This is a genomic window from Anaerolineales bacterium (assembly GCA_037382465.1).
GTDB lineage: Bacteria > Chloroflexota > Anaerolineae > Anaerolineales > E44-bin32 > WVZH01.
The window spans coordinates 1-57,274 of the sequence record JARRPX010000003.1 but is presented as its reverse complement, the minus strand read 5'-3'; the positions used below and the strand labels follow the sequence as shown (position 1 = coordinate 57,274).

The 57,274-nt window shown below is 57.5% G+C and carries 58 protein-coding genes (1 of these 58 cut by a window edge); 28 read left to right on the top strand and 30 right to left on the bottom strand.

Translation table 11 applies throughout. The features are described 5' to 3' along the window. Together P8Z34_01965 and P8Z34_01960 are read right to left on the bottom strand one after the other, a co-directional pair. Nucleotides 1-409, bottom strand: partial view of a hypothetical protein gene (locus P8Z34_01965; GenBank protein MEJ2549431.1) — the 5' portion only. It extends 182 nt beyond the left edge of the window; only the first 409 of its 591 coding nucleotides appear in the window; its start codon is at nt 407-409; its stop codon lies beyond the left edge, outside the window. Further along, the gene (locus P8Z34_01960) at nt 406-786 is read right to left on the bottom strand and encodes a roadblock/LC7 domain-containing protein (protein ID MEJ2549430.1); all 381 of its coding nucleotides are present in this window, start codon (nt 784-786) and stop codon (nt 406-408) included. The genes P8Z34_01965 and P8Z34_01960 overlap by 4 nt, the downstream gene beginning before the upstream one ends. A 238-nt stretch (nt 787-1,024) precedes the next feature. Between P8Z34_01960 and P8Z34_01955 the strand changes: the two genes are divergently transcribed. After that, a complete protein-coding gene (locus P8Z34_01955; protein ID MEJ2549429.1) occupies nt 1,025-1,537 on the top strand; it encodes a DinB family protein in 513 nt (170 codons plus the stop codon). Nucleotides 1,538-1,589: 52 nt separating this feature from the next. On the opposite strand, the gene P8Z34_01950 is transcribed toward P8Z34_01955, so the two are convergent. Together P8Z34_01950 and P8Z34_01945 are read right to left on the bottom strand one after the other, a co-directional pair. Beyond that, on the bottom strand, nt 1,590-2,789 hold the full coding sequence (locus P8Z34_01950; GenBank protein ID MEJ2549428.1) for a hypothetical protein: 1,200 nt from the start codon (nt 2,787-2,789) through the stop codon (nt 1,590-1,592). Nucleotides 2,790-2,803: 14 nt separating this feature from the next. Further along, nucleotides 2,804-3,919 (bottom strand): multicopper oxidase domain-containing protein, encoded by a 1,116-nt coding sequence (locus P8Z34_01945; GenBank protein ID MEJ2549427.1) that lies wholly within the window; start codon nt 3,917-3,919, stop codon nt 2,804-2,806. A 262-nt stretch (nt 3,920-4,181) separates the two neighbouring features. On the opposite strand from P8Z34_01945, the gene P8Z34_01940 reads away from it, so the two are divergent. Next, nucleotides 4,182-4,574, top strand: coding sequence for a hypothetical protein (locus P8Z34_01940; GenBank protein ID MEJ2549426.1), 393 nt, complete (start codon nt 4,182-4,184; stop codon nt 4,572-4,574). Nucleotides 4,575-4,592: 18 nt separating this feature from the next. Here P8Z34_01940 and P8Z34_01935 read toward each other — a convergent pair whose 3' ends face one another. From P8Z34_01935 to P8Z34_01915, 5 genes are all read right to left on the bottom strand, one after another. Next, nucleotides 4,593-4,778 (bottom strand): hypothetical protein, encoded by a 186-nt coding sequence (locus tag P8Z34_01935; GenBank protein MEJ2549425.1) that lies wholly within the window; start codon nt 4,776-4,778, stop codon nt 4,593-4,595. A gap of 9 nt (nt 4,779-4,787) precedes the next feature. Next, a complete protein-coding gene (locus tag P8Z34_01930; protein MEJ2549424.1) occupies nt 4,788-7,403 on the bottom strand; it encodes a LysM domain-containing protein in 2,616 nt (871 codons plus the stop codon). Between the two features lie 12 nt (nt 7,404-7,415). Beyond that, nucleotides 7,416-8,459 carry an Ig-like domain-containing protein gene (locus P8Z34_01925; GenBank protein MEJ2549423.1) on the bottom strand — a complete coding sequence of 348 codons (1,044 nt, stop codon included), beginning with the start codon at nt 8,457-8,459 and terminating at the stop codon, nt 7,416-7,418. A gap of 62 nt (nt 8,460-8,521) precedes the next feature. After that, the gene (locus P8Z34_01920) at nt 8,522-8,728 is read right to left on the bottom strand and encodes a hypothetical protein (protein ID MEJ2549422.1); all 207 of its coding nucleotides are present in this window, start codon (nt 8,726-8,728) and stop codon (nt 8,522-8,524) included. Nucleotides 8,729-8,835: 107 nt separating this feature from the next. Next, on the bottom strand, nt 8,836-12,627 hold the full coding sequence (locus tag P8Z34_01915; protein ID MEJ2549421.1) for a DUF2791 family P-loop domain-containing protein: 3,792 nt from the start codon (nt 12,625-12,627) through the stop codon (nt 8,836-8,838). Between the two features lie 270 nt (nt 12,628-12,897). Between P8Z34_01915 and P8Z34_01910 the strand changes: the two genes are divergently transcribed. The 11 genes from P8Z34_01910 to P8Z34_01860 all read left to right on the top strand — a co-directional run bounded on the left by P8Z34_01910 (nt 12,898) and on the right by P8Z34_01860 (nt 22,379). Beyond that, nucleotides 12,898-13,524, top strand: a complete 627-nt coding sequence (locus P8Z34_01910) for a histidine phosphatase family protein (GenBank protein MEJ2549420.1) — start codon at nt 12,898-12,900, stop codon at nt 13,522-13,524. A 22-nt stretch (nt 13,525-13,546) separates the two neighbouring features. Beyond that, entirely contained in the window at nt 13,547-14,035 is a 489-nt protein-coding gene (locus P8Z34_01905) for a GNAT family N-acetyltransferase (GenBank protein MEJ2549419.1), read from the top strand. 69 nt (nt 14,036-14,104) lie between these two features. Further along, a complete protein-coding gene (locus P8Z34_01900) occupies nt 14,105-14,764 on the top strand; it encodes a hypothetical protein (protein ID MEJ2549418.1) in 660 nt (219 codons plus the stop codon). Between the two features lie 194 nt (nt 14,765-14,958). Beyond that, on the top strand, nt 14,959-15,396 hold the full coding sequence (locus P8Z34_01895; protein ID MEJ2549417.1) for a GNAT family N-acetyltransferase: 438 nt from the start codon (nt 14,959-14,961) through the stop codon (nt 15,394-15,396). A gap of 160 nt (nt 15,397-15,556) precedes the next feature. Continuing rightward, a complete protein-coding gene (locus P8Z34_01890; protein MEJ2549416.1) occupies nt 15,557-16,168 on the top strand; it encodes an MBL fold metallo-hydrolase in 612 nt (203 codons plus the stop codon). A 139-nt stretch (nt 16,169-16,307) separates the two neighbouring features. Beyond that, the gene (locus tag P8Z34_01885) at nt 16,308-16,829 is read left to right on the top strand and encodes a helix-turn-helix transcriptional regulator (protein ID MEJ2549415.1); all 522 of its coding nucleotides are present in this window, start codon (nt 16,308-16,310) and stop codon (nt 16,827-16,829) included. A gap of 12 nt (nt 16,830-16,841) precedes the next feature. Then, on the top strand, nt 16,842-18,047 hold the full coding sequence (locus tag P8Z34_01880) for an FtsX-like permease family protein (protein ID MEJ2549414.1): 1,206 nt from the start codon (nt 16,842-16,844) through the stop codon (nt 18,045-18,047). Between the two features lie 29 nt (nt 18,048-18,076). Beyond that, nucleotides 18,077-19,234: an ABC transporter permease gene (locus P8Z34_01875; GenBank protein ID MEJ2549413.1), complete on the top strand. Its 1,158-nt coding sequence runs from the start codon at nt 18,077-18,079 to the stop codon at nt 19,232-19,234. Nucleotides 19,235-19,267: 33 nt separating this feature from the next. Next, entirely contained in the window at nt 19,268-20,425 is a 1,158-nt protein-coding gene (locus P8Z34_01870; GenBank protein MEJ2549412.1) for an ABC transporter permease, read from the top strand. Between the two features lie 32 nt (nt 20,426-20,457). After that, a complete protein-coding gene (locus P8Z34_01865; protein ID MEJ2549411.1) occupies nt 20,458-21,615 on the top strand; it encodes an ABC transporter permease in 1,158 nt (385 codons plus the stop codon). Between the two features lie 23 nt (nt 21,616-21,638). Continuing rightward, nucleotides 21,639-22,379: an ABC transporter ATP-binding protein gene (locus P8Z34_01860; protein ID MEJ2549410.1), complete on the top strand. Its 741-nt coding sequence runs from the start codon at nt 21,639-21,641 to the stop codon at nt 22,377-22,379. Nucleotides 22,380-22,491: 112 nt separating this feature from the next. Here P8Z34_01860 and P8Z34_01855 read toward each other — a convergent pair whose 3' ends face one another. Next, nucleotides 22,492-22,998, bottom strand: coding sequence for a flavodoxin domain-containing protein (locus tag P8Z34_01855; GenBank protein MEJ2549409.1), 507 nt, complete (start codon nt 22,996-22,998; stop codon nt 22,492-22,494). Between the two features lie 177 nt (nt 22,999-23,175). Between P8Z34_01855 and P8Z34_01850 the strand changes: the two genes are divergently transcribed. After that, nucleotides 23,176-23,820, top strand: coding sequence for a deoxynucleoside kinase (locus P8Z34_01850; protein MEJ2549408.1), 645 nt, complete (start codon nt 23,176-23,178; stop codon nt 23,818-23,820). Here the strand turns inward: P8Z34_01850 and P8Z34_01845 are convergent. The 10 genes from P8Z34_01845 to P8Z34_01800 form a co-directional block, all read right to left on the bottom strand. After that, a complete protein-coding gene (locus P8Z34_01845) occupies nt 23,817-24,431 on the bottom strand; it encodes a uracil-DNA glycosylase family protein (GenBank protein ID MEJ2549407.1) in 615 nt (204 codons plus the stop codon). The genes P8Z34_01850 and P8Z34_01845 overlap by 4 nt on opposite strands. Next, entirely contained in the window at nt 24,431-25,306 is an 876-nt protein-coding gene (locus P8Z34_01840) for a TIM barrel protein (GenBank protein ID MEJ2549406.1), read from the bottom strand. The genes P8Z34_01845 and P8Z34_01840 overlap by 1 nt, the downstream gene beginning before the upstream one ends. 214 nt (nt 25,307-25,520) lie before the next feature. Further along, a complete protein-coding gene (locus P8Z34_01835) occupies nt 25,521-28,070 on the bottom strand; it encodes an ATP-binding protein (GenBank protein ID MEJ2549405.1) in 2,550 nt (849 codons plus the stop codon). Between the two features lie 128 nt (nt 28,071-28,198). Next, a complete protein-coding gene (locus tag P8Z34_01830) occupies nt 28,199-28,579 on the bottom strand; it encodes a diacylglycerol kinase family protein (GenBank protein MEJ2549404.1) in 381 nt (126 codons plus the stop codon). Continuing rightward, nucleotides 28,576-29,037, bottom strand: coding sequence for an rRNA maturation RNase YbeY (gene ybeY, locus P8Z34_01825; GenBank protein MEJ2549403.1), 462 nt, complete (start codon nt 29,035-29,037; stop codon nt 28,576-28,578). The genes P8Z34_01830 and ybeY overlap by 4 nt, the downstream gene beginning before the upstream one ends. Beyond that, the gene (locus P8Z34_01820; protein ID MEJ2549402.1) at nt 29,034-31,187 is read right to left on the bottom strand and encodes an HDIG domain-containing protein; all 2,154 of its coding nucleotides are present in this window, start codon (nt 31,185-31,187) and stop codon (nt 29,034-29,036) included. Before P8Z34_01820 ends, ybeY begins: the two co-directional genes overlap by 4 nt. Before the next feature lie 9 nt (nt 31,188-31,196). Then, nucleotides 31,197-31,646: a GatB/YqeY domain-containing protein gene (locus P8Z34_01815; protein MEJ2549401.1), complete on the bottom strand. Its 450-nt coding sequence runs from the start codon at nt 31,644-31,646 to the stop codon at nt 31,197-31,199. Nucleotides 31,647-31,706: 60 nt separating this feature from the next. Next, a complete protein-coding gene (gene mtaB / locus P8Z34_01810; GenBank protein MEJ2549400.1) occupies nt 31,707-33,008 on the bottom strand; it encodes a tRNA (N(6)-L-threonylcarbamoyladenosine(37)-C(2))-methylthiotransferase MtaB in 1,302 nt (433 codons plus the stop codon). Between the two features lie 27 nt (nt 33,009-33,035). Beyond that, on the bottom strand, nt 33,036-33,683 hold the full coding sequence (locus P8Z34_01805) for a hypothetical protein (protein MEJ2549399.1): 648 nt from the start codon (nt 33,681-33,683) through the stop codon (nt 33,036-33,038). 121 nt (nt 33,684-33,804) lie between these two features. After that, complete coding sequence (locus P8Z34_01800; GenBank protein ID MEJ2549398.1) at nt 33,805-35,226, bottom strand: tetratricopeptide repeat protein; 1,422 nt, start codon at nt 35,224-35,226, stop codon at nt 33,805-33,807. Nucleotides 35,227-35,688: 462 nt separating this feature from the next. On the opposite strand from P8Z34_01800, the gene P8Z34_01795 reads away from it, so the two are divergent. From P8Z34_01795 to P8Z34_01755, 9 genes are all read left to right on the top strand, one after another. Continuing rightward, on the top strand, nt 35,689-36,471 hold the full coding sequence (locus P8Z34_01795; GenBank protein ID MEJ2549397.1) for an electron transfer flavoprotein subunit beta/FixA family protein: 783 nt from the start codon (nt 35,689-35,691) through the stop codon (nt 36,469-36,471). Beyond that, nucleotides 36,471-37,508 (top strand): electron transfer flavoprotein subunit alpha/FixB family protein, encoded by a 1,038-nt coding sequence (locus P8Z34_01790; GenBank protein ID MEJ2549396.1) that lies wholly within the window; start codon nt 36,471-36,473, stop codon nt 37,506-37,508. Before P8Z34_01795 ends, P8Z34_01790 begins: the two co-directional genes overlap by 1 nt. A 122-nt stretch (nt 37,509-37,630) precedes the next feature. Further along, nucleotides 37,631-38,263, top strand: coding sequence for a hypothetical protein (locus P8Z34_01785; protein MEJ2549395.1), 633 nt, complete (start codon nt 37,631-37,633; stop codon nt 38,261-38,263). Nucleotides 38,264-38,294: 31 nt separating this feature from the next. Next, a complete protein-coding gene (locus P8Z34_01780; protein ID MEJ2549394.1) occupies nt 38,295-39,338 on the top strand; it encodes a DPP IV N-terminal domain-containing protein in 1,044 nt (347 codons plus the stop codon). Between the two features lie 73 nt (nt 39,339-39,411). Then, complete coding sequence (locus P8Z34_01775; protein MEJ2549393.1) at nt 39,412-41,067, top strand: DUF1957 domain-containing protein; 1,656 nt, start codon at nt 39,412-39,414, stop codon at nt 41,065-41,067. Continuing rightward, nucleotides 41,064-42,494, top strand: a complete 1,431-nt coding sequence (locus P8Z34_01770; protein MEJ2549392.1) for a glycogen/starch synthase — start codon at nt 41,064-41,066, stop codon at nt 42,492-42,494. Before P8Z34_01775 ends, P8Z34_01770 begins: the two co-directional genes overlap by 4 nt. A 16-nt stretch (nt 42,495-42,510) precedes the next feature. Further along, the gene (gene malQ, locus P8Z34_01765; protein MEJ2549391.1) at nt 42,511-44,001 is read left to right on the top strand and encodes a 4-alpha-glucanotransferase; all 1,491 of its coding nucleotides are present in this window, start codon (nt 42,511-42,513) and stop codon (nt 43,999-44,001) included. 100 nt (nt 44,002-44,101) lie between these two features. Then, nucleotides 44,102-44,590 carry a YfcE family phosphodiesterase gene (locus P8Z34_01760; GenBank protein MEJ2549390.1) on the top strand — a complete coding sequence of 163 codons (489 nt, stop codon included), beginning with the start codon at nt 44,102-44,104 and terminating at the stop codon, nt 44,588-44,590. 289 nt (nt 44,591-44,879) lie between these two features. Then, nucleotides 44,880-45,752, top strand: a complete 873-nt coding sequence (locus tag P8Z34_01755; GenBank protein MEJ2549389.1) for a methylated-DNA--[protein]-cysteine S-methyltransferase — start codon at nt 44,880-44,882, stop codon at nt 45,750-45,752. Between the two features lie 18 nt (nt 45,753-45,770). On the opposite strand, the gene P8Z34_01750 is transcribed toward P8Z34_01755, so the two are convergent. From P8Z34_01750 to P8Z34_01705, 10 genes are all read right to left on the bottom strand, one after another. Continuing rightward, nucleotides 45,771-48,164, bottom strand: coding sequence for a hypothetical protein (locus P8Z34_01750; protein MEJ2549388.1), 2,394 nt, complete (start codon nt 48,162-48,164; stop codon nt 45,771-45,773). Nucleotides 48,165-48,203: 39 nt separating this feature from the next. Further along, nucleotides 48,204-49,169, bottom strand: coding sequence for a hypothetical protein (locus P8Z34_01745; protein ID MEJ2549387.1), 966 nt, complete (start codon nt 49,167-49,169; stop codon nt 48,204-48,206). A 61-nt stretch (nt 49,170-49,230) separates the two neighbouring features. After that, nucleotides 49,231-49,683 (bottom strand): VOC family protein, encoded by a 453-nt coding sequence (locus P8Z34_01740; GenBank protein MEJ2549386.1) that lies wholly within the window; start codon nt 49,681-49,683, stop codon nt 49,231-49,233. Between the two features lie 55 nt (nt 49,684-49,738). Further along, nucleotides 49,739-50,041 carry a hypothetical protein gene (locus tag P8Z34_01735; GenBank protein MEJ2549385.1) on the bottom strand — a complete coding sequence of 101 codons (303 nt, stop codon included), beginning with the start codon at nt 50,039-50,041 and terminating at the stop codon, nt 49,739-49,741. A gap of 45 nt (nt 50,042-50,086) precedes the next feature. Continuing rightward, on the bottom strand, nt 50,087-50,230 hold the full coding sequence (locus tag P8Z34_01730; protein MEJ2549384.1) for a hypothetical protein: 144 nt from the start codon (nt 50,228-50,230) through the stop codon (nt 50,087-50,089). 3 nt (nt 50,231-50,233) lie between these two features. Continuing rightward, nucleotides 50,234-50,389: a hypothetical protein gene (locus P8Z34_01725; protein ID MEJ2549383.1), complete on the bottom strand. Its 156-nt coding sequence runs from the start codon at nt 50,387-50,389 to the stop codon at nt 50,234-50,236. Between the two features lie 34 nt (nt 50,390-50,423). Beyond that, nucleotides 50,424-51,410 (bottom strand): Gfo/Idh/MocA family oxidoreductase, encoded by a 987-nt coding sequence (locus P8Z34_01720; protein ID MEJ2549382.1) that lies wholly within the window; start codon nt 51,408-51,410, stop codon nt 50,424-50,426. A gap of 18 nt (nt 51,411-51,428) precedes the next feature. Continuing rightward, nucleotides 51,429-51,602 carry a hypothetical protein gene (locus P8Z34_01715; protein ID MEJ2549381.1) on the bottom strand — a complete coding sequence of 58 codons (174 nt, stop codon included), beginning with the start codon at nt 51,600-51,602 and terminating at the stop codon, nt 51,429-51,431. Nucleotides 51,603-51,775: 173 nt separating this feature from the next. Further along, the gene (locus P8Z34_01710; GenBank protein MEJ2549380.1) at nt 51,776-52,690 is read right to left on the bottom strand and encodes a hypothetical protein; all 915 of its coding nucleotides are present in this window, start codon (nt 52,688-52,690) and stop codon (nt 51,776-51,778) included. 278 nt (nt 52,691-52,968) lie between these two features. Next, nucleotides 52,969-53,679 (bottom strand): NBR1-Ig-like domain-containing protein, encoded by a 711-nt coding sequence (locus P8Z34_01705; GenBank protein ID MEJ2549379.1) that lies wholly within the window; start codon nt 53,677-53,679, stop codon nt 52,969-52,971. A 332-nt stretch (nt 53,680-54,011) separates the two neighbouring features. Here P8Z34_01705 and P8Z34_01700 point away from each other — a divergent pair, with 332 nt between their 5' ends. From P8Z34_01700 to P8Z34_01680, 5 genes are all read left to right on the top strand, one after another. Further along, nucleotides 54,012-54,713 carry a hypothetical protein gene (locus P8Z34_01700; GenBank protein ID MEJ2549378.1) on the top strand — a complete coding sequence of 234 codons (702 nt, stop codon included), beginning with the start codon at nt 54,012-54,014 and terminating at the stop codon, nt 54,711-54,713. A 177-nt stretch (nt 54,714-54,890) separates the two neighbouring features. Next, nucleotides 54,891-55,472 carry a GNAT family protein gene (locus P8Z34_01695; GenBank protein ID MEJ2549377.1) on the top strand — a complete coding sequence of 194 codons (582 nt, stop codon included), beginning with the start codon at nt 54,891-54,893 and terminating at the stop codon, nt 55,470-55,472. Between the two features lie 117 nt (nt 55,473-55,589). Then, nucleotides 55,590-55,937: a hypothetical protein gene (locus tag P8Z34_01690; GenBank protein MEJ2549376.1), complete on the top strand. Its 348-nt coding sequence runs from the start codon at nt 55,590-55,592 to the stop codon at nt 55,935-55,937. A 74-nt stretch (nt 55,938-56,011) separates the two neighbouring features. Next, complete coding sequence (locus P8Z34_01685; GenBank protein MEJ2549375.1) at nt 56,012-56,296, top strand: hypothetical protein; 285 nt, start codon at nt 56,012-56,014, stop codon at nt 56,294-56,296. A gap of 23 nt (nt 56,297-56,319) precedes the next feature. Beyond that, entirely contained in the window at nt 56,320-57,096 is a 777-nt protein-coding gene (locus tag P8Z34_01680; protein ID MEJ2549374.1) for a hypothetical protein, read from the top strand. The last annotated feature ends 178 nt before the right edge of the window (nt 57,097-57,274 follow it).

Sequence of the window (57,274 nt, the reverse complement as noted above, 5' to 3'; positions counted from 1 at the left end):
GCGCGACTTGGATCAACTCATCGAGGATTGAACGGCGCGGCCCGCCGGCGGGTTGTGTGTCATTTTCCAGCAGCAAGTTGAACCATTCTTCGAGGGCGATGTTGAGCAAGGAGTTGTTCACCTGCCTGTCGCACACGATGCATAATCCACCCTGTGGGACGCCTTTAATCACCAGACGCCCCTGGCCGAAGAACAGATCGATGTCCATTAACGGAGATGCGTGGATACCGGATAAATCGGTGAGGGATTGCGACAGCGCGAGCGCCAGAACGTTCCGCTTTTCTGACGTCAGCTTTATGAGGGTCGAATGGAAAAGAACTTTTCCCCGTGAATCGAAGAGAAATGCACCTTGAACCCCTTCCAAAGCTGCGAGTCGATCCAGATATGCCTGCGTGTGTTCTATCCTCATTCACTCTCCATGAGTCCTCGAATTCTGGTGAGGATATGGCTAGCTGCAATCAATTCTCTGCTGTAAAAGGTTTGTGAGGTATCGCTGATTCCGACCAGTGTTTGGGGTACGTCGAGCAGCAAACCGATGAATGAAGATTCCTGGGGAATGATGAGCAGCGGATTTCCGCCATCGCGGTAGGAGAGCAGGGCGTGTACGAAATCTTCATAACCCATCACCGCAGCGACGCGTCGAGCTGTAGCGCTGAGCCGGGCGGTGAGATCCGCCACGATGTCGGGGGAACCGTCGATGGAATGATCCTGTAATTCGCCGCCCAGCGAAACCCGGACGGTTCCTTTGACACCCGGCACCTCACGCAACCGCTGCAAGTCGACCATGGAAGACTCCTCGCCCAAATGCCGCTTCAGGCGATCGTCATCGAGCTCAAATGAGTATTGGGCCTACTCAATCCAAAGCGAGTCTGTTCACACAAATCGTCCCTCTGCAATACTGCCTTCAGTATAGGCGCGGCGAACGCCGCCCACAAGTACGTCCCCCGCGCTGCGATCTGTTAGAATAGCCGCAATTCGCAGAGAAGATTCCAAAGCGAGTATACGAAAACAAGGAGGGGCAACCATGGTTTGCCATCCACTCGTCACCCAATTGCGTTTCGCCCGGTCCGAATTCCTGCGCTGCATGGAACCAGTTTCTGCAGAAGATGCGCTCGTTCGCATCGACTCGATGAACTGTCTCAGTTGGACGATCGGCCATTTGGCCAACCAGGAGCACCGCTACTGGGTGGAGGCTGCCCAGGGAAAGACGCTATTCCCGGATTTGAACGACCGGGTTGGGTACGGCAAACCTGCCAGTAGACCACCGCTGGATGAGATTTGGGAGGTCTGGCGTGCGGTAACGGCGCAAGCGGATGTGTATCTCGACGACGTAACGCCGGAGGATCTGGAGGGTCATTTCCTGTACAAGGGAAAGGATTATCCTGAAAGTATCGGCACGATGCTGCAGCGCAACATCTATCATTACTGGATGCACACCGGCGAGGCACGTACGATCCGCGAGATCCTGGGGCATACCGACCTGCCGGAATACGTGGGCGACATGTCGCAGGCGGCTTACCGGCCCGAAGACGAGTGAGCGGCGCTCACATTACGTTTTCAACCTCTCCCATTCCCCACCGGTACACCGGCTAGAACTTCACCAGAAACGCGGTGAAGTACATGATCAGCAGTCCGCTGCTCAACCCGAACAGCGTCGTCCAGTTCAAGGCTGGATCGCCGAGTTTTTTGCTCCCGTTTACCACCAGTTTGCCGACTTCCCAGATCACCTGCAGTATGGCGCCTACGCCGACGGCCAGAAAGATGGTGGCCAGCACGGGGTTGAAGCCGAATCCGCCTACCCACGTACCCAGGATGGCCGGTCCGCCACCCAGCAGGATCAGACCCAGGAAATGAGCGAAGCGGGGAGGTTCGCGGACCAGCGGGGTCACGATGCCCACGCCTTCCGTGATGTTGTGCAGTGCGAATCCGACGATCAGAAACGTTCCCAAGGCGGCCTGGCCCAGGGCGAACGCGGCGCCGATCGCCAGTCCTTCGCCCAGGTTGTGCAAGCCGATGCCCAGCGAGAGCAGGTAGGAAGTGTCCAGAACGCGGCTCGAGCCGCGGCGGACTGCGCCGATTGCGACCAACACACCCAGCGAAATCAAGGAAACGAAAATGACCAGGGGCACGCCTTGCCAGAAGGCCGCAAGCTGATCGGCGAATTCGAGCGCGTCCAGCCAGGTTCCGACCGCCAGGAAAATCAACAAGCCGACGGTGAGGGAGTGAATGAAGTGCCTCCCGCGGGGATTGAGCCGGCGCAGGATCGGGAACCAGAGCATGCCCAGCGCGATCGGCACGATGCCGATGTAGAACCCCACCAGCGCGAAGTTCAACAACAGCTTGCCGCTGGGCTTTGGGGTCTCGACGGCGATGGGAATTTCGGCCTCGAAGGTCGTGCCGATCGAAGTGACGAGCTTGATGAGGTGAGCTTCCTGCTTCACCCACGGATAGGGAATCGTGATCGTGGCCCGGCTCAGGCGCGGCAGCGTGTTGGATGGATCGGCCTCGAAGTTCCAGTAGGCTTCGTCTACTGCGATCTGGGCGATGGTCAGAGTTACGGGACCATCATTGACCACGTGGAGGGCGATCGATCCCGGTTCGGGCAGGATGATGCGTTCGATGTTGAGCTGTTCCAGCGGAGGGGAACTCAAGTTTCCCAATCCACCGCCCGTGAATAGGAAATAGGCGATCACCGCACCCAGCACCAGCAGGGGAAACAATCCCAGCAGCACCGTCCGCCAATTGAATCCATACCGTGGTGCAGCGTTTTGCGATCCTGACTCGGTCATGTGGAATTTGCCTCTCATCCGTTTGCCGTGCTGCCGTGCAAAGCTCGTCGGTCCCAATCGGCATCCAGACCGGCTTCCACCAACGCCTGCTCGAAATCCTCGGCGTCGACCACGTTGAAGTTGCCCATCCAGCCCAGTTCGGCAAACTCACTCACGTGGGCGTGGAACATGTATTTCCCCGGCCAGCGGTAGCTGAATTCGAGGATGCCCCGTTGGGCCTGAGCCTGCATGATCGTGTCCACCGTATGCAGGGTCGGCGTGAGTGTGGTGCCGTGATCGTAATAATCGAAGAATTCGGCGTGCAGGTGGAAGGAGTTGATCGGGTCGAACTCGGTGATGTTGATCAGATACACCCGGATCAATTCGCCGACTTTGACCGGGATCGGCCGGCGGGCGTACTCGAAACCGACCGAATTGACGGCGTAGACCTCGTTGGCGGAGTCGAAATTGGTATCGAAGCCGTTCATGATCATCATCAATTCGCGCGCCGGCGGCCGGCCTTCGGCAGGATCGACGATAAAGGCGCCGTAGAGACCTTTGTGGATGTGCCGTTTGAGCGGAAGGGAGTGGCAGTGATAGAGGTGGCAGCCGAAGGGCTCGGCGTCGAATTCGTAAACGAAGGATTCTCCGACGCCGATCTCGCCCGGGCCCGCGCCGGGAACGCCGTCCATCTCGAAGGGGTGGACGCCGTGAAAGTGAATCGTGTGGGGATGCGTGCCCGAGTTGGTGAAATCGATGCGGATGCGGTCGCCTTCCCTGCAGCGGATGGTGGGTCCCGGAACGCGGCCGTTGTAAGTCCAGGCGGGGAAGAACACGCCCGGTGCGACCTCGATCTCTTTATCGTAGGCGACGAATTGATATTCCCGCAGTGTTTGGCCGTTCGGCATGGTGCTGACTTTACCGTAATCCCAATCGACGAGCATCCGCAGCGGGTCGAAGCCATTCCGTACATGATTCACGTTTCCCACCATGCCGAAGTGGGCATGCGGATCATCGCCCTCAGTCGTTTGCCTCGCTTGCGTCTCGTTTTCGCCCTGCAGCGTTTGCGCCAACCTGGTCATTCCGGCGCCGGAGAGCAGGCTGATCGTGCTGCCCAGCAGGAAATCCCTTCTCGATAGTCGTTTTCCCATAAAGCCCTCGTGGTTGGTGTCGTGCGTGAAGGAAGTATTTCCTTCCAAATTAACGTAATAAGACAAATTTTATCATAAATTAGGCACGCCAAACATTTTTCTCCTTCCCAGACCCCAGATACCTTTCTATTAGCACTTGCGCGGTCTTCCACAGGTCACAGGCGGTAAGCTGCGGCGGTCCCTCTCCCAGGTTGCCAGAAGGCACGGAAGGCGTACACTTAAACCCAGATAGGGACGTTATCGCGGCGAAAGAGGAGACGATATGAAACGAGGTACGATTTTAATTTCGACGATTTGTCTGTTCCTGGCACTCTCGGTTTCAGCAGGCTGTGCGCCAGGCCCTGGCGAGAATTCGGAGTACGATGCCGGTGATGTGGCCATCTGTGATTTGAACGACGATCTCATCGGATGGCGCGTGACCACGATCGGCCAGATCTCGTTCATCGACCTGAGTCCGCCGGACGGCGTGTACTTCGAGCTGGACGATGGCGGCTGCGAGGTCGGCGCTTTTGCCCACAACGAATTCTGGCTCGACTTCAGTGACGAGCAGCAGGCGCAGATGAAGCTGGACAATGATGTCGAAATCGAAGGCATCCTCACCAGGGAGAACAACCGGCTGATCGTCTCGGTGCAGGAGTTGGTCGGATTGCAGTAAACAGCCGGATCAGCCGCTTCAATGCAAACATGAAGGCAGCTCCAGCTCTTCGATAAGTGCTGATGGATTGCTTTTTTCGCGGGCAGGATCGCAGGGATCATGCACCGGTTTGGGCTTCACTGCCATGCCGGCGCATGATCCTTGCTTCTCGGCAAGCCACTCCGGCGGTGATGACGAGATGGCGATGGTGAGAACGCGATCCAAATGCCGCCATCATGGCTCCGCAGGTACGAGGTATTCATTATTGTCGTCATCCAGTTCACCAATCTCATTAAGTGGATCCACGCTGACTGAATACGTGTGAGACCACTGCACTGCGTCAAATCCTGGGAAGATATACTGGTGTTCATCGACACGATCCATGTTCACGTTCTGCTGGGTGTATACGTCGATGAAAGTGTCGTCGTCGAATGTGACCCGCAGACAAAGGATCCGATCGACCAGAATTCCTGATCCGGTCGACACCGACTCCCCGTTATTTTGCACCGTGATCAAGAGAGCCTCTCTGGCGGGATCGTACTGCACATCGCTGATGGTTAAATCCGGCAAGGGCGAACATATAAGGCCGCCAGGTGTTGCGCCAAGAAATTCATACAGCTCGAGGACTCTGTCATAGAGATCCAGGGTTACGCAAACATCCATGGGTGGATACGGACTCATACTCGGTGACTGTAGTATTATGGTATCGTCAACGCCGATTTGGACATCCTCCCACGTGACGTCATCGATAAACACTCTTCGATGCGTAATCAGACGCACATCCAGATCTCGATGCGTCCAATCCGCCAATCCGATATTGTGAACGTGAATCTGCAGCCGACCACTTGCCGGATTCAGCGAGAAGCCTTCGACATTCAGCTGCGGCAGCGCCAGGGCGTCGCCGCCCGGGCCGACGGAGCTGCCATCCGCCGGGTGGATCGTGTACGCCACACGGCAGCGGTCGCCTCCATCCTCCTGGGACACGATTTCACCTACGTAAAATCCGAGATTTCTCAGATCTTGCGGATTTAAATTATCGGAACCATGGCAAAGGACTGGATAGCCGTCTTCATCTTCATCGCTGATGCGGAACCCCAACCAGATTTCCTCTTCCTGATCCTCTTCGACGGCGATGAGAATCGAGCTGGATTGCGCAGACTCTGCCATGAGAAGCCCAGTGCTGTATTCAAGGTTAGGGACGAACCGCCAGAAGTCGAAAAAGCGGTCCTGATGGTTGGTATAAAAATTACCGTGAATCGGCCCTGCTCCATGATCCCAATTGACGGCAGGCCAGTTCACCGGATCTTCCGGTATGTTCCCTGTGGTCAAGGATTGGAAGTTGACTACGAATCGTTGGGTGCAATCCGCTGAACCGGGTTCGCCGCCGTTGATCGTCGCCCGATCTCCCTCGTAGTCTTCCTCCCAAACCTCACGGGGTACCGAGTAATCGCCCAACGGGTAGGGAGAGATATACGCCTCGACGGTGAACTGGTACGCCTCGCCGCAGGGAGGTATCAGAAATGCGTCCGGCAGCCATGAACGGCGTGTGTCCGCGCTTTCCTGCCAGATCAGGGTCTCGTTCAAGAAAACCATGAAACCATCGATCGCTTCTGCGTCCTCCTCCGGCCTGTAATCCCAGGCCAGGTAGCCTCCGTTGTAATTGATCCACAGGTTGGTGGGCCGGGCCATGTCAGGATCGGGGCCCTTGGATGTCAAATCCCCCGGGGTCACGCGATATTCGATCCAAAAGCTGCCTTCCCCCGATTCGCTGCGGGCCGTGCGGATTACGCCGTCCCACGCCTCGGGCGGGATCGAAAGCGACAGCGGCCCCAATTCGAGTGCATCGGTTCCGCCTCCCTGGATGCCCACACAGGTGATCGTGAAGGCAAGCGTTTGATCCCCAGGCCAGTAGATGGCCGGGGCCGAATCTCCGCTCATGTAGTCTCCCACGTTCCACGCAGTACCGTCTGCGGAGGTGAAGTATTCGCTCGTTGCCTGATCTCCATCCGCATCCGGATACCAGCGCGGCGAGCGATCTCCGAATCCGACGTAGCAGTGCAGCGATTCGTAAGCCGCGCCGGTTTCCAGGGTCAGCGTTTCGAGACGCAGCACCAGCGGCTCGTCCGAGCGGAATCCGGATGCGCCGGAGGGATCGAAGGGATCGTTGCTTCCAAACAGGGTAAGGTCCAACGGCCTGCCGGAAGAATCGGGCGGCGCCTCATCCGCCGCCGAGGAATCAGGAGCGACGCTCTCACCGCCGCCAACACCGGCGGTCCCTCCCGGCACGTTCACGAAATCCCCACTCTCGAGTTCGAGCGGATCGAGGCCGGGATTCATGTCGATCAATTCATCTGCGTCCACGCCATGGTCTGCGGCGATCTGCTCCAGGGTTTCGCCTTCTGCAAGCATGTGTTGGGCCATCTTGCCCTGACCTTCAACCGCCTCGACGTAGACCGTCGCCTGGCTTTCGACCCCCGCAGAGGATGTGGCACGTACAACCAGGACGTGCGGTCCCAGCGTTCTGGGTTCCCAGCCCGCGTTCAAGACCAGGAAGGAGTGGGTGTCATCTCCGGATATTCCCGTTGCATCGATGAAATCACCGTCGGCCCACAGCTCGAGGCGCTCGACTCCGGCAGGCGACACTGCCGAAGCGTGGACGTCCGCCAGATTGCCCAGGGCGATAACTTCATGATTCCCCGGGTTGTGAATGGTCACCAGCGGATATGCTTTTCGCTCCCGTGCACGCAAGAGATGGCCTGCGATCAAGACCAGCAGGAGCGCCAGCATCAAAATTCCCGCGATTCGAATCAAGCGCACAGTACGCTCACGCAAGTGTATGTTCGTCTTCATCCTTCGACCTCCTTATGTGAGGGGGACCACGAACGTGAACCATCCGGACCAAGGACCGGTGTTGCCCGCGCCGTCGACGGCCCGCACGCGCCAGCGGTAGGTGTAGCCATATTCGACGTTCAACAGCAGCTGCGTTTCGCCCAGTCCCGTCCACGGATTCCCGGGCGCGGCGGTCCAGTTGTAATCGCCGCTGTGGCGTTGGACTTGAACTTGATACTGGGCAATCCCGCTTTCATCCGAGACTGCGTTCCAGCGCAGGATCGTATCCGCGACAGGGTCGAGATCCGATCCATCGAGTGGTTTCAGCAGCGCCGGGGCCGGAGGTGGGCTCTCATCGATTTCCACCGTCGGCGGGGCACAGATGCCGCTCACCGGTATCGACACTTTGAATTCCTCTGCGATGCCGTCGAGGCCGGTGACGGTCAGGCTGTAGCTGGTACTCTCGCATAAGCACACTTCATAACTGCCCTGTTTCGATACCTCGCTGCTCCCCAGCACGACCTTTTCTGCGTTTTCGACCTGCCAGCGCAGCAGGGTGCAGGAATCGGCTTCGATCTGCGGCGGATCGGCCCAGAACTGCACGACCGTTTCGGGCAGAGCGGGTTCCGGTGTGGGCGTGGCTGGATCCGGCGCCTCGATCGATTCTTCCGTCACGAGCGCGACGGCGGGCAGCCGCCCGACGTGGACGATAACGGAAGCAGGTGTGCTGCTTTCGCCTCCGTTCCCGGAGGCCGCAGCGAGGATGAAGTAATCCCCTTCCTCCGGCGGGGTCCAGGTTTGTGAGAACCTCACAAAATCTCCACTGGAGGGAAGATCTTCCACCGTCCAGGTTAATTCTTGGTTGACCCAGATCTCCACGCGGGATACGCCGGTGGGATCGGACGCATGCCCTTCGATCCGGATCTCCTGTCCCAGCGGAAACGTCAAATCGTTCACAGGAACGTCGATCCAGGCAAACGTCCCACCTTGGGCTGCGGTCTGCCCGCATCCCGCGGTTATCCACGCAAGAGCGCAAAGGAAGAAGCTGACCTTCCATGGCGTAAAACGTCGTTTCATCGTGACCCTCCTGATGAAAGCACGGACCGCCGTATCATTCGGCGGCGGCTGATGCGCCTGACTCAATCCGAGTCGTGTCCGGCTGTCGGCCAGGCGGTGAAGGAACGGAAGAAGTCGAAGAACGCCTCCTGTGTTTCGAGAATCAGGATCTCTCCGCTTTGGAAGTGCTCGATCTCGATCCGGATACCGTTATCCACCGCGCGCGATGCGCCGGTTCCTGGCCTGGTAAGCCGCACGAAAAAGGAGTCGTACGTTTCTTGATCCGCCATCCGTTTCACCATCCGTGTGTGACCGTCCGCTGCAAGCGAGCCGGAAAGCTTACACACAGTTTACGGATGTGTGTTTACAAACTGTTGACAGGGATGGGAGGTCGAGATTAGTGCGAGGTGATAACGATGTCCTTGAAGAACCAAACGCCCATGAGCGGTGGTGAGAAGCGCGTTACCCATGGCTTAACCAGCAGGTTGTGCCTGGCATAATTAATGGGCACGATGGGCGTCTCTTCGATGAGTATGTCTTCCGCCTGCCGGCAAAGGCGGACGTGGGTGTCCGTGTCCACGCTTCGCGAGGCTTTGGTGATGAGCGAGGTATACTCCGGATTCATCCAGCCGGTCCAGGTTTTAAAAGGGCAATCGCGCAGGAAGGTGATCGGATCGGGGAAATCGGCCAGCCAGCCGATGAGGAACATGTCGGCATCGAGTGAATCGAGTCTTCGAAGCAGTTCGCCAAATTCCAGTGTCTCGCCGTGGATGTCGATTCCCAGGTCCTCCTTCAGCCGCTTGCAGAGGTATTCAACTCGCGTTTCGCTTCCGTTAAAGGACAGGAATCGCACGCTGGGGAAATTATTCCCTTCAGGGTAACCTGCTTCACGCAGCAGCTCGCGCGCCCGTTCGAGATCGAATGCATACCCCACTGCCTGCGTTGCTCCCGGCAGTCCCGGTGGCACGAGTCCCGCGCCGGCCGGAAAGATGAATCCCTGCATGACCATGGACGCCAGTTCGTGCCGGTCGATGGCGTGTGCAAAGGCCCTGCGCACGCGGAGATCGTCGAACGGAGATTGGCACAGGTTGAAACCCAGATACGTCGTGAGAAAGGCGGGTGCGGAGATGTAATCCTGTGCGTTGCGGCTGCGGGCACGGACCAGATCTGCTGTTTCCGCACGCGTCACCGATAGGATGTCGAGTCTATCTTCTTCATAGGCGGTGAGGCTGGCGTTCCAATCCATGTCGGTTGTGAGTAAAACCTGTTCAATATTCCCGCCAAATTGGCCCTGGTAAGTTGGGTTTCGAATCAGGCGGATGTCGCTGCCCCTGTTCCAGGACTCCAGCAGAAAGGGACCGCAGGAGAGCGGCCGCGTCGTGAAATCGTGCTCGCCCCGGCTGTCGAGGACGTGGCGAGGGACCGGATAGGTGGCGTGATGACTCAGCAGGTATGGGAAGTAGCTGCACGGCGCTTCAAGCTCCACCACAAGCGTGTGCTCATCCAGCACATGGATGCCGACATCTTTCGTGTCGGACAGCGTGCTTTCTGCAAATGCGCGAGCTCCTTTGATGTCGAATAACCGGCTGGCGTTGGGGGAGGCGTGCTTCGGATCGAGAACGCGCTTCCAGGCGCAGGCGAAATCATCTGCCGTGACGGGCGTCCCGTCACTCCAGTCGACGTCCATTCGAAGCTTGAAGGTGTAGCGGCAGCCGCTTCGATCGATCTCGAATCGCTCCGCAATAGAAGGCACCAATCCCAGATCCGGATTGAGTTCCAACAGACCTCGATAAAGCTGATCGATGATGGCTGCGGAAGTCGTATCCCGGGAGAAGGCAGGGTCGAGTGTCGTGGGCTCACGCCATTCCATGCGCAGTGTCTTCCCGGTATGCAGTGGTGAGGTCGCTGCCAGGGAGGAAATCGGCCGCTGCCACATTTCGAAGCCCGCGGCGTAGGATTTTTGGGCGCGTTGATACTCGCCGGCGATTTGCTGCACCAGACCCAACTTCATCCACGTTCTGGCGGTCCTGGCATGCTCTTCTTTTTCCCGCAGCAGCGCCAGCGCCCGTTGGTACAGGCCAATCGCTTCTTGGTGAGCATACATTGCGCGTGTTCGATCCGCAGCCCGGATCAGATAGTCCAAAGCTTTATTCGAAAGGGACGGACCGGCGCGTTCGAAATGCCAGGCGAGAAGGACGAAATCGTCGGAATGTTCGATCTCGAGCTCCAGCCCGGCGCGCTTGTGAAGCAGCCGGCGGCGCCAGGTGCTCATGCTCTGGTATACGACGGGGCGCAGGATGCCGTGTGAAAAATAATAAACGCCGTTCTGCTCGTAGAGGATTTGTTTCTGCTGCAGTTCATCGAGACCATCGATGGTCTCCAATTCGCTCCGTCCGGCAATCCGGCGAATCAAATCGAAATTCAGATCCTTGCTAAGCACGACGCAGGCTTCCAGCACCTGGCGCGCGTGTGAGCTGAGAGACCTGACGCGGTTGTCTAATGCCTGCAGGATCGTCTCTGGCAGCTGCACTGCCGTCCAATCGAGCGCAGGATCGCTGTAGCTTTCGATCGATTGCGATCGCAGCAGCTCCAGTAGAAAGAATGGGTTACCGCCGCTAATTTCGTACAGGCGTTGGGCGATTTCGGCGTTGAACTTAACGTTGCCGCTCGCTAATTGAAGGAACGCATAAGTGGTCTGGGGATCGAAACCCTGTAAGTGTAGTTCGTGGAAGGGGCCTGCTCGAGAGAGGTTGTACCGTAGCTCCTCCAGTGATTGGTGATCTTCGGAACGAAAAGTCCCCAACACCAACATCGGCGTTTCGGCAAGCCGCCGGGCGAGGTAGACCAAAAAAGCGCGGGTGGCGCTGTCTGCCCACTGCAGATCCTCCAAATGCAGCACGGTTGGATGCGTGCTGCCGCTCAAGCTGTTGAAGGCGCTGAAAAAACCTTGAAACCATGTCCCGGGGGCGGTCTCCAGCAGCTTGTCCTGCATATCATGCCTGCCGGATAATCTAAGTTGGGGAAAGAACGGTGAGAGAGTCACGATCCAATCGGGGGGTTCGGAATCCGGAGGTTTCATCCGTTGTATCGGCGGTTGGAGAGCGTCCAGGATCGGTTGATAGGGCGGTTGTTGGCCACCCGGATAACATTCACCCGAGAAAACGGAAACCTCCTCGTGCTGTTCGCGGAGAAAAGTGCGCGTGAGAAACGACTTCCCGATTCCCGCCTCTCCGCTGACGAGAAGAAACGATCCTTTTCCGGACCGAACCCGATCGAGTCTGCGGCGCAATATCTCCAATTCCTCATCGCGTCCGATGAGAGGCAGCCGATCTCCCGGGATGGTCGTCGCTTCATCTTCGCCACCTGCTTGAACGATCTCTCGATCTGTTGGTGGGGCTGAATCCAGGGCCATGCGTGTCTCGGGCAAGGGACGCACGCCCAATTCGCGTTCGAGGATTTTCGAGCACAGCTCGAATTGCTGCTGCGCTTGATTTCGATCTCCCATGGCGATATACAGCTCGATCAGGATCCTGTGCACGTGTTCTGAAAGTTCATCGACGGCCAGATAGGTTTGTGCGCTGCGGGCAGCCGCATCGTATTCGCGCCTCTCTTGAAAGGCCAGGATGATGGTCATCAGCGTGCGCAGATATTCCTGCTCGAGGCGGCGACGCTGCAAAGTGAGCCAGGATTCATACTCGCTGCTCTCCGGCAATGAAAAACCTTCCAGGAATTGACCCCGGTAGAGACTGACCGCTTTCAAGAGGGGGTCGATTTCATCTCCACCGCCGAGTTCGAGCAAGCGCTCGAACTCGTGCAGATCGAGATTGACGATTTCATTCTCGAGGATCACACTGTCGGTGCTCGTTTCGACGATCTGAATGGGGTGGAACGTTCGGCGGAGATGAGAAAGCAGGATACTCAAGTTTCGGCGAGCCTCGTCCTCCGCTCGATCCGGCCAGAATAGAAAGCACAACTGCTCTCTGGCCACGCTGCCCCGTCCGCAAGCCAGGTAATACAACAGCGCCCGCACCTGGCGACGGGAAATGGTTTTAATTTTTCCGTCGACTTCAACGCACGGCACCCCAAGCGTGGTCACTACGATGTGCTGCTTATCCGCGTCCATGGCGATCTGTAATTTGAACCTTCGTCCGTCGATGCGCTGAAAATCATCCTCAATATTATTACCCAACACGGCCTGAATGACATGGTGTATCCGTCCCAATACAATACATCTTCGTTTTACGTTTGCACAGTCTGCGCCAAGAAGGAAGCCGACTGTGCTTCACGGATTTGTATGAAATGCCAGAGGATGATGATCTCGATGTGTAGTACACTCATTTCATCTGCGGCAGCTATTCGAATTAAACCGAATGAAAACCAGTGTCCACTGAAGTGAAACGGTGTTTCCATATGTAGGCTAAAAGCGTTGTGTGGTGTCGATTGACTACGGTGGAGAGAGATGAAATTCTACGTCGTGCGGCATGCAGACAAGGCCAGAGGCGACTTCCACAATCCGCAGCTGCGGCATAACGACCAACCCATCAGTGCGCTCGGCAGGCGGCAAGCAGCGAAGTTGAAGCGCTATTTCGGCAAACGCCGTGTCGATGCCATTTACGTGAGCGAGTACCTCCGCACCGGACAGACGATACGCTCCCTGGCGAAAAAACGCGGGATCGTTCCGCTCGTCGATCCCCGCCTCAACGAAATCGACATCGGCATCGTTGAGTATCTGTCGGATGAGGAAATCCCGTTGCAGTATCCCGAGGTGTGGCGTGCCCTCGTCGATCAAGATCGGGATTTCCGCTGGCCGGAAGGCGAAACGGGGTCCGAAGCGCTGGCACGCATCGCCGCCTTCGTCGACGAGAAGAAGATGACCGACGTGGGGAATATCCTCGTCGTAACCCACGATGGACTCATCCGCCTGCTGGTTTGTCATGTCCTGGACCTCGCTGTGTATCAGCGTTTCAATTTGAAGGTCGACACGGCGAGCGTCACCGAAATTGACTGGGATGAAACCGATCGCCGTTGGAAATTGATCCGTTTCAATCAAGAGATCTACCCGGTAGGGAAAAACCCGCTCTTTTAGCGGCTGGAAGGGAAGCGTTCGTATGCGCAATGGATGCATTTCATACCAGGGGATGCAACCTGGTGAAGAAGCTGCGGTCTGTGAATTGGTGCATGCGGTGTTCGACCGGCTCGTTGCGCCGCAGTTCTCGCAGCAAGGCATCGACGAATTTCGCAAGTACGTTCGACCCGAAGCGCTGGCCGAGCGCGCTCGGGAGGGGCACAAGGTGATCCTGGCCCGTGAAGGTGACGCGCTCCTGGGCATGATCGAGATTCGCGAGGCGAAACACATTTCGCTGCTTTTCGTGGATGAGGCGCATCAGGGTCGGGGCATCGGTCGCGAATTGATCTCTCGGGCCTTCCAGCATTGTCATGCGGCAAATGCCGGAATCACGTCCGTCACGGTACATGCGTCGCCGAACTCGGTGGAATTCTATCGCAGAGTAGGATTTCTACCGGAAGGATCGGAGCGAGTCGAGAACGGCATTCGCTACAGGCCCATGCACTCGTATCGTCTAAAACCGGGGCGATGACCAGAGACACACTCGGTGTATGATATACACGTATATATTCGTTGAACAGGCTCAGGAGGAGGAAGACCGATGAAACGAGAAATGGATCGACAAGCAATCGTTTGGGGTGGATTGTTGGTGCTCGTCGGCGGGATGTTGTTGATTCAAACGTTCACCGATATCGGCGCGTGGATTTGGGTGGCGGTCCTGGCGGTCGCCGGCCTGGGGGTTTACGCCGCCTACGCAGTGGATCGAAAACAAAAATGGATGCTCATCGTCTCCTACGTTTTCCTGGCGATTGCCTTGTTGATTGCACTGCTCACGCTCGAAGTGCTGACGGATTCGTTCGTGGCGACCTTCGTGCTGGGTTCGATCGCCATCCCCTTTCTGTACGTCTATCTGCGTAATCGGACAGAATGGTGGTGGCTCGTCCCATCGTATGCGCTCGTTGCCATCGGTGTCATGGTTCCGTTGATCGAGACCGGTATCCTCGAGGACGAAATCGTCCCCGCCTACGTCTTTCTCGCAATCGGGCTGCCTTTCTTCGTCGTTTATCTGCGCAATCCCAAAAACTGGTGGGCACTCATTCCCGGCGGGATCATGGCGCTCATGGCCATGGCGTTTCTGCTTGCGTCCGATACGGCCCAGTTCATCGTGCCGGTGGTGCTGATCATCGTTGGTGCGGTGGTACTTGGCCGCCAATTCATCGGTGCGAAGGCTGCACCGGGCGAAGGCGATTCTGAAGGATAGTCCGCCGCGGTCTGTAAACGCATCAGCGGCGCAGAACGATCGTTTCGGGATCGTACGGCGGGAGCCGTAAATGCTTTATCGCGCCCTGGTGCGTTAACATCAGGCGTGTCGAAAGTGGTTCCTTCAGACAACCCTTCTTACCAGCCCTTAGATTATTCTCTGCGCGGCGTCGCCGCAGCATCGGGATGGGAATCATGCGCTACCGAATTGCCACGCTTGCGGATGTGCAGCAGTTGAGCGCCATGAACCGGCAGCTCGTCGAGGACGAAGGCCACCGCAACCGTTCCAAATCCGACGCCTGGTTCGAGGAGCGCATGCGGGAGTTCCTGCGTGGTGGGTATGAAGCTGCGCTTTTCGAGATCGATGGCGCAGTCGTAGCCTACGCCTTGTACACGCAGCATCGCGATCATCCGGACACCATCCATCTACGCCAGATATTCGTCGACCGCGCCCACCGCCGCCAGGGAATTGGCCGGGAAGCGATGCGCATCCTGCGCCAAGAAATCTGGCCCGTGGACAAGCGGCTGACTGTGGGTGTGCTCGTCGACAACCAGGCCGCGCGGGCATTCTATACCGCTATGGGGTATCGGGAGTATTCGCTGGAATTGGAAATTCCCGCCGACGAGCGATAAAGTAGATAGATCCCGCTGGAGCAATCAAGTCAATCGCCAGACTTGATGTTCGATTTTTTTCCTCTCCTTCCGAGAAGAAAGCATGTAGGAGCGGTTCGCAGACCATCCCTACGATCGACGCCGACGACGTCCGGGAATCTCGTGGTGTTTGAGGAAAGATATGCTGGCCGAATCGATCACGATCATAAACGTGGGCTACCGTTCGACGAATTACTGGGTCGTCAGTGCGGGCAGGTCACGCTTGCTGGTGGACGTCGGCTGGCCGGGCAGCATGAGTACCATGCGCGCTGCTCTGAAACGCATGGACGTGCCGCTGGAAGAGATCCGCTACACCCTGGCCACGCATTTCCACATCGATCACGCCGGCCTGGCGCAGGACTTCAAGCTGGCCGGCGTCCCGCTGCTGGTTATGGACGTCCAAGTCGAGGCGATCCCGCAGATGAAAACCTGGATCAAGCCCGCGGACAATTACACGGAGATTACGCTGGAGGGCAACACCACGATTTCATGCGCCGGGAGCAGGGCGCTGCTGGAGAGCATCGGCATCCCCGGGGACATCCTGCACACGCCGGGTCACTCCGAAGACAGCGTCTCCTTGCTGCTCGACGATGGTTCGGTCTTCACGGGCGATCTCACGCAGCCGGATCACGTCGGCCTGGAAGATCCCGTCGTCGTCGCTGCAAGCTGGCGCTTGCTGTGGGAGCGCGGCGCCAGGCGCGTTTATCCCGGACACGGCCCGATCCGCCCGATGGACCCGGCACTCGGTGCGTGATAGCTTCGAAGCAATCGGTCGGGATTTTTCCCCGCATTCGGTAGAGAATCGAGTTCCTCGTTCCTCCTTGACAAAGCCCATTGTTTTCTGTAATATATACCGAGTATATATACTGCGCACATAAACAAAGGAACACCGGATGCTGCGTCACGCTCTTCTCGGCCTCCTGGCACGCGACGTACGGCACGGCTACGAGCTGAAAAACGCTCTGGAGCAGGCGCTCGGAGGAAGCTGGGACATCAACTTCGGTCAGATTTACGCCACGCTGCAACGCCTGGAGCGCGATGGCCTGGTCAGTGCCGTCGTCGAACAGGATGATCGACGCGGTAAGAAGACCTACGAGTTGACGGAGCAGGGCCGAAAAGAGCTCGAAAACTGGTTCGACCATCCGGTGGAAAAGACCCACCGGCTGCGGGATGAGTTCTTTATCAAACTGGTCGTGCGGCACCTGGCCGGCTACGGCGACGCGCTGGAAATGATCGCCCGCCAACGGAAGGCATACTTGCAGCGGGTAAGAGATCTTACCCGCCTCGCTGCAGAGGCGCCGGAAGATCCCTTTGTCTCGCTGCTCATCGAAGGCGCGATCCTGCACCTGCAGGCGGATTTACGCTGGCTGGATTTGTGTGACGAACGCCTGGAACAATTGGAAAGCCGGCCGTAGGAGGAAAACAAGATGTTGGATGTCGCTTTTCACAATCTTCGCCAGCGGAAACTGCGCACGATTCTGACGATTCTCGGCGTGTCGGTGGCGCTGCAGCTGTATCTGACCTTGAATAACTTGATGGCGACGTTCGAACTGGACATGCTGCGTCAGTATCAAGCCTTTGCCGGCAAAGTGTACGTCGAACAAACGATGCCCAACAGTGAGGGCTGGCAGGGCTTTCCCAACGCCGCCAGCAGCATCGAAGCGAGCACGGCGTCTGAAGTGCTGGCGCTCGATGGTGTGGATCGGACCCGCAGTTCTGCGCTCGTGTTCGTCCCGCTCGTTCCCAGCACGATACCCAACAATCCGCCCAGCGTTTTGGCGGTCGGGATCGAATCCGGGCACGAATCCGCACTCCTGGGGTCGGTAGAGGTAGAAATGGGAAGCGCGACTCTGGACTCCGAAAACAGCGTGATTCTCGGAAACGGAGCCGCAGCCTACTTTGGAAGAAGCGGCGGTAGCACGGCCTTCATCGGAATGGAAGACATGCTCTACGGCATCGAGAGTGAGAGAGAAGCCGTTAACCCGGGTGACGAAATCGAGGTGCAGGGCCGGAAATTCAACGTAGCCGGCGTTTTGGAGCCTGCGACGCAGTTCGTGGACGGCATCGTGATGGTGGATTTGGCCACGTCGCAGGATTTGTTCAACCGACCGGCTGCCGTATCGGCGGTTGTGCTGGCGGCCGAATCGATCGACGCGGTGGATCGACTGGCCGGTGACGTCGAAACGCAGTTCGGGGACCTGCGCGCTTCGAGTGAAGCACAACTGCTTTCCAAGGCCCGCCAATGGGTGGACGTGCAAAATACGTTCTTCGGCATGATCAACAACACGGTCGTCGCCGTCGTCGTGGTCGTCGTCACCATCGTCATGGTCGTGGCCGTGATGGAACGGCGGCGGGAGATCGGCGTGCTGCGCGCCATCGGGGCGCAGCGCTGGAAGATCTTCGCCATGGTGCTGACCGAATCGATGTCGATCTGTCTCCTGGGCGCACTCACGGCGCTGCCGATGTCGATCGCCTATACCGGGCTCCTCTGGCGCATGCCGGTCGACATCACGGTCATCCTGGCGTGGCTGCCAATCGTCGCGATTGCGATTCCGGTCGGCGTACTGGCTTCATTACTGCCCGCCTGGCAGGCGCTGCGCGTCGACCCGCTGGATGCGCTGAGATATGAGTAAGGGATAGGAAACAAGGGAGAACGAACATTATGTGGAACGTAGCATTTCGCAACCTATTGGAACGGCGGCTGCGCTCGTTGCTGACGATGCTCGGTGTGGCTGTCGCAGTCCAGCTTTTTCTAACCATGTCCAGCATCAAGGTCAGTTTTGAACTCGATCTTGAAAACCAGCTCACTGCCATGGCCGGAAAGGTCTACGTGCAGCGTCCGACGTCCGAAGAGGCCGAGAGTGAAGAGTTCCCCTCGCCCAGCAGCAGCATCGAGGAAGACGTTGCCAACGAGTTGCTGAAAATGGATGGCGTGGATCGGGAAGCGAGTTCGGCGATTCTCTACGTGCCGTTGACCACGTCACCGGCACCCGGTTTGCCGCCGTCCAAACTCGCCTTGGGCATTGAAGCGGGTCACGAGGATGCATTTCTGGGTGGGATCGAGGTGGAACAAGGGGTAGGCGTCTTGACCACACCCAACGCAGTAATCCTCGGAAATGCGGCGGCAGAACGCTACAGCGCCGAAGGTCAACCGCCGATTGGCTCGGGCGACTCGATCGAGGTTCTTGGAAAGGAACTCGAGGTGGTCGGCGTTTTGGGGAAATCACCCAATCTGTACCGCGGCATGGTCATGATGGATTTGAATACGGCCCAGGAAATTTTCAACCATCGTGGCAACGTATCCGCCGTCATTCTCTCTGCAGAGACGCTCGATAGCCTGGCCCGAATTCAATCAACGGTCGGAATCAACTACCCGGATTTGAAATCTTCCAGCCAAACGGAAATTGTGGCCGAATTCCGTGAGCGGCTCGAGTCGGTCATGGGTTTCTTCAACATGATAAACGGCTCCACCGTGGCCGTTGTGTTTATGTTCGTCACGATCGTGATGTTCGTGGCCGTGATGGAGCGCCGCCGGGACATCGGGGTGCTGCGGGCGATCGGAGCTCGCAGGCTGACGATTTTCAGATTGATAGCGAGTGAGTCGCTCATTCTCAGTTTGGGCGGCGCCATCCTCGCCTGGCCGCTCTGGGCCGTCATCGGGAGCTATTTCATCGGTGAATTTTCCAGTTCGCCCGAAGTCATTTTCTCCGGGTGGTTGGAAATGGGGTTGTTGGTGATCATCGTCGGAATTGGGGCATCATTAATCCCGGCCTGGCGGGCAGTGCGCATCGATCCTCTGGAAGCGCTGCGGTACGAATGAGCGGTCGCTGGAATTTGGTGTAGGAGAACGAACATGTGGCAATTGGTAATGCGGAATCTATGGCAGCGGCGGCTGCGCTCGCTGCTTACCGTACTCGGGATCGCCGTTGCAGTCCAGGTCAACTTGACGGTGACGGGTGTGATATCCGGATACGAAGCCGATCTCCAGAATCAACTGAGCGCCCTCGCCGGCAGGATCTTCGTACAACGGCCGACGACCGAGGGATCGGAGATGGAAGAATTCCCTTCGGCGGGCAGCAGCATTTCGAATGATTTGGCGCAGGAACTCCTGAATCTCGATGGCATCGATTGGGAGGCCAGTTCGGCGATCCTCTACTTGCCGTTGGCCAGCCCTCCGATATCCGGATTGCCGCCGGCCTTGTCTGCCGTCGGAACGGAAGCGGGCCACGAAACGGCCTTCCTGAGTGATCTCGAGATTTCAGCCGGCCAGGGGAAATTGCAGGGCCCGCGAAGCGTCATCCTCGGACAGGGCGCCGCGGAACAGCTCAGTCCAAAAGATGATGTACCGGCACAGCCCGGGGATACGATCGAGTTGTTGAATCAGCGTTTCAGCGTCGCAGGTGTGCTCGCTGCGGCGCCGGGTTTGTTCGACGGGATGGTATTGATGGATCTGGACAGCGCCCAGGCTCTCTTCGAACGGCCGGAGAGCGTGTCGGCCGTCATTCTGACGATGGAAAGCGTCGCGGACGTCGACTCGATCCGGGCGAAGATCGAGGCCATGGATTCGCGCCTGCAAACGGGCAGCCAGGAAGAGGTCATGGACGCCGCCATGGAAATGATGAGTGTGACCGAAGGATTCACAGGCATGATCAACAGTGCGGTTTACGTCGTAGTTTTCCTTTTCGTCACGATCGTCATGATCGTGGGCGTCATGGAACGTCAGCACGACATCGGCGTGCTGCGGGCGATCGGCGCGAACCGCAGGACGATTTTCCGCATGATCGCCGGCGAATCCTTGACGTTGAGCATGGCGGGAACGTTGCTGGCCTGGCCGATCTGGGTATTGATCGGGGCCGTCCTCGTGGGCGATTTCACCAGCCCCGCCGATGTCATTTTGGCGGCCTGGCTGCAGATGGGTTTGCTGGCGCTGTGTGTGGGCGTTGGGGCATCGTTGATCCCCGCCTGGCGGGCGGTACGGGTCGATCCGTTGGAAGCCCTGCGTTATTCGTAGGCGGTAAGCCAGCGTTATTGAGGAGAATGGGTATGTGGCATTTATCGATCCGGAACATTCGGCAGCGGTGGGTTCGTTCTCTGCTCACGATCCTCGGTGTGGCCGTATCGGTCCAGATTTACCTGGCGATGACGACGATGATGTCGAGCGCCGAGAACGATCTGCAGGATCAGCTCGAGGCGCTGGCGGGCAAGGTGTTCGTCCAACGCAGCATGACGAGCGAATCGGTGGTGGAAGATTTCCCCTCGCCGAGCAGCAGCATAAACGTCGGCGTGGCGGAAGAGCTGTTGGCCATGCCGGGCGTCGACGTAGCCAGGAGTTCGGCCATCCTGTACGTGCCCCTGACGAAACCGCCGGCGCCAGGCGCGCCGCCGCCGACGCGTGCGTTGGGCATCGAACCGGGACACGAAATCGCTTTCCTCGGCTCGTTGAAGATCGCTGCAGGAGCAGGTACGTTGCAGGATCCCCAAAGCGTCATCCTGGGGCAGGGCGCCGCAGCCTATTACGGGCAGGAAGCCGGGCATCGTGTCGAGATCGGGGAGACGATCCACGTACTTGGCGAGTTTTTTACCGTCGTCGGCCTGCTCGATCGGGCGCCTGCCGTACACGACGGCATGGTGATGATGGAGCTGGCCACTGCCCAGCGGCTTTTCGACCGCCCGAGCAGCGTTTCCGCTGTGATCCTTGCAGCGCAGAACGTCGATGAGGTGGCGCGGATCAAGACTCAGGTGGAAGGCCACTATCCAGAGCTTGCAGCCGCTTCTCCCGCGGATGTGGAAGAGAACGTGCGCGCCATGTACGCCTCGGTGTACAGCCTCGCAGACATGGTCGATGGCGTCGCCATACTGGTTGCGTTCTTGTTCGTGATGATCGTGATGATCATCGCCGTGATGGAGCGGCGGCGCGACATCGGCGTGCTGCGTGCGATCGGCGCCAGCCGCGCGACCGTCTTCGGCATGATCGCCAGTGAAGCGCTCTTGCTCAGTGTTCTGGGCGCCTTGCTGGCCGGCCCTTTGTGGGCATTCATACGAGTGTTCGTCGAAATTGGTACCGTCAGCGCGGCCGACGTGATTCTGACCAAATGGCTGAACATCAGCCTGCTGGCGATTTTAACCGGTCTGGGGGCTTCTCTGCTGCCTGCCTGGAAAGCGGTGCAGGTCGATCCCCTGGAAGCATTACGGTACGAGTAAAAAACAAATCAGGTAGGTGAAAGATGGAAGCAATTGTATCAACGAAAGACGTCTGGAAGATTTTCCAAATGAACGGAGTCTCCGTCGAAGCCGTGCGGGGGGTAGACCTGGTCGTCGAACCGGGGGAGTTCGTGGCCATCGTCGGTCCTTCCGGAAGCGGCAAATCCAGTCTGCTTCATTTGCTGGGCGCGATGGATCGACCTTCGAAAGGCGAGGTGTTCATCGCCGGAAACGCACTCTCGGATTTGAGCGACGGGCAGCGAGCCGATCTGCGCTTGCGGGAATTGGGGTTTGTCTTTCAGACCTTCAATCTGCTGCCGACGCTCAGCGCTGCGGGCAACGTCGATGTGGCCATGCGCCTGGCGGGGGCTGCACGGGCGAAACGCAAAGCACGGGTTGTGGAACTGCTCGAGCGAGTGGGACTGGACAAGCGAGCCAATCACCTGCCGCGCCAGCTTTCGGGCGGGGAACGCCAGCGTGTGGCCATCGCCCGTGCGCTGGCCAACCGACCTGCGCTGCTGCTGGCGGACGAGCCGACGGGCAATCTGGACACAAAGACCGGAGCCGGCGTGCTCGAACTCGTGCGCGGCCTTTGCGACGAGGACAGCCAGACGGTGATCATGGTCACCCACGACTTCCGCGCCGCAAGCTACGCCGACCGCGTGCTTCTGCTGCGAGATGGTGCGATTCGCGGAGAAACCCGTCTCGAAGGCGAGCGGGACACGCGCGAGACGCTCAGTCGTCTGTTGGCGGCGGAATTGTAACTGCGGATAAGCTGGAGGAGGCACAGGGCGCCGAGTGCGTTCGCCTTGCATACGCGCCGCGGTCTCTGCGCCTCCCTGGTTTACTGCTGCTCGTAGCCGGTCGTCGACTCGGTCAGCTCAGGTTGTCTGCAATGCCCTCAGCCCAGGATTGGATCGACGTCCAATCCCGAAAATCTCCGATTTTCGCTTCGACCATTTTAATCATACGGCGTTCGATGAAGTTCAACTTATCGGCGTCGAGCTTTCCGTGAAAGACAACGACGTCTCGAGGCTGGATGTGGTCGAGGACCGGTTGGATGCTCTCGGGCATGCGCCAGCCATTCAACAACTCGACCGGATCACCTTCTCCCGTCGGACCGCTTGAAAATATCCAGACAGGTATGTTCGCCAGCGTCTTGCTGTTGGCATTCAGGAATTTCACGGCTTGCTTGCGCCATTTTCCAACATAGACGGCGCTTCCCAGGACCACGGCCTGATAGGAAGAAACGTCCTTGATGCCGTCTGCCGGTTGGACCTCAGCAGTTAATCCTGATTGGCGCAGCACTTCGCCGATCTTCTCGGCAATTTCCTTCGTCGCGCCGTACTTGCTTGCGTATGCAATTAAAACCGAATTTGCCATGGTTATCCTCTTCCTGTTTGAAATTCGTTGAGATCGCAGACCGCGATCTCTATTCGGCTGATTCTGGTCGATGAATCCATGATAACATCACTTACGGGACAGTTAAAGTCCTGCGCTGGAAGGATCGGCGAAAGCTGGCGGAATACCCGACATTTTCGCTGAGAGGATCGGAAACCGATGGCAAAACATTTCGTACTCGTTGCGGGTAACATCAGCTGCGGGAAGACCTCGCTCACCGAACGACTTGGTGAACGACTCGGCTGGCAGACGGCGTACGAGTCGGTGGTGGACAATCCCTATCTCTCGGATTTCTACGCCGACATGGGCGCCTGGGCATTTCACCTGAACGTATTCTTCCTCGGGCATCGCGCGGACCAACACCTCGAACTGGCTCGTTCGAAGCAGTCGGCGATCATCGATCGTTCGATCTACGAAGACGCCGAAATATTCGCCCGGGCAGCGCAAAGCCTGGGCAGTCTCAGTGAACGCGATTATTACACCTACCGCCGCGTTTTCGACATCATCGTGGGGGAATTGCCGTCACCGGATTTGTTGATTTACCTGCGGGCGCCGGTGCCCGTATTGCTTGAGCGTATTCACGACCGCGGACGGGAGATGGAAAGCGGCATCACGGCCGAGTACCTCGGACTGCTGGAATCGCTCTACGATGAATGGCTGCGGGGCTTCGATATCTGTCCGGTGCTGACCTTGCGTACCGACGACCTGGATTTCGTCCACAAGCCGAAACATCTGGAAATCGTGGTCGAGCGCATTCACGATAAACTGTTGGGCCGGGAAGAGATCGAATTTCCCGATAGTTAGGCTTGCAGCCGTTTCCAACGCCGGCGTATCTTTTCGATCGCTTTTTGAATGAGAACGCGATTTTCGTGAGTCTGGTGCCAGCGGCTGGCGCCCGACGGGTGGGGCAACGGGATCACCCAACGACCGTCGATTCGGAACTCATTTCCAATCAACTGACGCAGGGATCGTTTTGCAGAGAAAAACAGGTTGATCGCCAACCGGCCGACCGGCAAGATTAAGTGTGGGTCGATCAGCGCCAACTCTTCATCCAGATAAGGCCGGCATAGATTTTGCTCCGTGCGCGTCGGTACGCGATCTCCGCTCCCGTTCTTGGCCTTGCCGGGAAAACACTTGGTCACCGCAGTCATGTACTGCTCGCTGCGAAACCACTTTTCTTCCAGATCGGCCTCGGCAAGCCATTGAAACAGGCGGCTGCCGCTTCCGGCGTTGAAGGGACGGTCGGCTTCCACTTCCGTTACGCCGGGCGCTTGCCCGATGAGCATGATTCTGGCGCCGTATTCACCCGAGAAGATCGCCGGCGGTTGGATCTCGTAGCCCCGTTCGAGGCACAGCCGGCACGTACGCATGCGTCGCTGCAAGCGGCGCAACGCGTCTTTCTTTTCCGGAGACATCAATGGCTTGCTCCGCCGGCTTTCTCCCAGGCGGCTTTGATGACCAGCGCATCCTTGTCCATGTCCTCCGGACTCTCACACTGGATTCTTCCCCCGCAGCCAAATTCGACCAGGGCGCGCATGAGACCCTCGAGATCGAAGTCCGAATCGTGCAGCATGAGGTGGTTGAGTTCTCCCTTTGAGCCGTAGTGGATGCCGGAGAGATGGCAGTGCAATCGCTGCAGCGCCGCTTCACCGAGGCTCTCGGCGTAAGACGACAGGACGGCCGCCCATTCTTCAAACGAATTGCAGCTGCCATCGCCGGGTCGGGCGTGGAGGTGGGCGAAGTCCAGGCAGGGTTCGACGCCGTCGATCTTTGCCGACATCACCAATAAATCGTCCAGGCTCCCAAGCAGTGCGCCTTTGCCCATCGTCTCGGGACGCAGCGTCACCGGATTCCCGGCATGGCGCAATTCTTCCACGCATTTCTCCAGACGCGGGATGGCCACTCCGAGCACTTCGTCGGCCGGTCTTTCGAAATAGGATCCGGGGTGAAAGACGATGTCCGTCGCGCCGGCGAGATGCCCGTAATGTGCGGAGTCCATCAAGCGCTTGCGGCTTTTGGGCCACTCTTCGGCGTCGGCGTTTAAATTGATGAAGTAAGGTGCGTGGACGCTGAGGGCGACGTCCACCTGGGCAGCGGTCTCTTTGATCTTCTCGCACGTCTTTTCGGACACGCGCACGGAGCGGACCCATCCCAACTCGAAGCTGAACAGTTTCTGATGCGCAAGATACTGGATGGTTCCGATCGATCCTCCCGGCTTTTTGGGTGTGGAGCGCGGGGTGCCTACAGTTCCGAAGCGAAAACCGATATCCGACACAGCATTGCCTCTCATTTCGTGATCGTCCACGAGATCCGTACAATCCAGAATCTTATCATGTCTTGCTCGCGGGACGTCCCGATGTTTCACACCCGTCCCGCGTCGCGGTGTCGGTAACGGCCGGGCTTCTTGCAGCACGGCAGAATACCGGAACGGAAAAAAGGATGTGGGCGGTGGAATTCGATGGGGGATGTGAGGTGGTGATGAAAACGATCGGGTGCGATCGCGGCTACTCTACAAGCTGCTCGACTTCGCTGTCGCTCAACCTGGGGAGGGTAAAGTAGAAAGTGCTCCCTTTGCCTTCCTCGCTCTCCACCCAGATTTGACCCCCGTGCTGCTCGATGACGGTCTTCGCGAGCGCCAGTCCCAGCCCGGTGCCGTCGATCGGGTTTTCCGGATCCTCCACGGCGATCCTGCCGCGGAAGAGATGATCGAAAACCCTGGGGAGTTCCTCTTCCGGTATTCCCGGGCCGTTGTCCTTGACGCTGATGGTTACGGTCTCATCGTCCCAGCCGGCGTCGATGTCGATCTTTCCGCCGTCCTGGGTGAATTTGACCGCGTTGCTCAGCAAGTTGTTCATCACGGAATTCAAGCGCTCCGGGTCCCCCATGATCACCAGATCCTTCGGTGGAATTTCGAAATTTACGCTGTGACCTTTCGCGTTGGCCAGCGGCCGCAGATCTTCGATCGCCCGCCGAATGAGATCGTTGATCGGGCAAGGTTCGTTGATCAAAGTGGCCGTGGATTCCACGCGGATGGTTTCCAGGAGGGACGTGATCAGATTCGCCATGCTGTCCGTTGCGCGCTGCATCATACTGAGCGCCTTGCGCTGTTGATCGGTGAGATTTGCTTCCATGAGTAAATCTGCGCCCAGACGAATGGCGTTGAGGGGATTTTTCAAGTCGTGCGCCGCGGTGCCCAGCAGATGGGAACGCATGCGGTCGATCTGTTTGAAGGCGGTAATGTCTTGCATGACGACCACTTTGCCGACGCCGCTGATCTCGCTGATCGTGGCGTGCAGGGTACGATCGCCCGGCGTGGTTACTTCCTGCCGCATGGGCAATTCAATACGATCGTCCGAGAGAAGTCCCCCCAGAGGATTTTCCGAAAAGACGCTCGCGGCAGGCTGCCCCATGGCATCTTCGGCGTCGATGCGGAACGCCTGGCAGGCCGTTTGATTGATGAGCATGATCTTCGCCGACAGATCAGTGAGAACAACGGCGTCGGCGGTTTCGACGAGCGTCGCTTCGAGTTTACTGCGTTCCTCCGTCACCCGCCGGAAGAGGTTGGCGTTTTCGAGCGCAACAGCCGCCCAGGCAGCAACGGAAGAAAGCAGTTGCTGATCCGTAATACCGAAGGCGCCGTCCGGATGGTTGATTGCCTCGATAACGCCCAGCACTTCGTCCCTCTGTGCCATCGGAACGCAGAGCACGGAGTTAGTGAGCAAACCCGTCTGGCCGTCGATCGCGCTGTGGTAGAGGGGATTCGTTCGAACGTCGTTGACGATCAACGGCTTTTGATTGCGTGTGACCCAGCCGGCGATACCTTCTTCCAGGCGGATGGCAACATCGCGGATACGGACGTGCCTTCCGCCACTGGCTTTGAGCACCAGCTTCTCGCCGCGCTCGTCGAGCAGGAAAAGGACGCACGCTTCCACATCGAGCAGCTTCTGGGTGTTGATCATCGCGTTTTCGAGCGCGGCTTCCAGGTCGAGGGTGGAGGTAATTTCTCGTCCGATCTCGCCAAGCAGTTGAAGCTGATTGGCGCGCGCTTTGGCCGTGCTCAGATGGATGGCGTCCTGAATGCCCACTGCGCCGATGTTGACGATGGCATGGCCAAGTTCAATTTCCTGCGGATCGTATTGTTTTCCGGGCTGTTTGTATACGACGCGGACGATTCCCAATGCGTTGTTTCCGGTGGCGAGAGGAAAGATGGACGCTGCAGAAATTCCTTCCGACTGCATGATGGCGATGTCCTGCGCGGAACCTCTGGCCGGAGAAACACTGAGAAAAACCGGTTGTAGATTTTCCAGAACCGTCTCGTGTATGGGATAGTCCGGCATGGGATCGTCCGAGAGCGGCGTGACGGTCTGCTGTATGCCTTTCGCCAACTGTTGGCGATATCGATAAGTTTGATCGTTGCCGCTTTCGTTCAGGATGAGAATCTCACAGCTGTCGCCCGATGTCGCGCTGAGCAGGTGAATGGCGGTTTGTCGAATGGCTTCTTCCGCATCTTTCGTGCCGGTGATGGCGTGGCTCGCCTGATACAGCAGCGATAATTTGTGAAGCAGGAAGCTCTGGCTGGCACTCTGTTTCGACAACGACAGAATTTCCGCGGCTCTCGTCGATAGAATATCGATAACCGCCAGTTCCTGGATATCGTACGTCTTTTTCGAATCGGATGCCGTAAAAATCAATCCGACGGTTTGACCTCCGGTAAAACACGGCGCGCAGGCAATGTTGCCGGGCGTGAGAGGCAGCGAAAGCGTACCTTTTCCGTCCTTTGTGAAGGTGGAACGGTGCTTCGAAAGCGCTTCCTTGAGTACGGGATTTTCAGAAGATGATGTGACTTTTCCGAGTTCGCTAGTCGAGATGCCGATCGACATGCGGGGCAAGAAAGCAGAGCTTTCTTCGTTGTATTCATAAAGCGCAACACGATCCAGATCGAGCAGCTTTTTAATGAGTTCGAGCAGTTCACTCAAAGCTTGAGATGGATTATTGAAATCGAAAGTTGCCGTAGAAGCTTGATAGAGTGAACCTCGGGTTGCCTCCGATGACATATCTTGCGACCTCGAAAAAGGATTTGTACGTTGTAACTATAAGCGGATTATGGCATAGAAAAAGAGCACTCGCAATGCTATTTTCGAAAGTACGATAAGCGTCTGATGCTGAAATACAGGGACCGCCGCTATGTCGCAGCTTTCGCTGCAAGCAGCGGAACGAAGATGATCAAGCCGATGATCAGGGAAAAAATGGCCGCAACCAGAACCGCTGCAGCAGCGGCATCCTTGGCCCGGCGAGCCAATGGGTGTACGTCCGGGCTCGCAAGGTCGACGGCCAATTCCAGGGCCGTGTTGAAACATTCGGCCAACCATACCATGGCAATGGCCAACAACAACGCGACCCATTCCCATTTTTCGACCTGAAGCCACAACCCGGCGGCAACGACCACGATCGTGGCCAGTGCATGGATCCAGGCGTTATGCTGCGTGCGAATCACTTGTCCCAGGCCCGCAAAGGCATGCCTGAAGGCGGCGATCCAGGCGGAGACGTCCCGGCGAGAACTCATGTCTCGAGCTCCGAAGGTTCGAAAGAGTGGCCGAATTTACGCAGGATCTCCGCTTGTGTGCGCCACATGCGGTTTTTTTCATCCTCGTCTCGGTGATCGTGACCGAGCAAATGTAAAACGCCGTGTATCGTGAGCAACGTCAGTTCCGCTGCCAGAGTCTGATTGGCCCGCTTCGCCTGCTGCCGTGCAATGGGCAGCGCGATGGTGACGTCACCGAAATAAATCTGGCCCGTCTCTGGGTCCCGGCTCCCATCGCTGAAGGCGAGCACGTCGGTTGCCCGATCGATCCGGGCGAAACGATGGTTCATTTCACGGATCCTCTCGTCACTGGTGAGGACGACGCTTAAAGCGCCCGGCGGCGCATTTTCATGTTCCAATACGGAAATGGCCACGGCTTCCAGGTTTCCGGTTTCTTCTTCACAAGAATGTTCGTGAACGATCTGAACCTGGTAGGTCATGCTTCCGGCGTCGCGGATAATCTTTGATCTGCCGCAGATGGCGCGGAGGATTGGCTTTCTTGAGTGGATTCGGGATAGCGTAAACGTGGGTGATAGAAGTTCTTCAGAGTGCTGACGAACGAGCGCCGGATGGTGTCGATGTCTCGCAGGGTGAGGTCGGTGCGCGAGAGCTGTTCTTGTGCCAGCCGGTCGTCGATAATCCAGCGCACGAGTTTGTCGAGTTCCTTCTCGTCGGTGGGAACGTCGGCGCGGGCCTTCGCCTCGACGCTGTCGGCGAGCATCAAAATCGCCGTCTCTCGTGAACGGGGTCTTGGTCCGGGATAGGTAAACGCTTTGCGATCGACGAGATTGCTATCGCCGTTGGCCGCATTCAGCGCCTGGTTGTACTGGAAACTCGTTCCCAAAGTCCCGTGATGTTCGGCGATGAAGTCTTTCACGCGCTGCGGCAAGTGGTATTTTCGAGCGAGGTCGAGGCCGTCAGATACGTGCTGGATGATCACGGAAGCGCTCGTTTCCGGATCGAGTTGATCGTGTACGTTCTGCCCGGGAATCTGATTCTCGATGAAATATTGAGGATGGAGTGCTTTACCGGCGTCGTGATACAGCGCGCCAACGCGCGTGAGAAGCGCGTTCGCACCGATCGAACGGGCGGCTTGCTCGGCCAGATTCGCCACTTGAAGGCTGTGCTGATACGTACCCGGCGCTTTATTCAAAATCAACTGCAGCAGGGGATGGTCCGGCCGCGAGAGTTCGATCAGCTGCAGGCTGGTCGTCATCCCCAGGAGACTACCCACCAGGAGCAGAAAGCCGAAGGCAAGGCTTGCCGAAAGCATGCCGCACAGCACGGCGGCTCCCAGGAGGGTAAGCTTTCCGAGCAGGTCCGTTGCGGGATCGGGGAAGCGGAAGATGGCGACGATGAAGGCACCGGAAATGGCCACGACCAGACCGGACCAGAAGAATGCACTCAACCGTTCGGCGCGTCCGATGACGAGGCAGGCCAGCGAGGCGCTGACCATCATGTACAAACCGACCTCCAGGCCGCGGGGCGTCAGGAAGCCGGCGAGCGCTCCGATGACCATGGCGGTGACGATGCCCATACCTGGACTGAAAATTATGGTGAGCAGCATCGGCACTGTGGCTGCCGGGAAGATGTACGGCAGTACGGTGTGATCGGGCAGCATGAGTTGCATTACGAAAGCGACGAATATGAAAATCAAACTCAGCATGGTGGCCAGGCGTACGTTTCTGATCTGGCTGCCGTGCACCCGGTGGGCGTAGAGCGTCCAGGTCCCGCCAAGGATGAGCACCAACAGGGCGCGGATCGCGACCGTTCGAGCCGTATTGGGGGCATCGAGTAGCCCGTACGTCTGTAATCCTTCGACGTCGAGCGAGGTAACGATGTCGCCGCGATTGACGATCATCTCCCCATTGGCGTATGACTTACTGACCGATTGGACGGCTTCTCGAGCTGCCGCTCTTGCATTTTCGGTGGCTTCTGCGTTGTACATGGCATTAGGCGCCACGAAGGCCGAGGCCAATTGGCTCACGATTTGGGATTGTGTGCTCGGCAGCGTGATGCTCACAAGTGCGGGGACGCGGCGGCGGGCTTCCTCAACGCGCCCTTCACGAATTTCGCTGCGCATCACCTGTTCAAGAACCGATGTGGCCTCGAGCTTGATCGATTCCCACGTCGAATCGGGAAAGTAGAGGATCGCTTCGGCCTGGTCTGTATCGAGGGACACATTCTCGATCGCAGCCAGGTCGGACAGCTTCTGCTCCGCTGTAGCGATCGTGTCCGCACGTACGTTGTCGATGTATTGCAATGCGGTTTGTAATTTATCGATCTGCTGCCGGGCGACGTTGGTGTCGGGTGGGTCATAAATGTCACTGACCTCAGCGGCGGCTGCCTGACGAGCTTCTTCAAGCAAGACTTCGCTGTTGTAGGTCAACGCGTAGGGCGCCAGAATGTCCTGGCTGGCGACGCTTCCGACCTCGAGATTGTAGGTTGATCCGCGTTGGGAAAGCGGCAGAGAAATGATGGCAATCGTGCCGACGAGACCCAACACGAGGATCAGCCACAGCCTGGCTGCAAGCCAGGCTGACTTAAGCCGAAGCACGAACGACGAACGAGTGTTCTTGGTTGATTTCACCATTTGAATCTAGGATGCGCTCAACTTTCCCCGCACGAGCTCACTGACCATTTTCCCGTCGGCTCGACCCTGGATGCGCGGCATGATGGCCTTCATCACTTTCCCCATGTCGGCCGGGCCTTCTGCCCCAACTTCGTCGATGGTTTCCTGAACCAGATCCTTCAACTCATTTTCAGAGAGCGCCTGGGGCAGATATTCCTGCAGCACTTCGATTTCGGCTTGCGTGCGTTCAACCAGATCGTCTCTCCCGGCTTGCTTGGCTTCATCGATGGTTTCCTGCCGTGATTTCACTTCTTTCTGAATCAAGGCCAGAATAGCGGGTTCGTCGAGCTCCGCTTTGTGGTCGACCTCTGCGAGTTTCAAGCTGGCTATAACCATGCGTAGAGTCCTCTTGTGCAGGTCGTCCTGGTCCAACATGGCCCGTTTAAGGTCGTTTTGCAATAGCTGTTTTATCTTCATATCCCACATTATACCGGCCAGGCGGCAGCAAAGATAGCAAGATTTTCGTTAGAATCAGTCTCACGCAGGCTTATCGGGGTCGTAAATCCGTTCTGCTTGCATTCCCCCTTGCTCGGCTAAGGATAAAAGCCGCACTGTGGTGAGTCGATTCCATAGATCGTTTTCGCTGGAAGCATGGACGCGAATGTAATTGTCCGTCAATCCGCAAACGTCCCATCGTCGTGGAGTCGTCTGCCGGCTGCGTATCCAGAGAACGGGCACCGCCTCACCGATGAATTTGGACATATATGCCTGGCTGGACGCCGCCGCGATCGATTTGACCTTTTGTGCACGTGCGCGGGCGACCTGCGCCGGCACATGCCCGGGGAGACGTACTGCAGCCGTACCCGGCCTGGGGGAGTAGGTGAAAACGTGCATGCCGCTGAATTCCATGGCTTCGATGAAATCCAGGCTTTCCATGAAGTCCGCTTCCCGTTCCCCGGGAAACCCGACGATCACGTCCGTGGTGACGGCCAGGTCGGGGATCGCCTGGCGTGCTCGATGGATCAAGTCCGCGTAGCGCTGCGGGGTGATCGGACGTCCCATGCGGTGGAGAATCCTTTCCGAACCCGTCTGCAGTGGCAGATGTAGTTGACGACACAGGCGCGGGTTTTCCCACAGCGAGAAAAAATCTTGCGGAAGATCCCAGGGTTCGAGAGAGGACAAACGCAGGCGGGCGATGCTCGTCGAATCGAGAATGCGCTCCACCAGGAAACGCAGATCCATGTCCTCGGATATATCCTTTCCATAGGCGCTTAGTTGAACGCCGCTGAGTACGACTTCTTTTACACCGCCGTCGATCGCATAACGGATCTCCTCGATTATGGTCTCGAACGGTTCGCTCCGTGCTGCGCCGCGCGCCAATGTGGTGATGCAGTAGGTGCAGTGATTATCGCAGCCGTCCTGGACCTTAATGAAGGCACGCGTCCTGCGCCGGTTCCCCGGAAGAGGGATTCGTGTCGGCGGTTTCCCGGGTCGTTTCAGCGGGATTCCGCCGCTCAATTCAGCGACCAGGCCCTCCTTGGCCGAATTCGGCACGACTCGGGTCACTCCCGGCAGCGCCGCAGCCGCGTTCGGTTCCATGCTGCTCCAGCAGCCGGTCAGCACAATCTCCGCCCGTGGGTTATGCCTGTGGGCATAACGGACTTTACTGCGCGAGCCAGCGGCGGCGGCCCTCGTTACCGTGCATGTATTGATCACGATCAGATCGCTGTTTTCCGGGGAGGCGGCGAGTGTATGTCCTGCACGTTGAAAATCCCGCGCAAGGCGTTCTAGTTCGCTCTGATTCAGTTTACAACCTACGCTGTCGAGATGTACGTTCATGACACTCCGGATTCCAGTTGGATTCTTTTAAGGTTTGGTGACCGAGAAGTTATCGAATTCGATTTCCACCTCGGGTTCGGCGAAGGTGCCTACGATCAGCCCTACGTCCCCTTCGAGCCAATCTTCCGTTTCTTCTGTGCTAGTCACGAGCACCCCGTTCACGTGCAGCAGCAGCTTCTCACCGTCACAGACGGCGCGGATGAGATTACTCGTGTTCCCCGTTTGGATGACGGCGGCAGGCTGCATTGTGTCCTCGCCGAGCAAAACGCTTTCTCCATTCTTGTGCACGCCGATACCTGCGTAGCCGTCGCTCGAAATGATGAAGAAGTAGAAATTATCCGCATCCTGGTAGCGGCAGACGATGCCGTATACGTTGTCGTCAGGTCCGGCGAGCTTCGTGGCGATCACTTCGATGCGCACGTTTGGGAGATCGAGATGCGGGCGGGCCCACACCTCTGTGTCCGCTGCAAAGAGACGAACGTGGTACGTGCCTAGCTCGTAATCCGCGCTGTAAACATCGTCGTGATACCGGTCCCAGCCGCTTTCCGGCCTGGAGAAGTCGTCCTGATACAGGATGGCTCCCGATTCGGCCTCGGGCATAAACCAACTACAGGCGGGAAGCAGGACCAGCAGCACGAGACAGCATACCCGGAGTGGATAGCGGATTTTCTGCAATACGATCTCCTTTGCGACCGCATTCTAGCATAGAACAATAGACCGCACGGCCGATGTGAATCGTGGTCCGATTCCATGCGGCTTTTGATAACGGCTCCGGGATGCAGATGCGCTTCCAGATTCAGGGCGAATATTGAAGGGTCTGTATCATGCGTCCGGCGAGTTCACCGATCGCGCCGTCTGGATCGAGCAGCCGGGCGTATTCCCAGGCCGCTCGGGCGCGGTCGGGATAGCCTTGCAAACGGCGCAGGAGACCGAGGTAGTACTGGGTTTCGGCGACTTCAGGGTTCATCCGGACGGCTCGCCAGAGCAGGCGTTCCGCCAGGTCGAAATCTCCGAGGGTTAGATGTGCGTAACCGAGCAGCACGAGGCCGGCCGGGTTTTGCCTGTCGAGCAGCATTGCGTTACGGGCGGCGGGGAGTCCGAGCGTCTGAATCTCGATCTCGCGTTCGATCGAAAATCGCGCCAGCAGGTACCAGAATTGTGCGTCCTCGGGGGCGAGGGTGACGGAGATCATCAGCGCGTTTTTGGCCGCCTCGAGGTCTCCAAGATCGGCGTATACCTGTGCGAGTTGTGCGCTGATCGCCGGATTGGTCGCGTCGAGTCGGGCGGCGATCTCCAGGTAGATCTTGGCGATCGTGGGCTGTGCTTTCATCTGCCAATGATAGGCGAAGAAAACGTATGCCAGCGGGTCTTGGGGCTGTTTGGAAACAGCAGCTTGCAGTTGTTCGAAACCGTCCTGTCCGCTTCGATCGAGCGCCAATCCCAGATAGGCGTGGGCCTGCGCGTATTCCGGGTCGAGTGCGAGCGCCGCTTCGAAAGCCCATACGGCTGGTGTCCATTCGGCGTATCGCGTCAGCGCCTGGCCGACACTGGCGAGTGTGTAGGCGGGTAAATTCGCCTCGCGGGCGTCTTCGATTGCGCGGATGAGGGCGGAGGGGAGGGCAAGCGGCTCCTCAGAAAGTTGTTGGGCTTTTCGGAGTGGATCGATGGCGTCCTCGGGTTGGGTTACGGCGAGCAAGATTCCCAGTTGTAAATAAGACCATGGATCTTCACCGCCGAGTGCGATCCATTCTTCGAGGACGGAACGGGCAGCGGTGAGATCGTTTTGGTTCCAATAGTGCCGCAGCAGCGCCTGGTAGTAAGCCGCCTCATCCGGGCAGGCTCCGTTCGCTTTCTGCCACGCTTGTACGGCGCTTCGAATCTCGTTCCGCATGATTTCGGCCTGCGCTTCAAGGCAGTAAAACCCGGAATTGGGTGGAAGGGGATTGTACAGTTCCAGATTCAACAGCGCCCGTTCAGCGTCCTCGCTGCGCAGCGCGATCGAAGCCGCCTGCTGGTGTGCGCTCCGGAGCGCGGGTTCGAGATCGATTGCCGCTTCCAGCGAGTCGAGTGCGGTGGTCCATTTGCTTCTGGACAGTGCCTGGTGCGCAGTGCGTACGTCTTCGCTCAGCGGGATGAACACCGCGGAAGGGCTGAGTGCAGTCAGGGCAAGGACCGTCAGCAAAATATGTGGCCAGCGGAATCGTATAGCTTTGGGCAAAGGCTTCTCTCAATATTTTGCGCCTATTATAGCCTTTCGACAGCATTCCCGTTGCTTTAGGTCTACCTGCATCAGGATCGTCCGCTCCGCTCGGTACCGCATCGATGAGAGTCCAGAGGTTGTTACGGCAGGAGGGAGAAGCTATAATCGATAATGAAAGTCAGGGTGGTCCATGGTCATCGGACTGCTCGATAGAAGTGAAATGAGCGGATGAGGGAATCCGTTACTACATACGTGTGACATATTCGGCACAATCCGGCGAGGGGAAACTCTAACGATCGCACCCGACACGATGCCCAGGAGATCAACGGCAATCTTCCTGGGCATTGATTTTTCAAACCCAGATAAGTTCGATCTCCCGCACAGGAAGGAAGGTGGAAAAATCCCTGAGTATAACCAGATCAGGCATGCATCTCCAGAATCGAAGAATTTATTGAAACTCAATCCAGGAAGGAGGATCACTTGAACATTGTAGTGTGTGTCAAGCAAACCGCAGACACGGCGGCGACGGTAACGGTCGAAGACGGGAAGATTTCCTGGGGAGACACGCCCATGATACTCAATCCCTGGGATGAATACGCCGTCGAAGAGGCGCTGCGTATCAAAGAGAAACACGGCGGGAAAGTGACCGCGCTCAGCCTCGGGCCCGAGAGTGCCAAGGAAGCGCTGAAACAAGCGCTGGCGATGGGCTGCGATGAAGGGATACTCGTTAGTGATCCGGCGTTTGCAAGCGCGGATTCGCTCGTGGTTTCGAAGATCATCGCCGCGGCCATTCAGAAGATCGAAGACGTCGACATGGTGTGTTTCGGCCGGGCTTCCGTAGACAGCGACACCGGCATGACGGGATCGCAGGTTGGCCGCCGCCTGGGATGGCCGACGCTCAATCTGGTTGCCGAGATTACGGCCCTGGATCCACAAGGGAAGAGCATATCCGTCGAACGCATGCTGGAAGAGGGCCGGCAGCAGGTACGCGCTTCCCTGCCGGCCGTCGTGAGCGTCGTCAAGGAGATCAACGAGCCGCGCTATCCGTCCTTCATGGGAATCCGCAAGGCATCGAAGGCGGAAATCCCCGTCTGGTCGAAGGATGACATCGGGCTGGAGGAGGTTCCACAATCTGCCGTCGAATGGCCGCAGGTCTTTGCACCTCCCAAGATCGAAATGGTGGTCGAAATGATCGAGGGCGATACGCCGGAGCAAAAGGCGGTCAAACTGGCAGATCGCTTGCTCGAGGAGAAGGTGATCTAATGGCGAACAAGGTATTTGTCTACATCGATCACTTCGAAAATCATGTGGCTCCGGCTTCGTTCGAAGCATTGGGCGTCGCCCGCCAGATGGCCGAGACGCTCGGCGGCGGTGTGTCGGCCGTGGTGCTCGGCCAAGACGTGGATGACGTCGTGAAGCAGGCCGCAGCGTACGGCGCGGATGTGGTCCACAAGGGAGATGGTCCGGCGTTGAAGGATTTCCGCGGCGAGGCCTACGCCAACGTGCTCTCCCCGATCGTCGCCGATGCGGAAGTGCTGCTCTTTCCGACCTCGGGACGCACGCGGGAATTGGCAGCCCTGGTGGCCGTCGATCTGGAGACCGGAGTCATTCCGGACGTGATCGACTACGAATTCGACGGCGGCAGCGTGCTCGCCACGCGGCCGATCTACGCCGGAAAATTGTTGACCAAGGTAGTTTGTCGAGAGCGCCGACCTCAAATCCTGACTCTGCGGAGTCGTGCGTTTCCCAAACCGGAATCCGACTCGAGCCGCAGCGCCGAGATCGTCGATGCCGACGTCGACGTGGGCGATGTGGCGACCGAGGTGACCGGGTATCGTGAATCGCAAACCGGGGTCAGCCTGACCGACGCGGCGATCATCGTCTCGGGCGGCAGAGGCGTTTCCAACCGTCCTTCGCTTGAACCCCCGGCGGAAATCAGCGATGAAGCCGAGCAGGAAATCTGGCGTGCACAGCAGGGATTCAAACTTGTCCGCGACCTGGCGCAAGTACTCGGGGCGGCGGTCGGCGCAAGCCGGGCTGCCGTGGATGCGAAATACGTTCCGTATGACTATCAGGTCGGCCAAACGGGGAAGGTCGTTTCCCCGGATTTGTACATCGCAGCAGGCATTTCCGGCGCGATCCAACATCTCGCCGGCATGCGTACATCGAAAACGATCGTCGCGATCAACAAGGATGCCGACGCGCCGATCTTCAAACTGTCCCGCTTTGGCGTTGTCGGTGATTTGTTCGACGTGCTGCCGCCCCTGACGCAGGCCTTGAAGGAACGCCTGGGTAAGTAGACGCCGGATCTCGTGCGGCGGCGCAAGACCTAAGAAATACGGACAGCCATGTGTGATCGCATGGCGCGTCTGTGATATTTTCATCACCCGATTACGATTCCAAAAGGTGGAGGATCGCAGCAATGACAGAATCCGCATCCGAGGCTTTAAGCATCTTGCGTGACGGAAGCCTATTTCAATGGTACGTCATTCCGCTGTTTGCCCTCGTCGTCTACGTCTACGCCGTCGAGGTGGAAAGAAGAAATTGGAGTCTGATTTTTGCAGGATTGGCGTTTTGGGGGATGGATTGGTTCAACGAAATCTGGAACGGATTGGTATTTCACTTCACCCAAAAAGCCCCGGTATGGGGAGCGCCCGGTCAGACGGCCTATTTGATCTTGATCGGCTTGAACATCGAAATCTGCTTCATGTTCGCCATCGCCGGCATCACCTTTTCGAAAATGCTTCCGCCCGACAAGCGCATGAAAGTCCTGGGGATTCCCAATCGGATTGCGATGGCGATTTTTGGATCGGCGTTTTGTGTCTTCGTCGAGCTGCTGCTGCACAGCACCGGAGCGCTTACCTGGGACTATTCCTGGTGGAACGCGAGTGCGCCATGGTTGATCTTCCTGATCGGATATCTGCCCTTCTTTTTGGTGTCCTTCTGGGTGTTCGACATGGAGCGGCTTCGCAAACAGGCGATCACGGTAGGGACGATCTTCGCAGTGGACATCGCGGGATTGATCCTTTTCATGGGCATCTTGAACTGGATCTGACCCACGGGATCAGGCAGGTGTCGCACCACCGATGTTGAAACGGCTTGGCAGCGTCTCGATATTTCACGTGATCCTCGCAGGGATCGGCTGCGGCTTTTCGGTCCTGGCCATTTTCGTGGTCACGTTCTTGCTGTTCGTCTCTCCCTTTGGTGCATCCGGGCGCGGCGAGGTGACCATCCAGGTCGAACCGTATCTCACAAACATCGCCACCGACACGTCCACGTCGTTCCCGACCGAAAGCGCCACAGTGCCGGCCACCGAAACCCACCGGGTGGCGCCGCCAACGGGAAAGATCGTCTACACCTGCTTCCTGGAAGGGTATGATCACATCTGCATCATGGATGCGGACGGCGCCAACCAGCGCCGTTTGACGAGCGTGGAGGCCACGGATTTCTACGCCTCGCTTACGCCAGATGGCTCGTACGTTCTGTTCTCTTCGAGGCGTTTGGAAGGATTTCAAATTTACCGCATGGACATCGAAGGTGAAAATCTCGAGCGCCTCACGGAGGGGCTGGGGAGCCTTTATGCGCCTTCGATGTCGCCGGACGGAGCCACGATCGTTTTCGTCAGCGAAAGAGAGAGGAGCCAGAGTATCTGGGTGATGGACAGCGACGGCGGCAATCCGCGAGTCGTCACGGATAGTGACTGGGACGACATCGATCCGGAGTGGTCGCCGGACGGGACGATGATTTCGTTCGCTTCCAATCGATCGGGCTCGCGGCAGCTCTACGTGATGAACGCCGACGGCACCGATATCCGAAAAGTCACCCCGGACCTGCCGAACATGGGTGGACGGAACGACTGGTCACCCGACGGGAAAATGCTGACGTTCTATGCCGGCCCTCGCCCGGATCGAGACATTTATTTGATCGACGTCGATGGAGAGAATTTGCGCCAGCTTACGGACGGTGGCGATAATCTGGGACCCTCCTTCTCCCCCGACGGGAATTGGATCACCTTCACATCGTATCGGGATGGCAACAACGAAATCTACATCATGAACGTCTACGGCGGTCAGGTGACCCGTCTTACCGAAAACGCGTGGCCGGAATGGCAGCCTCGTTGGGGGCCGTGAAGTCCTCGTCAGGTCTTTAACGGCTGCATCTGTTCTGCTAGAATCAGGTGAGCTTCCAGGAGTGGAGAAGAGCATGATGATAACGGGTGCGTTCACTTTCGTCTTACATTCGCATATCCCCTACACCCGCCAGGCAGGCCGCTGGCCGCATGGCGAAGAATGGATCCACGAGGCGACTGCGGAAAGCTACATTCCGCTGCTCGATGCGCTCAACGATCTGCATTCGAAAGGCATTCCCGCCCGTCTGACGCTGACTCTCACGCCGGTCTTGCTCGAACAACTGGCCGATAAAGACGTGCAGGCGAACTTCGTCAGCTACCTGGACGAGAAGATCGACGCGGCTTCTCAAGATGTTGGACGGTTTGACGCCGCGGGCAACGACGACATGCGTGCGCTGGCGAAGATGTATCGGGATTTATACGCGGGTATCCGCGACCGTTTCCTGCACAAGTACGGACGGGATTTAATCCAAGCCTTTCGCCACCTGCAAAACCAGCGGTTGATCGAGATTGCCACCTGTGCTGCGACCCACGGCTATCTGCCGCTGCTCGAACGTGACGAATCGATCAATTTGCAGCTCCGCACGGCCGTCGAAAGCTACAAACGGCATTTCGGCCGGGCACCTCGGACGATTTGGCTGCCCGAATGCGCCTACCGGCCTGGCTACATCACGCCGGACGGCCGGACGCGTCCCGGGATCGAAAGCTTTCTGGAACGCCACGACCTGCGTCTCTTTTTCGCCGAGACGCACATGATCGAAGGCGGGCGGCCGGTCGGCGTCGCTGCCGGAGATGCCATCGGGCCTTATCAGTCCGTGACACGCCGCTATCTCGTACCGGCGACCGAATTCGAAGCCGCGGAAGCGGCGACGACGTTCCTGCCTTATCTCGTGGGGCGTTCCAACGTAGCGGTGTTGGGGCGCAACAATCAAACGGGTTTGCAGGTGTGGAGCGGGGAGTGGGGATACCCCGGCGATTACGACTATCGAGAGTTTCACAAGAAAGACAGCAGCTCTGGAATGCAGTACTGGCGCATCACGGGCGCGAATGCCGATCTGGCCGACAAGGAAATTTATCGACCCGAGGTTGCGTCGGGCAAAGTGAGGCAGCACGCCGAACATTTCACCCATCTGGTGGAGCAGATCCTCGGTGAATTCAACCACGACAGCGGTCGGTATGGGATCGTGTGCTCGAATTACGATACGGAGCTGTTCGGGCATTGGTGGTTCGAAGGCGTGGAATGGCTGCGCCAGGTCTTGCATCATCTGGCGGAATCCGAAAGTGTGGAATTGACCACCGCCTCGTCCTATCTCAACGCGCATCCTCCGCAGACGTCTCTCGAATTGGCGGAGGGCTCCTGGGGAGCCGGCGGGACGCATTTTGTCTGGAACAATGCGGACACGGCGTGGATGTGGCCGATCATTCACGAGTCGGAAGACCGCATGTTGGCCGCCGTCGAGACTCATCCAAAGGCGCGCGGCGTGAAACGTAAAATCCTCGATCAGGCGGCGCGCGAATTGCTGCTGCTGCAGTCCTCCGATTGGCCCTTTCTCGTCACGACGGGACAGGCGAACGAATATGCCATCGAACGCTTTCAGGGGCACGTCGAACGCTTCAATCTGCTTCTCGATTCCCTGGAATGCGAAAATCCGGATGGGGAGGAAGCCGAAAGACTGTGGGAGCGAGATAAGATCTTTCCGGAAATCGACTACCGTTGGTTTCAACCATGAAGGTTCTCTTCCTCGCTGCAGAGGCGACTCCATTCGTCAAGGTCGGAGGCCTGGCGGACGTCGCCGGTGAATTGCCGCGTGCACTGACGGCGCTCGGTGTTGACGTTCGCCTGTGTTTGCCCTTCTATCCTTCAATTCGCGATGCGGGCTTCGACGTTCGTCCCGTCCTCGATCTGCGCGTCCGGCACAAGGAGGGGGAGACGCCCGTCTCCGTCCATCAACTCGAACGGCAGGGCCTATGCGTCGATCTGATCGACTCCGAGCCCGTCCGGAGCGACACTTCCGTTTATGGAAACACGCGCCAGGAAGGGATGAAATTCACGCTCACTTCACTGGCGGCTTTGCAGACCTGCCGGGCCTTGGACTGGAAACCCGATGTCGTGCATGCGAACGATTGGCATACCGCAGCGGCAATCGTCTGGCTGATCCGAAATCGTGAACGCGGCTCCTTCTGGCGGGACGCGATCGGCCTCTTCAGCATTCACAACCTGGCCTACATGGGAGCCGGAACGGAGGACGCGCTCACGGAATACGGCCTGCCTCCCGTGGAAGACACTCGACTTCCGGATTGGGCGCGCCACACGCCGCTGGCGATGGCATTATCGCAGGCGGATTGGCTGTCGACGGTAAGCCCGAGTTACGCAGGCGAGATCCAGACCGCCGAATTTGGTTACGGATTGGAAATCCTTCTGCGTGCGCGACGGAACCGACTGGTGGGAATCGTAAACGGCATCGATACCCAGGTCTGGAACCCCGCGCTCGACGAAGCGCTGCCGGTGAATTTTTCGGCCGAGGACCTGGCCCCACGAGTTGAGGTGAAGCGTGCCCTCCAGGAGCAGCTCGGTCTTGAGGTTGACGAAACCGTTCCCCTGCTCGGCATGGTGACTCGTCTGGATCAGCAGAAGGGTGTCGATCTGGCGCTGGAAGCACTTGAGACGCTCGGGGACGAATCCTGGCAGTTCGTTTTGTTAGGCACGGGATCGGAAGCGTACGAGCGTCAGGCGCTGGACTTTGCGGAGGCTCTTCATGAGCGAGCGCGTGTGATTCTGCGTTTCGATGCGGCGCTGGCGCGCAGGATCTACGCCGGATGTGACATGCTGCTCGTTCCCTCCCGATACGAACCATGCGGACTGACGCAGTTGATTGCCATGCGATACGGCTGCGTTCCCATCGTGCGCGAGACCGGCGGTCTGAAAGACACCGTCACGCCATACAGCGGCGATCGTGGCACGGGCTTCCTCTTCAAAGCTGCCGATTCGCAGTCCCTGGCAGCGGCCGTTCGAGAGACGCTCGCGACCTACCGGGATTCAGCCAATTGGAGGCGTCTGCAGTTGCGCTGTATGGCGCAGGACCATTCCTGGCAAAACACAGCCAGAGCGTACCTCCAGCTTTACGAGCGAGCTCTGGCGGACCGATCCCATGCGTAATGAGGTTCCAAGGAAGATGGAACGCGCCGGCGGCATCTTGCTGCATCCGATTTCACTGCCCTCATCCTGCGGGATTGGCGATTTGGGGTCGGCAGCAAATCGCTGGTTGGCGTGGTTGGGTGAATCCGGCTGTGGCTTGTGGCAGATGCTGCCCCTGGGTCCGCCAGGATACAGCGAATCGCCATATCAGAGCTATTCGTCCTTCGCCGGGAATCCGCTGCTCATCAGCCTGGATGGCCTGGTCGAAGATGGTTTGCTTGCGCAGCAAGATTTAGATCACGTGCCCGATTTTCCGCCCGATCGGATCGCCTACAACGATGTGATGGCGTTCAAGTATTCTGCTCTCGATCTCGCGGCTGAACGGTTTTTCGGCGGCGCGAACGAATCTTTGATACAGGTCTACGAAACCTACGAGAATGAAAACAGGGATTGGTTGGACGACTTCGCGCTGTTTATGGCACTCAAGGAAGCACACGACGGGTTGCCCTGGACGTCCTGGGAAACAGAGTTGGCCGCGCGCCGCCCCGATGCGATTGGGCGAGCGGCGGAAGAGATGGCATCCTCCCTGGATAAGTACCGTTTCCATCAATTCGTCTTTTCCCGGCAGTGGCAGTCCGTCCGCCAGCGTGCACGGGCCAGCGGCGTGGAGTTGATCGGCGATCTGCCTATCTACGTGGCTCACGACAGCGTGGATACCTGGGTGCATCCGGAGTTGTTTCAACTGGATGCGAATGGAATGCCGACTTATGTCGCCGGTGTGCCCCCGGACTATTTTTCTCCCACCGGACAACGCTGGGGAAACCCGCTTTACCGCTGGGAGAAGATGCAGGCGAATGGATTCCACTGGTGGATCCGTCGCTTTCGGGCCGTGCTCCGCTGGGTGGATCTGGTCCGCTTCGATCATTTCCTGGGTCTCAACCGCTACTGGCAGATACCGGCGGCCAACTTGACGGCAGAGCAGGGAACCTGGCAGCCCGCTCCGGGAGAGGAATTGCTGGACAAGCTTCAGGATGCGTTAGGTGGTTTGCCGATCATCGTGGAAGATTTGGGCCTCGTCACCCCGGAGGTGGAAGCGCTGCGCGATCGTTTCGGGTTACCGGGCATGAAGATCCTGCAGTTCGCCTTCGACGGCGATTCCGAAAATCCTTTCCTGCCCGATCGCTATCCGTCGAATTGTGTGGCCTACACGGGCACCCACGACAACGATACTGCGCGCGGCTGGTACGAAAATGCACCGGAACAAATTCGCGATCGTTTTCGGCGTTATACTGGAAGTGACGGAACGCACGTAGCCTGGGACATGATTCGCGCTCTCTGGCGTTCCAAAGCCGATCGTACGTTGGCGCAGATGCAGGATCTGCTGGAGTTGGGCAACGAGGCGCGCATGAATGTTCCGGGAACGAGTTCGGGAAATTGGCGTTGGCGCATGCAGGAGAGCCAGTTGACCCTGCAGCTCGCCGAAAAGCTGCGTGCATTGAATGAAACAACAGACCGTATGAGGGGATGAAGAGGGCCGTAAAGGAAAGGCTCCCGTTTATTGATCCATACGGCGCGTCGAGTCCACCTCATTTCAACGGCCTTGACCCTATGGAATGGAGAGAAACGATATGATCATCGGCGTTTTGAGTGACAGTCACGATAATATCTGGAAACTCGATCAGGCGCTGCCGCACTTACGGCAAGCGGACGTCGTACTCCATTGCGGTGATTTATGCGCGCCCTTCATGGTAACCCGTTTGGGGCAGGGGCTGCCCCAGGTGCCGATCCACATCGTCTGGGGAAACAACGACGGGGATACGTATCTCATCGCGCAGAAAGCGAGTGCCTTCCCGGCGATCACCCTGCACGGGGCGCTGGCGGAAGTCGAATTGGATGGTCTGGTCGTGGCCGTGAACCACTACCCCGAGATCGCTCGTGGCCTGGCGTTGTCCGCGGCCTACGATCTCGTCTGTTACGGGCATGATCACACCGCCAACGAGGAGATGCTCGGTGATTGTGTGCTGCTCAATCCCGGTGAGTTGATGGGTATGAACGGCCGCAGTTCGATCGCCCTCGTAGATTCCACGTCGAGAAAAGTGCGCTTCGTCGATCTGTAAAACCTGCCGACCGTACGGCAAGAATTGCGATCTGACTTCAACCTCGAGCGCCACTTCACCTGGCAGATATTACCGATTCGCGGCGTCAATTCGAGCTGGTTCGATCGCTCGAACCTTTTCATCGATCCAGCGACGATTTGCATCGCACGATTTGCGGTAGATCGATTTTGTCGGCAGGACGATGGACGTGGCGTGCTGTCTCTCGGAGGAGTAGAAGTATCGTTCGCCAATTCCCAAAATCCGCAAGATTCGGGTGGAACATCGCAGTCGTTTCGAGTATGCTGTAGCCATGAATGAGTGGATCGTCGAACAATCGGATCACTATAAAATCGTCGAGAATGCTATCGAATATCTGGAACGCAATTTTCGACGTCAGCCCAGCCTGGATGAGATCGCGGCAAGCGTGAACTTGAGCAAGTTCCATTTCCAGCGCTTGTTCAAACGCTGGGCGGGCGTGACGCCGAATCAGTTCTTGCGCTTTCTTACGCTCGAATATGCCAAAGGACGATTGCGCGAATCACACAGCGTCTTCGATGCGGCGCAGGATGCGGGACTGTCCGGAGCGAGCCGCCTGCACGACCTTTTCGTCACTTACGAAGCCATGACCCCGGGCGCGTACAAGCAGTTGGGCAAGGGCCTGGATATCTCTTTCGCTTTCCTTCCCACACCGTTTGGCGAATGCTTGCTGGCAGCGACGGAACGGGGGATTTGCGCGCTGCAGTTCCCGACCCGGGATGACCACGAAGCGAGTCTCGAGGAATTGAAGCGCGAGTGGCCGCAGGCTGAATTCGTCGAGGACCGACACGGACTGGCGCCCGTCGCCCAAAGGATCTTCGCACCAATGCAGGTGGATGAATCCAGGAAGCTACATCTTCTGCTCAAGGGGACCAATTTCCAGATCCATGTCTGGCGGGCGCTGCTGGCGATTCCGAGCGGCGCGATGGTGACCTATCAAGACGTGGCGGTTTTTATATCCAACCCGTCTGCCACACGAGCAGTGGGGAATGCGGTCGCACACAATCCGATCAGCTACATCATTCCCTGCCACCGCGTCATCCGCAAGGTCGGCGAAATCCACAATTACCGCTGGAGCGTGGCGCGTAAAAAGGCCATGTTGGGATGGGAAGCGAGTCGGCTGGAAAGTGCAGCGGTTCGAGCCTAGGCTTATAGCGCCGGTCTTTTACCCCATCACGACCTCGACGCGATTCTCCTCCCCCAGTTTATCCGCCGGCAGCAGATTGTCATGCAGTGCGGATCCGTTGAGTGTCATCGACTTGACCCCTCGGCAGACGCTGTCCGGATTCTTGACTTCGATCTTGACCGTCTTGCCGCGGAAGCGACGGGTCGCTTTAAATCCCTCCCACGAACCGGGAATACAGGGATCGATGCGCAGTCCGTCGGCTTCCGGCCGAATGCCCAGAATGTACTGCGTCATACTGAAGTAGAACCAGGCCGCTGCGCCCGTGAGCCAGGAAGTGCGGGTGTTGCCAGCCCGGGGCGAGAACACGGAGTACGTGGTTTGCGCTTGAACGTAGGGCTCGCTCTGGCGGATTTCAGCCCGCTCGTTGTAACTCGCCGGCATGCATGCTCGCAGGTACTCGTAGGCACGGTCTCCATTCCCCAGCATGCACTCCGCCATGATGCCCCAACCCTGCGTGTGGTGGAAGATACCGGCATTTTCCTTGATGCCCGGGTTGAAGACGATGGCGCGCATGACGTCGATGGTCGTATGGACAAACGGCGGCGCGCAGAGCATGAGACCGTGCGGCGTGGCCAGATGTTCCTTCACGGACTGCATGCAGCGAGTCGCTTGCTCCGGCGTGGCGGCATCACTGATGACGGACCAAACCTGTGTGTTGAAGTAGATCTGGCCTTCCTCGAATTCGTGGGTGCCGTACACCTTGCCTTGATCGTCGATGGCCCAGATGAACCAGTCGCCGTCCCAGGCACAGGCCTGTATCTTCTTGTCCAATGCATCGCGTTGGTCGAGCGCCCATTCACTTTCGTCTCGTTTGCCCAGTTTCTCGGCGATCTCGGCATAAATCGTCAGCCCCAGACGTACCTGAAAGGCGACGAAGAGACTCTCGCCCTGGTATCCCAGGTGCAGGCAGTCGTTCCAGTCTGCCGCCAATCCACAGGGAAGTCCGTTCCTGCCGGTGCGTTCGAGGTTGAATTCCAGGGCGCGGCGCAGGTGGCCGAAGACGGTGTCTTCACCCCGATCGGCGTAGGGCAGCACCTCGTCGTAAAAAGCGACGTCGCCGGTTTCGGCAACGTAAGCCGGGACGACGTTGAAGAACCACAGGCAATCGTCTGAGCGGAATTCCTCACCGGGTGGAGCATCTTCATTTCCGGGGCGATGTTCGAACGGCTTGATCAACGGCATGGCGCCGCCGTTAAATACCTGGCCCGTGAGCATCAATTTCAACCGCTCCCGGGCTTCTTGTGGGATGGCGGCGATCACGCCGAGGATGTCCTGGACAGAATCTCGGAAACCCAACCCGTCGCGCTCGCCGTTGTAGACCAGGCTGGCGGCGCGGGACCAGGCAAACGTAACCAGACAGTTGTACAATCCCCAGACGTTGACCGAATGATTCAAGCTTTCGTCCGGCGTATCCACTTCCAATGAACCGAGTTTCGAGTGCCAATTGCGCTTCAACCGCTGAAGTTCTTCGTCGGCGCGTTCGAGCGAACCGAATTCCGCGAGTGCCTGTTTGCCGAAGGATTTCGCATCGCCAATGCCCAGCATGACGAGCAGCTCCTGGCTTTCACCAGGCGTGAGACTCAAATTCGTTTGCAGGCCACCACAGGCATTGTCGCCGTAGGCATTGCTGTTGCTGCACTCGCCCTTTTCGACGACGATCGGGTTATGGTAGGCACGATAGGGGCCGAGAAACGCCTCTCGACTGGCATCGTAGCCTTCGAGCGGCGCCCCGACGAGGGTCATCCAGGTCAGGGTGGAGTAGCCATCCTCAAGACTGAGTTCTTCGTTGGCGGGAAGATTGTCGTGAATGGCGATTCGCAGCATGCCGTCCTCGAGTTCCCCGCGCACGATGAAAAGGGAGTACTGCAGATTGACGCGGTCCTGCCACGTAATCCACTGATTGGTAAACTCGCAAAACGAGAAAATCGAAAGTTCCCGCGGCCGATCGCTCTCGTTGGTCACCTTCAAGCGCCAGTATTCGAATGCCTGCCCCAATGGGACGAAGTACGTCGACTCGGTTGCGATTCCCGCATACTTCGATTCGATCGTGGTATACGCCGTTCCGTGGCGGCAGGTCGTTTCATACTGGTCAAGGGGTTTCCCCACGGGCTGCCAGGACGCCGACCAGAAATCCCCACTGTCATGGTCACGCAGGTAAAAGTATCGACCCGGTTGATCCATCGGGATGCTGTTGAAACGCAAGCGTAAAAAGCGTCCGCGCGCACCGGAGCGGAAGAAACCATAACCGCCGGCGTTGTTGGTGATGATCGCCCCATACTCTGTCGATCCCAAATAATTGCTCCAGGACTGCGGGGTGTCGGGACGGGTGATGACGTATTCCTTGGCCTTGTCGTCGAAGTAACCGTATTGCATTGAGAACTCCTTCAGAGGTGATTTATCAGCCGTGGCAGTTCATAGTTCGTTGGCGAGCTGATCCAGCATTCCCAGACCCAGTTCTTCCGCACTGTATGCGGCCCGGAGGGCGTCGATCGCTCGACTGCGGCGCGCATCGTCCTCGAGATGCATCGCCTGTTCTTGTTCGCTAACCCCCAAAAATGGGAAAAGGTCCGCCACGAGGCGAAGCTTTTCTGCAACGATCTCGTAATGGCCGATCGCGGCTTCGATCGTATCCGTATGACGTTCATCCAACTTCGATTTGGCCTGTACCAAGAAAGCAGGCGCGTTCTGCCTGCACTCCGACCAGACGGCCGCGTTGTAAGCCGCGCCGCCGTTACCTCGTTTCTCTTCCAAACTGGCGATCCAGAGTTGGTATCCTTCCAATCCCGTGGCGTAGCCGGGAAAGGTCCATTTCTCTGAATGTCTGGCGTGGTCTTGCGCGAAGCACAATGCTTCACAAATGGCGGCCTTCGGATCGGCCGCTTCAGCCGATTCGATGATCGAGACGTTCAGCCAGCCGATTCCGGTGTCGGCGAGTTTGTCCCACGGCAGCGGTCCACAGCCGTCGTCGCAAAGCGGGCCATTGAAATAATAGCCGGTTTCGTCGTATCCATGGATCACGTAAAATTCCGGGATTTTGAGTTCCCATGCGCAGCAGGGTTTTCCCTGATCGATGGCTTGACGGACTTCCTGCCAGGCCGTTTCCCGTTTGCCGGTGAAATCCGGCTGGGATTTATAGGCGCTGACCTGGCGGATCTTACAGCCGGTATTCTGACAAAGTTGAGTCATGTGCTCGGTCTTCCATGCCGTTGGTCCGCTGGGGCAGAGTTCCTCGTGAATGTTGATCACGAAGGCATGGCCGGAAATACCGAACAGCCAGGCGTCTGACACCGGCACGCCCAGGTAATCGAGGCAGCCCTGCAGGCAACCGAGCTGCGAGACCCATTTTGGTTTCCAACGAAGTCCATTCAGTGTTTGCATAAATCGTTGCTTTCCAGTTTTTCAATGCGAGCGGTGGATCGGTCTATAAGGAGTCGAGGATTCAATCATTCTCCAATAGTTCGATGACTGCACCGAATTGCGCTTGCCCGTCCAGGTACGCGTATCGCCCCCCTTCGAATTCGCCGCGCTGCACGAGAGTCATTTCATGACCGCCGAGGTCGGTTAAAATCCCATCGATGTCATCCACCTCGAAGGCGATGTGGTGCAGGCTTGGCCCGTGTTCGTCGAGATGGTCCTTCCAGGTGCTCTTTCCCTCGACGGGCTCGATCAACTCCAACATGATGGGACCGATTTGGAAGAAAGTCAGTTTGGCGCGGGCCGTCGATGATTCTCCTTTGTACTCGGTTCGCGCCACTTCTACTGGAGCGGTGATGATGATCTCGGGCTTCGCCACACCGAGTGCGCCGGCCCACGCCAGCGCCGCCTTTTCGATGTCGTCGACCACGAGTCCGATTTGGGTTATCGGCTTGTCCTTTAGCAAAGCCTCGTTCATCACGCCTCCAATCCTATGTACTTCCTATATCCATACGAGGGGTTCAAACCATCCGCTATTTCCATTCGAACCCTAGCGCATTGAGGAAGGCGCGCGCCAGAATCATGTGTCCAACCAGATTGACATGAATGTGATCTTCGGCCAGTGATTTGGCGGCGCGGATTCTCATCACCCGGTCAAACTCAGCCTGGGTGTCGACCAGTATCACTTTTTGCTCTTCCGCGATCTCGCGCACCGCATCACTATATTGGTCCATCATGGAGCGCATGCGATCGGCGCGGTCGGCATGAATGTAATAGGGCGTCATCACCACCAGACCCTGGAGGGAATCTTTCGTCGTGCTCACCAATTCTTTCAATTGGTTCGTATATTCCTGGAGGGAAACGTGTGTTTCACCCCCGGACTAGAAGTCGATCGAACGCCAGACGTCATTGATTCCGATGAAGATCGAAAGCCATTCCGGATACCAGGCGAGGACGTCGCGCTCCCAGCGAACGGCGAGATCGGCTACCGTATCGTTGGCTTCACCCACGTTGACGATGTTCAATCGTTACGTCGGGTCGCTGGCAGTGATTATGGCATCGACCAGGCTGACGTAGCCGTTTCCGAGTGCCTCCGGCGTGTCTTCGACCGCCGGGTGGGCACGACCGCAGTCGGTGATCGAATCCCCGATGAATACCAGGCGACTGCCGGGGGGAATGTTCATGATGGCTAACCTCCTTAATGATGAAAACGGATTTCTACTCGAAACTGTACTTCAAGCCGACTTCGGCGCGAATGGCGTCCATCAATTCTATATTTGCCAGAGTATCTGCGTGCGTCATACCGGGGCTCTCCAGCAGTCCGGTACGAATGCAGCGCATCGCTTCTTCGATCTCGTACTCGAAGCCTGTGGCTCGAAACGACTCGTGTAAGGTGTCCCGATGTTCTCCCCGGATCAGCGTGGCTTCAGTGGCGCACCAGAAGTTGGGATGGATGCGGATTCGTCCTTCAGTTCCGTAAATCACAAAGTCGTTGACGCCGTCCACGAGAAAGCTGCAAGTGAACTGTGAGATTCGTTCGTCAGGATAGACCATCGTGGCTGCGGTCAGCGCATCGACGTCGGTTTCGGAAAGGATGCTGCGGGTACTGAACGATTGGGGATTGCCGCTGAACACCCATTGCGAGACTGCGATGTTGTATACGCCGATGTCCAGTAATGCCCCGCCCGCCAATTCGTGATTCCAGGTGCGGTGTTTGGGATCGTCCGGTGCACGAAAACAGAAGATGGAATCGAGCAGCTTCAATTCTCCGATCTGTTTTTCGTCCAACCAGCGCCGTATCTGGGTGTAGATTGGAAGGTAGCGCGTCCATAGCGCTTCCATGAGGAACACATTGCGGGATTTCGCGGTATCGATGAGATGCTTTGCGTCACGGGCGTTGACCGTCAGCGGCTTCTCGCACAGCACGGGCTTGCCGGCTTCCAGGCACAGCATGGTTTGGTCGTGGTGAAAGGGGTGCGGTGTGGCGATGTAGATGCCATCTACGTCGTCGTCCTCGACCAGGGCTTCGTAGGACGCATAGCTTTTCGGCGCTCCGTATTCCTGTGCGAATTCTGCAGCGCGGCCTGAACTACGACTGGCTACGGCAAAGAGTTGTCCGCCGTCGATTACGTCCAAAGCTTTGGCAAAATTGTGGGCGATGTTTCCCGGTCCAATCACGCCCCAACGAAACATTGATGTGGACATTGGCCCTCCCATGTCTCTCTATTCTACTTTCATCAAACGAATGCGCAAGAAAATCAGCAAGTTCTGCAGTGTAGACTTTTCGATGGATGCGTTTTCGACGAAGCTCGATCGCCCTGCAATCTCCAGGATTTCATCCTTGCTGAAGAGATGCAGTCCTACCCTGTCACCCCGGCGCAACGCGAATCTGTTCAAGTTGACGGCCATTAGCACGTGCTTGACGCGCAGCTGACGAGGTCGAAAGTTCCGTCGTCGTACGAGGTCATTTCGATGCTGCCGACGGTAATATCATTCTCTGGGGGATTGATCGAGTCTATCTTAGCTGCGGAACGAGATCAAGCATTCACGACGGAGAGCGAAGGCGATCGCTATAACTGCGGTTTAGCGGGCAAGGACAAGCGCAGGTCGTTGATGCCGCTGCTCGCCAGCGACCATTCACCCCGCACCGCGTATCGAGTCAGGCGAATGATCGCCTGGGCATATCCGAACAGTTGTCGATCCCCGGTGTTGTAGAGGCTGGCTTCGGCGTTGGCGCCGATCTGGCTGATCTGCGCCAGCTCTTCTGGTGTAAAGATGCCGTCATCCAGCGCGTCCTGAAAGGCCTGCACGAAATCGTGCGCCTGAACGAATGCTTCCACACGATTGTCCGCTACCTGGCCGGATTGAGGTTGGATGTTCATGTAATGGGTTTCACGACGTTCGATTTGGGTCAGGACCGTTTCCTGCCAGGCGGAGATTCTCGGATCGAGCTCGATCGTCGTCCATGCTGCCTCGAACTGGTCCAATGCATCACCATCGGTTGCGCCACCTGAATCGAAGCCGAACTTTAAAGCGGCGATCGAGCTGAGTGCGCTTTTTACTTCATCTTCAATTTGCATTATTTGGCTGCCGGCTTCCGGGGAAAGGGCGCTGAAGCGTTCGACATATACCTGGATGGCTTGCTCGAACTCGGAATGCAGCGATTCGACGGCCTGTACCAGGTCGAGCAGATCGCTCGCGACATCTTTCGGCAATTCACCGGCGGAAACGGCGTTCCTTGCTGCGGCGATCACGGACTTGACGGCTGCATCCAATTGGTCTGCGTTTTCGACGATCAGGGCAGCCAGGTCGGTTTCGCTCTCATCCGTGTATTCGACGGCAGGCGTGGGCGTCGGATTCGCCTCGGTGGTCTTTTGACCAGCCGCTGATGAGCCGGTCGCCGCGTTCGGTCCGACCGCACAGGCGGAAAGGAAGGCAAGCAGGATGATCGTTTTCCACGTTTTGGCGAAAATCCCTCGGCTCATCTTGATCCTTTTTCCGGTATTTGAATTGACCGGTTCCATCCACAGCCACATTCTTTTCACCGTCCCGCTGTCCCAGATCACAGGCCTTCTATGTCTCGCAGAAGAGCGGCGAACCATTAAAGAATTGTACCCAAGAGAGAGCGTGCTCCTGGGCAATTCGCCGGGGCAGGGCGGTTGTTTCACAACCTTCGCGCCCTCGGATCGTGATGGATCGATGCGTCGTCGGCGTAATCTTTCGGGCGGCTCGTGGGTCGTGGGATTCCCTTTTCGATGGAATCTCAGGGTGCCGTAGTCTCCGTCGGCGTGGCCGTCGAGGTGGGTGTTTCCGATGCGGGGAGCTGGGTTCCTGTCGGAGTCGGAGTCGATGTATTGCCCTCGCCGACGATGATGAGTACATACACTTCGTCGCCGAAGAACGTTCCGTTCGTGGTGGTCATTCTCCAATTTCCCTGATAGCTTCCGGCGTCGCTCGGGGCCGTCATCACGATGGAGAGGTCGGTCTCTTCGCCGGGGGGAACGGTCTTGTCCAACGTGAGCGCAGCGCCTCCCATCGCGTCACCGTAGGTGGGTTTGAATTTAAACCCGATTTCCCAATTGCAGGAGCCTGAATTGCGCACGCGCCAGGTCTTGGTGAAAATTTCTCCCGGGGTCATGGTCGTGTTGTCGGGCACGGTGACGTCCGATACGAATGCCAAGCGGTAGCAAGACGCCGTAGGAAGCGTATCTCCGCCCTGCGTCGGAGATGCCGAAAGCGTATTCGTGGGTCCGAGTGTATTTGTAGCTGTGGGCGTTGCAGAAGGTGTGTCGGTAGGCATCGCCAACGCCGTCTGCGTCAGGCCGGCGGAGAAGGTGGCCACGGCCAGCGTTTGAATTTGTTCAGACTGCATTGCGGGGGTGGCAATCTCATCGCCGGAACCACAAGCGTTTAACAGCATGCTGCCCAGCAAAACCAGACCGATCAGTGAGCGACGGATAGCGTCCTTTTTCAATTTCGTTTCTCCTTTGACCATCAAGCACCGTTGCTTTCGGTTTTCTCGGTGGTACCATCGGGAAGTTTTCGAGCGGAATCTACCGGAAAGTGCCGTGTGCATTCAAAGAAAATGAGTCAGGGACGAGATTGGAATGAGGATCGATTTGCAGGGAATGAGTCTACCGCATATGTAATTAGCCTTCAAGCGCCAATCGTTTCGGGAAATTGACGGTTGGCCGATCGCCCATTTCGAGCGATCCGTTATGGTGGAATTCCGCATGCCTGGCCGAAGTTGGTGTATCATCATACTCGTGAGCCGGTGACCAAATTTGCTTGTTCGGATTCGTTCTCATGATCAAGACCGATCTCATTCTGATCGAAGGCGTGCCATGCTCCGGGAAATCCAGCACTGCGGAGAAACTGGCGAGAGACATCTCGGCACGGGGGATCCGCTGTAACTGCTATCTCGAGTGGTCCGAGGACAATCCAATTTCCATCGGACAGATGGAAGACCTGGCCGTAATCATCGCTTCGACGAAGTCACGTCAGGCGGATGTGTTCCGGCAGTGGCGGGACTTCGTCGAAAGAGCGGCGGGGCATGAGGAGGTCAACATCATCGAAAGCCGCTTGTGGCAAACACACGGCATGTATCTCTATCTGTCCGGCCATTCGGAGCAAGATATCCTTGAAAGTGCCCGTCGATTGAATTCGATAATTGCTGCGCTGGATCCTGTCCTCATCTATCTGGCGCCGGCAGACGTCGCCCGACTGCACGCACGGATCGCGGAAGAGAAGAACAGATCCTGGCGGCAATCGGGCAGGGAGGGCTCGTGGGAGGTTTGGGGGAACGCAATCTACGAACGGCAGGAGTGGTTTACACGCCGTTCTTTGACTTCGGCGGCGATGGCGAAATTCTTCGAGGAGTGGACGTCCATCGCCGAGCGTCTCTTCGAACGGTATCCGTTTCGCAAGATCAAAATTCGCGATCCACAAACGGATTGGGAACGATCGCTCGATGACCTGCGGGCATTTCTAGAACTCGACCGTGGATGAAACGAGAGAAATCGATGTATATCGATGCCCACGTACACTTTGATTTATACGAAAAGATCGACGAAAACGCTCTGGGCTTGTTTTATCAAACACTTCCGCTGGGATATTTCATGATTACAAATGACTTGAAAAAAGTCCATCAAGATAACAGACAATAACAAAGGATGGACATCGGATGTGAGCAAAGCTTTATCTGATAATTCCGGGAAAGTTGAAACAGAAAGACTGCTGCTGCGTGCCTATCAGGCGGGAGATGGCGCCATGCTGTACGCTGCCGGCTTGCGCAATCAGGATCATCTGTCCGAGTTCGAATCGGGCAACGTTTTGATGTCCCTGAAAGATGAGAAACATGCGGAGGCAGTCGTCAGAGAATTGGGGGAGAAATGGGCGGCGTGTGAATGTTTCTTCATCGGGTTGTTTGAGAAAACGACAAACGAGTGGGTCGGACAGGTGTACGTCGGACCGACCGATTGGGAACTGCCGGAATTCACGCTTGGATATGTCGCCGACGTGCATCACGAGGGGAAAGGATACATCTCCGAAGCGGTCCGCCGCGTTCTAAAGATGCTGTTCGAGGATTTGGACGCACACCGGGTGTGCAGCGGATGTGACGAAAACAACCTGCGCAGTGTTAACGTGTTAGAACGCTGTGGTTTCAGGCGAGAGGCGCATTTGCGGGAGAACAAGCGGAACACCGACGGGAGCTATCACGGAGATTACCTGTATGCGATGCTGCGCCAGGAGTATTTTCCGCGTTGATGCAGGCCGTCGTCTCGAGGATGTTCGCGTCGTGCAGACCAGGCTGTTGGTCGGGCTTGGATGTAGGATCTTCTCCAAATTTGTATAGTCCGGGTTGGATGAAAAGGAGAATCCAGCATGGTTGAAATCATCTGGCAGTTCGTCGTCAGGGAAGAATGTCGGGGCCAATTCGAACTGGCGTATGGTCCTGGCGGCGCATGGAGCAAGCTGTTCTCCGACTCGCCGGGATTCCGCGGCACCGCATTGTTGCGTGACGAAAACGATCCAAAGCGCTACCTGACCGTTGATATGTGGGACTCCGTCGGCCAGCGGGAACGATGGCTGTTCGAACGCAAGGACGAATACACGAAAATGGATGCCACCTTCTCGGAATGGACCGAGTCGGAGATGGAGCTGGGGACGTTCCGGGTGCTGGCTGAGGGCACGGTGCGGCCACGAGGTGGCGCTCGACGGAGTAGGCATTAGCCTGAATGAAGCAGCCCAAATGAAATGCTGGTGTAGAATGAATCCCATCCATCTCAAAATTGCCTACATCGGCGGTGGAAGCCGCACTCTATAATATCGATATGGAATCCGCGCGTCTCAACGAAGAATTGGGCAATTGGATGCAGACGCAGGCGGGCGTTGTGTCGCGCTGGCGGTATTTCGCCGTAGCAACGTTAGAAGAAGCGCTGCGGGATGCAGATTTTGTCATTATTTCCATCCAGCCAGGTCCCCTGGAGTTAATGGCGGATGAGATCGGGCTAGTCGAACAATATGGGCTCTTTCTTCCCGTTGGCGACACCACCGGCGCGCCGGGCTTGATCCGTGGACTCCGTTCCTAATTTACAATGTTTTTGCCGAAGCAATCGCGAGAATCTGTCCGGATGCCTGGGTGATGAATTACACCAACCCGATGAGCGTCTGCACGCGAACTCTCACTCGCGTGGCCCCCGAGTTGAAGGTCTTCGGTTGTTGTCATGAGGTATTTGGAACCCAGGAGCTTTTAGCGCAGATTGCCCGGCAATTCCTGAACATCGAGACACCCACACGTAACGAGATCAGAGTCAATGTGTTGGGGATCAACCACTTCACCTGGGTGGATTCTGCGAGATATCAGGAGTACGACCTACTCGATATATTGAAGCAATATCTGCAACAGCCCGGAATCCTGCGTAAATATACCCTGGCGGAGGTTGAAAGCTGGAATGACTGGTTCCAAAGCGCTGAACAGGTCAAGTTCACCCTTTTCCAACGTTATGGGATTCTCGCAGCGGCTGGCGATCGTCACCTCGTCGAATTTTTACCGGGCTTTATTCGTTCTCCTGAAACCTTATTTGAATGGGGCGTTATCTGCACGCCTGTCTCTTGGCGTATCGAACGCCGGAAAAATGCCCCGCAAAGGACCCGTGAATTGATCGATGGCGTCATACCTTTTGTGTTGGAGCGCTCGGGTGAAGATGGGGTTAACGTGATCCGGGCGCTGCTCGGATTGGGCGATTTTGTTACGAACGTCAATATGGGAAACGCCGGGCAGATCACCAACGCACCTCTGGGCGCCGCGGTAGAGACCAATGCTTACTTCAGCCGAGGGAGCATCCGCCCATTCGTGCGGGCACGCTTCCGGCGGGAATTTCAGCGCTGATCAACCAACACATTGCCAACCAGGAAATGGTCATCGAATCTGGCCTGACGGGCAAAGTGGATCCGGGTTTCCAGGCGTTCTTCAACGATCCGACCAATTCACTTCCCATCGATGTTTCCTGGGAACTCTTCGACAAGATGTTGAGATTGACTCAAAAGTATCTACCGTTTGGGGTGGG

Excerpts from the sequence above, each read along its gene's own strand:
- P8Z34_01960 (MEJ2549430.1), bottom strand. The coding sequence starts at position 786 with ATGGTCGACTTGCAGCGGTTGCGTGAGGTGCCGGGTGTCAAAGGAACC.
- P8Z34_01955 (MEJ2549429.1), top strand. The coding sequence starts at position 1,025 with ATGGTTTGCCATCCACTCGTCACCCAATTGCGTTTCGCCCGGTCCGAA.
- P8Z34_01950 (MEJ2549428.1), bottom strand. The coding sequence starts at position 2,789 with ATGACCGAGTCAGGATCGCAAAACGCTGCACCACGGTATGGATTCAAT.
- P8Z34_01945 (MEJ2549427.1), bottom strand. The coding sequence starts at position 3,919 with ATGGGAAAACGACTATCGAGAAGGGATTTCCTGCTGGGCAGCACGATC.
- P8Z34_01940 (MEJ2549426.1), top strand. The coding sequence starts at position 4,182 with ATGAAACGAGGTACGATTTTAATTTCGACGATTTGTCTGTTCCTGGCA.
- P8Z34_01930 (MEJ2549424.1), bottom strand. The coding sequence starts at position 7,403 with ATGAAGACGAACATACACTTGCGTGAGCGTACTGTGCGCTTGATTCGA.
- P8Z34_01925 (MEJ2549423.1), bottom strand. The coding sequence starts at position 8,459 with ATGAAACGACGTTTTACGCCATGGAAGGTCAGCTTCTTCCTTTGCGCT.
- P8Z34_01920 (MEJ2549422.1), bottom strand. The coding sequence starts at position 8,728 with ATGGCGGATCAAGAAACGTACGACTCCTTTTTCGTGCGGCTTACCAGG.
- P8Z34_01910 (MEJ2549420.1), top strand. The coding sequence starts at position 12,898 with ATGAAATTCTACGTCGTGCGGCATGCAGACAAGGCCAGAGGCGACTTC.
- P8Z34_01905 (MEJ2549419.1), top strand. The coding sequence starts at position 13,547 with ATGCGCAATGGATGCATTTCATACCAGGGGATGCAACCTGGTGAAGAA.
- P8Z34_01900 (MEJ2549418.1), top strand. The coding sequence starts at position 14,105 with ATGAAACGAGAAATGGATCGACAAGCAATCGTTTGGGGTGGATTGTTG.
- P8Z34_01895 (MEJ2549417.1), top strand. The coding sequence starts at position 14,959 with ATGCGCTACCGAATTGCCACGCTTGCGGATGTGCAGCAGTTGAGCGCC.
- P8Z34_01890 (MEJ2549416.1), top strand. The coding sequence starts at position 15,557 with ATGCTGGCCGAATCGATCACGATCATAAACGTGGGCTACCGTTCGACG.
- P8Z34_01885 (MEJ2549415.1), top strand. The coding sequence starts at position 16,308 with ATGCTGCGTCACGCTCTTCTCGGCCTCCTGGCACGCGACGTACGGCAC.
- P8Z34_01880 (MEJ2549414.1), top strand. The coding sequence starts at position 16,842 with ATGTTGGATGTCGCTTTTCACAATCTTCGCCAGCGGAAACTGCGCACG.
- P8Z34_01875 (MEJ2549413.1), top strand. The coding sequence starts at position 18,077 with ATGTGGAACGTAGCATTTCGCAACCTATTGGAACGGCGGCTGCGCTCG.
- P8Z34_01870 (MEJ2549412.1), top strand. The coding sequence starts at position 19,268 with ATGTGGCAATTGGTAATGCGGAATCTATGGCAGCGGCGGCTGCGCTCG.
- P8Z34_01865 (MEJ2549411.1), top strand. The coding sequence starts at position 20,458 with ATGTGGCATTTATCGATCCGGAACATTCGGCAGCGGTGGGTTCGTTCT.
- P8Z34_01860 (MEJ2549410.1), top strand. The coding sequence starts at position 21,639 with ATGGAAGCAATTGTATCAACGAAAGACGTCTGGAAGATTTTCCAAATG.
- P8Z34_01855 (MEJ2549409.1), bottom strand. The coding sequence starts at position 22,998 with ATGGCAAATTCGGTTTTAATTGCATACGCAAGCAAGTACGGCGCGACG.
- P8Z34_01850 (MEJ2549408.1), top strand. The coding sequence starts at position 23,176 with ATGGCAAAACATTTCGTACTCGTTGCGGGTAACATCAGCTGCGGGAAG.
- P8Z34_01845 (MEJ2549407.1), bottom strand. The coding sequence starts at position 24,431 with ATGTCTCCGGAAAAGAAAGACGCGTTGCGCCGCTTGCAGCGACGCATG.
- P8Z34_01840 (MEJ2549406.1), bottom strand. The coding sequence starts at position 25,306 with ATGAGAGGCAATGCTGTGTCGGATATCGGTTTTCGCTTCGGAACTGTA.
- P8Z34_01835 (MEJ2549405.1), bottom strand. The coding sequence starts at position 28,070 with ATGTCATCGGAGGCAACCCGAGGTTCACTCTATCAAGCTTCTACGGCA.
- P8Z34_01830 (MEJ2549404.1), bottom strand. The coding sequence starts at position 28,579 with ATGAGTTCTCGCCGGGACGTCTCCGCCTGGATCGCCGCCTTCAGGCAT.
- ybeY (MEJ2549403.1), bottom strand. The coding sequence starts at position 29,037 with ATGACCTACCAGGTTCAGATCGTTCACGAACATTCTTGTGAAGAAGAA.
- P8Z34_01815 (MEJ2549401.1), bottom strand. The coding sequence starts at position 31,646 with ATGAAGATAAAACAGCTATTGCAAAACGACCTTAAACGGGCCATGTTG.
- mtaB (MEJ2549400.1), bottom strand. The coding sequence starts at position 33,008 with ATGAACGTACATCTCGACAGCGTAGGTTGTAAACTGAATCAGAGCGAA.
- P8Z34_01790 (MEJ2549396.1), top strand. The coding sequence starts at position 36,471 with ATGGCGAACAAGGTATTTGTCTACATCGATCACTTCGAAAATCATGTG.
- P8Z34_01785 (MEJ2549395.1), top strand. The coding sequence starts at position 37,631 with ATGACAGAATCCGCATCCGAGGCTTTAAGCATCTTGCGTGACGGAAGC.
- P8Z34_01780 (MEJ2549394.1), top strand. The coding sequence starts at position 38,295 with ATGTTGAAACGGCTTGGCAGCGTCTCGATATTTCACGTGATCCTCGCA.
- P8Z34_01775 (MEJ2549393.1), top strand. The coding sequence starts at position 39,412 with ATGATGATAACGGGTGCGTTCACTTTCGTCTTACATTCGCATATCCCC.
- P8Z34_01770 (MEJ2549392.1), top strand. The coding sequence starts at position 41,064 with ATGAAGGTTCTCTTCCTCGCTGCAGAGGCGACTCCATTCGTCAAGGTC.
- malQ (MEJ2549391.1), top strand. The coding sequence starts at position 42,511 with ATGGAACGCGCCGGCGGCATCTTGCTGCATCCGATTTCACTGCCCTCA.
- P8Z34_01760 (MEJ2549390.1), top strand. The coding sequence starts at position 44,102 with ATGATCATCGGCGTTTTGAGTGACAGTCACGATAATATCTGGAAACTC.
- P8Z34_01755 (MEJ2549389.1), top strand. The coding sequence starts at position 44,880 with ATGAATGAGTGGATCGTCGAACAATCGGATCACTATAAAATCGTCGAG.
- P8Z34_01750 (MEJ2549388.1), bottom strand. The coding sequence starts at position 48,164 with ATGCAATACGGTTACTTCGACGACAAGGCCAAGGAATACGTCATCACC.
- P8Z34_01745 (MEJ2549387.1), bottom strand. The coding sequence starts at position 49,169 with ATGCAAACACTGAATGGACTTCGTTGGAAACCAAAATGGGTCTCGCAG.
- P8Z34_01740 (MEJ2549386.1), bottom strand. The coding sequence starts at position 49,683 with ATGAACGAGGCTTTGCTAAAGGACAAGCCGATAACCCAAATCGGACTC.
- P8Z34_01725 (MEJ2549383.1), bottom strand. The coding sequence starts at position 50,389 with ATGAACATTCCCCCCGGCAGTCGCCTGGTATTCATCGGGGATTCGATC.
- P8Z34_01720 (MEJ2549382.1), bottom strand. The coding sequence starts at position 51,410 with ATGTCCACATCAATGTTTCGTTGGGGCGTGATTGGACCGGGAAACATC.
- P8Z34_01710 (MEJ2549380.1), bottom strand. The coding sequence starts at position 52,690 with ATGAGCCGAGGGATTTTCGCCAAAACGTGGAAAACGATCATCCTGCTT.
- P8Z34_01700 (MEJ2549378.1), top strand. The coding sequence starts at position 54,012 with ATGATCAAGACCGATCTCATTCTGATCGAAGGCGTGCCATGCTCCGGG.
- P8Z34_01690 (MEJ2549376.1), top strand. The coding sequence starts at position 55,590 with ATGGTTGAAATCATCTGGCAGTTCGTCGTCAGGGAAGAATGTCGGGGC.